This is a genomic window from Neobacillus ginsengisoli (assembly GCF_030813055.1).
Map to the genome: position 1 here is coordinate 864,771 of NZ_JAUSTW010000001.1, position 57,671 is coordinate 922,441.

At 36.2% G+C, this 57,671-nt stretch carries 64 protein-coding genes, 1 riboswitch and 1 other annotated feature (2 of these 66 cut by a window edge); of the genes, 45 read left to right on the plus strand and 19 right to left on the minus strand.

All coding sequences use genetic code 11. The features are described from left to right. A protein-coding gene (gene hxlB / locus J2S10_RS04605; RefSeq protein WP_307404843.1) for a 6-phospho-3-hexuloisomerase crosses the window boundary here: on the plus strand, window positions 1–119 show its 3' portion. The gene continues 430 nt to the left of window position 1, outside the view; the window shows 119 of its 549 coding nt (coding positions 431–549); its start codon lies beyond the left edge, outside the window; its stop codon occupies window positions 117–119. A 151-nt stretch (window positions 120–270) separates the two neighbouring features. Here hxlB and J2S10_RS04610 read toward each other — a convergent pair whose 3' ends face one another. Both J2S10_RS04610 and J2S10_RS04615 read right to left on the minus strand, forming a co-directional pair. Beyond that, window positions 271–792: a MerR family transcriptional regulator gene (locus J2S10_RS04610; protein WP_307404845.1), complete on the minus strand. Its 522-nt coding sequence runs from the start codon at window positions 790–792 to the stop codon at window positions 271–273. Window positions 793–854: 62 nt separating this feature from the next. Next, window positions 855–1,733 (minus strand): MerR family transcriptional regulator, encoded by an 879-nt coding sequence (locus tag J2S10_RS04615; RefSeq protein ID WP_307404848.1) that lies wholly within the window; start codon window positions 1,731–1,733, stop codon window positions 855–857. A 225-nt stretch (window positions 1,734–1,958) separates the two neighbouring features. Here J2S10_RS04615 and J2S10_RS04620 point away from each other — a divergent pair, with 225 nt between their 5' ends. Next, a complete protein-coding gene (locus J2S10_RS04620; protein ID WP_307404850.1) occupies window positions 1,959–2,813 on the plus strand; it encodes a DMT family transporter in 855 nt (284 codons plus the stop codon). A 145-nt stretch (window positions 2,814–2,958) separates the two neighbouring features. Here the strand turns inward: J2S10_RS04620 and J2S10_RS04625 are convergent, their stop codons facing one another. Then, complete coding sequence (locus J2S10_RS04625) at window positions 2,959–3,903, minus strand: DMT family transporter (RefSeq protein WP_307404852.1); 945 nt, start codon at window positions 3,901–3,903, stop codon at window positions 2,959–2,961. 108 nt (window positions 3,904–4,011) lie between these two features. Here J2S10_RS04625 and J2S10_RS04630 point away from each other — a divergent pair, with 108 nt between their 5' ends. The 7 genes from J2S10_RS04630 to J2S10_RS04660 all read left to right on the plus strand — a co-directional run bounded on the left by J2S10_RS04630 (window position 4,012) and on the right by J2S10_RS04660 (window position 10,530). Then, entirely contained in the window at window positions 4,012–4,902 is an 891-nt protein-coding gene (locus J2S10_RS04630) for an AraC family transcriptional regulator (protein ID WP_307404854.1), read from the plus strand. A 442-nt stretch (window positions 4,903–5,344) separates the two neighbouring features. Continuing rightward, window positions 5,345–6,004, plus strand: coding sequence for a 7-cyano-7-deazaguanine synthase QueC (gene queC, locus J2S10_RS04635; protein ID WP_307405154.1), 660 nt, complete (start codon window positions 5,345–5,347; stop codon window positions 6,002–6,004). Window positions 6,005–6,009: 5 nt separating this feature from the next. Then, entirely contained in the window at window positions 6,010–6,492 is a 483-nt protein-coding gene (queD, locus tag J2S10_RS04640; RefSeq protein ID WP_307404856.1) for a 6-carboxytetrahydropterin synthase QueD, read from the plus strand. Next, the gene (queE, locus tag J2S10_RS04645; RefSeq protein WP_307404858.1) at window positions 6,485–7,213 is read left to right on the plus strand and encodes a 7-carboxy-7-deazaguanine synthase QueE; all 729 of its coding nucleotides are present in this window, start codon (window positions 6,485–6,487) and stop codon (window positions 7,211–7,213) included. The genes queD and queE overlap by 8 nt, the downstream gene beginning before the upstream one ends. Before the next feature lie 89 nt (window positions 7,214–7,302). Next, window positions 7,303–8,031 (plus strand): polysaccharide deacetylase family protein, encoded by a 729-nt coding sequence (locus tag J2S10_RS04650; RefSeq protein WP_307404860.1) that lies wholly within the window; start codon window positions 7,303–7,305, stop codon window positions 8,029–8,031. A gap of 518 nt (window positions 8,032–8,549) precedes the next feature. Next, on the plus strand, window positions 8,550–8,891 hold the full coding sequence (locus J2S10_RS04655; RefSeq protein WP_307404862.1) for a hypothetical protein: 342 nt from the start codon (window positions 8,550–8,552) through the stop codon (window positions 8,889–8,891). A 136-nt stretch (window positions 8,892–9,027) separates the two neighbouring features. Then, window positions 9,028–10,530: an aminotransferase class V-fold PLP-dependent enzyme gene (locus J2S10_RS04660; protein ID WP_307404864.1), complete on the plus strand. Its 1,503-nt coding sequence runs from the start codon at window positions 9,028–9,030 to the stop codon at window positions 10,528–10,530. A 44-nt stretch (window positions 10,531–10,574) separates the two neighbouring features. Here J2S10_RS04660 and J2S10_RS04665 read toward each other — a convergent pair whose 3' ends face one another. From J2S10_RS04665 to J2S10_RS04675, 3 genes are all read right to left on the minus strand, one after another. Then, window positions 10,575–11,270 (minus strand): LrgB family protein, encoded by a 696-nt coding sequence (locus J2S10_RS04665; RefSeq protein ID WP_307404866.1) that lies wholly within the window; start codon window positions 11,268–11,270, stop codon window positions 10,575–10,577. Continuing rightward, entirely contained in the window at window positions 11,267–11,635 is a 369-nt protein-coding gene (locus J2S10_RS04670) for a CidA/LrgA family protein (RefSeq protein ID WP_307404868.1), read from the minus strand. Before J2S10_RS04670 ends, J2S10_RS04665 begins: the two co-directional genes overlap by 4 nt. A 121-nt stretch (window positions 11,636–11,756) precedes the next feature. After that, window positions 11,757–12,650, minus strand: a complete 894-nt coding sequence (locus J2S10_RS04675; protein ID WP_442417887.1) for a LysR family transcriptional regulator — start codon at window positions 12,648–12,650, stop codon at window positions 11,757–11,759. A gap of 159 nt (window positions 12,651–12,809) precedes the next feature. Between J2S10_RS04675 and J2S10_RS04680 the strand changes: the two genes are divergently transcribed. Continuing rightward, on the plus strand, window positions 12,810–13,301 hold the full coding sequence (locus tag J2S10_RS04680) for a L,D-transpeptidase family protein (RefSeq protein ID WP_307405156.1): 492 nt from the start codon (window positions 12,810–12,812) through the stop codon (window positions 13,299–13,301). Window positions 13,302–13,573: 272 nt separating this feature from the next. On the opposite strand, the gene J2S10_RS04685 is transcribed toward J2S10_RS04680, so the two are convergent. Both J2S10_RS04685 and J2S10_RS04690 read right to left on the minus strand, forming a co-directional pair. Beyond that, complete coding sequence (locus J2S10_RS04685; RefSeq protein ID WP_307405158.1) at window positions 13,574–14,542, minus strand: glutaminase; 969 nt, start codon at window positions 14,540–14,542, stop codon at window positions 13,574–13,576. 201 nt (window positions 14,543–14,743) lie between these two features. Continuing rightward, on the minus strand, window positions 14,744–15,277 hold the full coding sequence (locus J2S10_RS04690; RefSeq protein WP_307404872.1) for a YceI family protein: 534 nt from the start codon (window positions 15,275–15,277) through the stop codon (window positions 14,744–14,746). A 209-nt stretch (window positions 15,278–15,486) separates the two neighbouring features. On the opposite strand from J2S10_RS04690, the gene J2S10_RS04695 reads away from it, so the two are divergent. After that, a complete protein-coding gene (locus tag J2S10_RS04695; protein ID WP_307404874.1) occupies window positions 15,487–16,362 on the plus strand; it encodes a hypothetical protein in 876 nt (291 codons plus the stop codon). A 211-nt stretch (window positions 16,363–16,573) separates the two neighbouring features. Further along, a complete protein-coding gene (gene helD, locus J2S10_RS04700; RefSeq protein ID WP_307404876.1) occupies window positions 16,574–18,916 on the plus strand; it encodes an RNA polymerase recycling motor HelD in 2,343 nt (780 codons plus the stop codon). 73 nt (window positions 18,917–18,989) lie between these two features. Here the strand turns inward: helD and J2S10_RS04705 are convergent, their stop codons facing one another. Beyond that, window positions 18,990–19,124: a BA3454 family stress response protein gene (locus tag J2S10_RS04705; RefSeq protein ID WP_307404878.1), complete on the minus strand. Its 135-nt coding sequence runs from the start codon at window positions 19,122–19,124 to the stop codon at window positions 18,990–18,992. A 174-nt stretch (window positions 19,125–19,298) separates the two neighbouring features. On the opposite strand from J2S10_RS04705, the gene J2S10_RS04710 reads away from it, so the two are divergent. Then, window positions 19,299–19,766 carry a GNAT family N-acetyltransferase gene (locus J2S10_RS04710; RefSeq protein ID WP_307404880.1) on the plus strand — a complete coding sequence of 156 codons (468 nt, stop codon included), beginning with the start codon at window positions 19,299–19,301 and terminating at the stop codon, window positions 19,764–19,766. A gap of 20 nt (window positions 19,767–19,786) precedes the next feature. On the opposite strand, the gene J2S10_RS04715 is transcribed toward J2S10_RS04710, so the two are convergent. Further along, entirely contained in the window at window positions 19,787–20,017 is a 231-nt protein-coding gene (locus J2S10_RS04715) for a hypothetical protein (protein ID WP_307404882.1), read from the minus strand. A gap of 550 nt (window positions 20,018–20,567) precedes the next feature. Here J2S10_RS04715 and J2S10_RS04720 point away from each other — a divergent pair. Then, on the plus strand, window positions 20,568–21,431 hold the full coding sequence (locus tag J2S10_RS04720; protein ID WP_307404884.1) for an alpha/beta hydrolase family protein: 864 nt from the start codon (window positions 20,568–20,570) through the stop codon (window positions 21,429–21,431). 185 nt (window positions 21,432–21,616) lie between these two features. Beyond that, the gene (gene asnS, locus J2S10_RS04725; protein ID WP_307404886.1) at window positions 21,617–23,008 is read left to right on the plus strand and encodes an asparagine--tRNA ligase; all 1,392 of its coding nucleotides are present in this window, start codon (window positions 21,617–21,619) and stop codon (window positions 23,006–23,008) included. A 72-nt stretch (window positions 23,009–23,080) separates the two neighbouring features. Here asnS and J2S10_RS04730 read toward each other — a convergent pair whose 3' ends face one another. Then, window positions 23,081–23,275 (minus strand): hypothetical protein, encoded by a 195-nt coding sequence (locus J2S10_RS04730; protein WP_307404888.1) that lies wholly within the window; start codon window positions 23,273–23,275, stop codon window positions 23,081–23,083. A gap of 268 nt (window positions 23,276–23,543) precedes the next feature. Between J2S10_RS04730 and J2S10_RS04735 the strand changes: the two genes are divergently transcribed. The 5 genes from J2S10_RS04735 (at window position 23,544) to J2S10_RS04755 (ending at window position 26,626) form a co-directional block, all read left to right on the plus strand. Next, window positions 23,544–23,915, plus strand: a complete 372-nt coding sequence (locus J2S10_RS04735; protein ID WP_307404890.1) for a DUF2089 domain-containing protein — start codon at window positions 23,544–23,546, stop codon at window positions 23,913–23,915. Next, window positions 23,916–24,299 (plus strand): SHOCT-like domain-containing protein, encoded by a 384-nt coding sequence (locus tag J2S10_RS04740; RefSeq protein WP_307404892.1) that lies wholly within the window; start codon window positions 23,916–23,918, stop codon window positions 24,297–24,299. Window positions 24,300–24,304: 5 nt separating this feature from the next. Continuing rightward, window positions 24,305–24,574: a hypothetical protein gene (locus J2S10_RS04745; RefSeq protein WP_307404894.1), complete on the plus strand. Its 270-nt coding sequence runs from the start codon at window positions 24,305–24,307 to the stop codon at window positions 24,572–24,574. A 137-nt stretch (window positions 24,575–24,711) separates the two neighbouring features. Then, window positions 24,712–25,404, plus strand: coding sequence for a response regulator transcription factor (locus J2S10_RS04750; protein ID WP_307404896.1), 693 nt, complete (start codon window positions 24,712–24,714; stop codon window positions 25,402–25,404). Then, complete coding sequence (locus J2S10_RS04755; RefSeq protein ID WP_307404898.1) at window positions 25,388–26,626, plus strand: sensor histidine kinase; 1,239 nt, start codon at window positions 25,388–25,390, stop codon at window positions 26,624–26,626. The genes J2S10_RS04750 and J2S10_RS04755 overlap by 17 nt, the downstream gene beginning before the upstream one ends. 70 nt (window positions 26,627–26,696) lie before the next feature. Here the strand turns inward: J2S10_RS04755 and J2S10_RS04760 are convergent, their stop codons facing one another. After that, window positions 26,697–28,166 (minus strand): amino acid permease, encoded by a 1,470-nt coding sequence (locus tag J2S10_RS04760; RefSeq protein ID WP_307404900.1) that lies wholly within the window; start codon window positions 28,164–28,166, stop codon window positions 26,697–26,699. 98 nt (window positions 28,167–28,264) lie between these two features. Beyond that, window positions 28,265–28,454, minus strand: a riboswitch (Lysine riboswitch). A gap of 328 nt (window positions 28,455–28,782) precedes the next feature. On the opposite strand from J2S10_RS04760, the gene J2S10_RS04765 reads away from it, so the two are divergent. After that, entirely contained in the window at window positions 28,783–29,598 is an 816-nt protein-coding gene (locus J2S10_RS04765) for a YitT family protein (RefSeq protein WP_307404902.1), read from the plus strand. A gap of 154 nt (window positions 29,599–29,752) precedes the next feature. Further along, complete coding sequence (locus J2S10_RS04770; RefSeq protein WP_307404904.1) at window positions 29,753–30,721, plus strand: DMT family transporter; 969 nt, start codon at window positions 29,753–29,755, stop codon at window positions 30,719–30,721. A 53-nt stretch (window positions 30,722–30,774) separates the two neighbouring features. On the opposite strand, the gene J2S10_RS04775 is transcribed toward J2S10_RS04770, so the two are convergent. The 3 genes from J2S10_RS04775 to J2S10_RS04785 all read right to left on the minus strand — a co-directional run bounded on the left by J2S10_RS04775 (window position 30,775) and on the right by J2S10_RS04785 (window position 32,166). Then, entirely contained in the window at window positions 30,775–31,635 is an 861-nt protein-coding gene (locus J2S10_RS04775; protein ID WP_307404906.1) for a DUF421 domain-containing protein, read from the minus strand. Between the two features lie 17 nt (window positions 31,636–31,652). Further along, window positions 31,653–31,859, minus strand: coding sequence for a DUF1657 domain-containing protein (locus tag J2S10_RS04780; RefSeq protein WP_307404909.1), 207 nt, complete (start codon window positions 31,857–31,859; stop codon window positions 31,653–31,655). A gap of 103 nt (window positions 31,860–31,962) precedes the next feature. Then, window positions 31,963–32,166 (minus strand): DUF1657 domain-containing protein, encoded by a 204-nt coding sequence (locus J2S10_RS04785; protein WP_307404911.1) that lies wholly within the window; start codon window positions 32,164–32,166, stop codon window positions 31,963–31,965. A gap of 205 nt (window positions 32,167–32,371) precedes the next feature. Here J2S10_RS04785 and J2S10_RS04790 point away from each other — a divergent pair, with 205 nt between their 5' ends. Next, the gene (locus tag J2S10_RS04790) at window positions 32,372–32,710 is read left to right on the plus strand and encodes a YmaF family protein (RefSeq protein ID WP_307404913.1); all 339 of its coding nucleotides are present in this window, start codon (window positions 32,372–32,374) and stop codon (window positions 32,708–32,710) included. A gap of 251 nt (window positions 32,711–32,961) precedes the next feature. Then, window positions 32,962–33,184: a binding site (T-box leader), on the plus strand. 61 nt (window positions 33,185–33,245) lie between these two features. Continuing rightward, a complete protein-coding gene (locus tag J2S10_RS04795) occupies window positions 33,246–34,949 on the plus strand; it encodes a 2-isopropylmalate synthase (RefSeq protein WP_307404915.1) in 1,704 nt (567 codons plus the stop codon). Window positions 34,950–35,197: 248 nt separating this feature from the next. Here the strand turns inward: J2S10_RS04795 and J2S10_RS04800 are convergent, their stop codons facing one another. Then, window positions 35,198–35,977: a GNAT family N-acetyltransferase gene (locus J2S10_RS04800; RefSeq protein ID WP_307404919.1), complete on the minus strand. Its 780-nt coding sequence runs from the start codon at window positions 35,975–35,977 to the stop codon at window positions 35,198–35,200. A 228-nt stretch (window positions 35,978–36,205) separates the two neighbouring features. Here J2S10_RS04800 and J2S10_RS04805 point away from each other — a divergent pair, with 228 nt between their 5' ends. The 5 genes from J2S10_RS04805 (at window position 36,206) to J2S10_RS04825 (ending at window position 40,535) form a co-directional block, all read left to right on the plus strand. Beyond that, window positions 36,206–36,652, plus strand: coding sequence for a MarR family winged helix-turn-helix transcriptional regulator (locus tag J2S10_RS04805; protein ID WP_307404921.1), 447 nt, complete (start codon window positions 36,206–36,208; stop codon window positions 36,650–36,652). Continuing rightward, a complete protein-coding gene (locus J2S10_RS04810) occupies window positions 36,652–37,311 on the plus strand; it encodes an HlyD family secretion protein (RefSeq protein ID WP_307404924.1) in 660 nt (219 codons plus the stop codon). Before J2S10_RS04805 ends, J2S10_RS04810 begins: the two co-directional genes overlap by 1 nt. An 8-nt stretch (window positions 37,312–37,319) precedes the next feature. Continuing rightward, window positions 37,320–39,110 carry a DHA2 family efflux MFS transporter permease subunit gene (locus tag J2S10_RS04815; protein ID WP_307404926.1) on the plus strand — a complete coding sequence of 597 codons (1,791 nt, stop codon included), beginning with the start codon at window positions 37,320–37,322 and terminating at the stop codon, window positions 39,108–39,110. 214 nt (window positions 39,111–39,324) lie between these two features. Then, complete coding sequence (locus J2S10_RS04820) at window positions 39,325–39,483, plus strand: hypothetical protein (protein WP_307404928.1); 159 nt, start codon at window positions 39,325–39,327, stop codon at window positions 39,481–39,483. Window positions 39,484–39,617: 134 nt separating this feature from the next. Further along, window positions 39,618–40,535 carry a YitT family protein gene (locus J2S10_RS04825; RefSeq protein WP_307404930.1) on the plus strand — a complete coding sequence of 306 codons (918 nt, stop codon included), beginning with the start codon at window positions 39,618–39,620 and terminating at the stop codon, window positions 40,533–40,535. Between the two features lie 190 nt (window positions 40,536–40,725). On the opposite strand, the gene J2S10_RS04830 is transcribed toward J2S10_RS04825, so the two are convergent. Together J2S10_RS04830 and J2S10_RS04835 are read right to left on the minus strand one after the other, a co-directional pair. Beyond that, a complete protein-coding gene (locus J2S10_RS04830; protein WP_307404932.1) occupies window positions 40,726–40,977 on the minus strand; it encodes a sigma-G-dependent sporulation-specific acid-soluble spore protein CsgA in 252 nt (83 codons plus the stop codon). 142 nt (window positions 40,978–41,119) lie between these two features. Continuing rightward, window positions 41,120–41,833 (minus strand): class I SAM-dependent methyltransferase, encoded by a 714-nt coding sequence (locus J2S10_RS04835; RefSeq protein WP_307404935.1) that lies wholly within the window; start codon window positions 41,831–41,833, stop codon window positions 41,120–41,122. A 178-nt stretch (window positions 41,834–42,011) separates the two neighbouring features. Between J2S10_RS04835 and J2S10_RS04840 the strand changes: the two genes are divergently transcribed. From J2S10_RS04840 to J2S10_RS04855, 5 genes are all read left to right on the plus strand, one after another. After that, window positions 42,012–42,662 carry an SGNH/GDSL hydrolase family protein gene (locus J2S10_RS04840; RefSeq protein ID WP_307404937.1) on the plus strand — a complete coding sequence of 217 codons (651 nt, stop codon included), beginning with the start codon at window positions 42,012–42,014 and terminating at the stop codon, window positions 42,660–42,662. A 113-nt stretch (window positions 42,663–42,775) separates the two neighbouring features. After that, window positions 42,776–43,267 carry a CDP-diacylglycerol--serine O-phosphatidyltransferase gene (gene pssA, locus J2S10_RS04845; protein ID WP_307404939.1) on the plus strand — a complete coding sequence of 164 codons (492 nt, stop codon included), beginning with the start codon at window positions 42,776–42,778 and terminating at the stop codon, window positions 43,265–43,267. Between the two features lie 87 nt (window positions 43,268–43,354). After that, a complete protein-coding gene (locus J2S10_RS04850) occupies window positions 43,355–44,164 on the plus strand; it encodes a metallophosphoesterase (protein ID WP_307404940.1) in 810 nt (269 codons plus the stop codon). A 130-nt stretch (window positions 44,165–44,294) separates the two neighbouring features. After that, complete coding sequence (locus tag J2S10_RS27390; RefSeq protein ID WP_370876144.1) at window positions 44,295–44,867, plus strand: YkoP family protein; 573 nt, start codon at window positions 44,295–44,297, stop codon at window positions 44,865–44,867. Window positions 44,868–44,974: 107 nt separating this feature from the next. Further along, on the plus strand, window positions 44,975–45,238 hold the full coding sequence (locus J2S10_RS04855; RefSeq protein ID WP_307404942.1) for a hypothetical protein: 264 nt from the start codon (window positions 44,975–44,977) through the stop codon (window positions 45,236–45,238). A 32-nt stretch (window positions 45,239–45,270) separates the two neighbouring features. Here J2S10_RS04855 and J2S10_RS04860 read toward each other — a convergent pair whose 3' ends face one another. Then, complete coding sequence (locus J2S10_RS04860; RefSeq protein WP_370876145.1) at window positions 45,271–46,161, minus strand: VanW family protein; 891 nt, start codon at window positions 46,159–46,161, stop codon at window positions 45,271–45,273. Window positions 46,162–46,358: 197 nt separating this feature from the next. Here J2S10_RS04860 and J2S10_RS04865 point away from each other — a divergent pair, with 197 nt between their 5' ends. The 11 genes from J2S10_RS04865 to J2S10_RS04920 all read left to right on the plus strand — a co-directional run. After that, window positions 46,359–47,594 (plus strand): cell wall-binding protein, encoded by a 1,236-nt coding sequence (locus J2S10_RS04865; protein ID WP_307404945.1) that lies wholly within the window; start codon window positions 46,359–46,361, stop codon window positions 47,592–47,594. A gap of 196 nt (window positions 47,595–47,790) precedes the next feature. Beyond that, window positions 47,791–47,985, plus strand: a complete 195-nt coding sequence (locus tag J2S10_RS04870; protein WP_307404946.1) for a hypothetical protein — start codon at window positions 47,791–47,793, stop codon at window positions 47,983–47,985. 193 nt (window positions 47,986–48,178) lie between these two features. Then, complete coding sequence (locus tag J2S10_RS04875; protein WP_307404948.1) at window positions 48,179–49,387, plus strand: acyl-CoA dehydrogenase; 1,209 nt, start codon at window positions 48,179–48,181, stop codon at window positions 49,385–49,387. A gap of 358 nt (window positions 49,388–49,745) precedes the next feature. Further along, window positions 49,746–50,312: a TetR/AcrR family transcriptional regulator gene (locus J2S10_RS04880; protein WP_307404950.1), complete on the plus strand. Its 567-nt coding sequence runs from the start codon at window positions 49,746–49,748 to the stop codon at window positions 50,310–50,312. A 271-nt stretch (window positions 50,313–50,583) separates the two neighbouring features. Continuing rightward, window positions 50,584–51,654, plus strand: coding sequence for a phosphotransferase family protein (locus tag J2S10_RS04890; protein WP_307404952.1), 1,071 nt, complete (start codon window positions 50,584–50,586; stop codon window positions 51,652–51,654). A 241-nt stretch (window positions 51,655–51,895) separates the two neighbouring features. Continuing rightward, window positions 51,896–52,675, plus strand: coding sequence for an enoyl-CoA hydratase/isomerase family protein (locus J2S10_RS04895; RefSeq protein ID WP_307404954.1), 780 nt, complete (start codon window positions 51,896–51,898; stop codon window positions 52,673–52,675). A gap of 347 nt (window positions 52,676–53,022) precedes the next feature. After that, a complete protein-coding gene (locus J2S10_RS04900; RefSeq protein WP_307404956.1) occupies window positions 53,023–53,724 on the plus strand; it encodes a response regulator transcription factor in 702 nt (233 codons plus the stop codon). Next, a complete protein-coding gene (locus tag J2S10_RS04905) occupies window positions 53,714–55,117 on the plus strand; it encodes a sensor histidine kinase (protein ID WP_307405162.1) in 1,404 nt (467 codons plus the stop codon). Before J2S10_RS04900 ends, J2S10_RS04905 begins: the two co-directional genes overlap by 11 nt. A 176-nt stretch (window positions 55,118–55,293) precedes the next feature. Continuing rightward, window positions 55,294–56,745 carry a S1C family serine protease gene (locus J2S10_RS04910; RefSeq protein WP_370876146.1) on the plus strand — a complete coding sequence of 484 codons (1,452 nt, stop codon included), beginning with the start codon at window positions 55,294–55,296 and terminating at the stop codon, window positions 56,743–56,745. A 55-nt stretch (window positions 56,746–56,800) separates the two neighbouring features. Next, window positions 56,801–57,214 (plus strand): hypothetical protein, encoded by a 414-nt coding sequence (locus tag J2S10_RS04915; protein ID WP_307404957.1) that lies wholly within the window; start codon window positions 56,801–56,803, stop codon window positions 57,212–57,214. Between the two features lie 231 nt (window positions 57,215–57,445). Further along, window positions 57,446–57,671, plus strand: the 5' portion of a protein-coding gene (locus J2S10_RS04920; protein ID WP_307404959.1) for a cell wall hydrolase. It continues 203 nt past the right edge of the window; only the first 226 of its 429 coding nucleotides appear in the window; the start codon lies at window positions 57,446–57,448; its stop codon lies beyond the right edge, outside the window.

Here is a 57,671-nt window from a genome sequence, read left to right on the forward strand (position 1 = left end):
TGGGCTCTTTATTTGATCAATGTGTGCATATTCTTTTTGATTCAATCTGTCTTTTATATAGTGAGCTCAATCATGTGGACCATCAACAAGCTTTTAAGCAACATAGTAATTTAGAGTAGTAGCTAAAACAAGAGTTTTGCAGAGAAAGTGAGCTTGGCTTCTCACAGCTCACTTTTTTCTAATTGAATTTGTTAATAATTTCCGCCAAAATTTAATTGGAACGCAGTCTGGCATGGTAATCAAATATTTGTGCATTCACAACGTTAAGCGTTAAAATCCGAATATTACACTTACAATGTTTTTCTTCTTTGTTTTCTTTTTTTGTTTGCCTTGATCAAAGACTATTGATTCGTTTGAATGGGGGTCTTTTAGTTCATTAAACTGACTTTGAAGAGTTTCCAGGTGGTGAGTCAATTCTTTCACCTCGTTTTGCAGTTCTTCAATTTCACGGCGATGCTGTAGGAGTTGGTAGGAAGCGACTGAATCAGCTTTATCATAAAGGCGTAGTTCCAGCTCACTTACCTTTTTGGCTAATTTTTCAAAATCCTGGTTTTCTTCTGCTTGCTTAACAATCCCTTTTCGTGGCTTTTTCTCTTGCAATGGGGCAATTTCCTGCAGAATAGCACCATTTTGAATTTGTCCCTGTATTTTTTTTAACACTTCAATATCTTCATTATTAAAGAAATAATGGCCACGTTCATTCCGTTCCATCGGCAATTTGAGCTGTTTTACCCAGCGTTGTATGGTACTGGAGGATACCCCTAATAATTTTGCAACTTCACTTGTATTCATATCGAATCACCCCATTAATAGAATAGGTCATCAATCCGAGACTAAAGATCCGGCTTCTGAAATTAGGACCAGAATTTCCACCATTTCTTCTCTTTTGCTGCAGCAACATCCCTAAAGCTTGATAACATATTTTGAAAGGCAGCCTCTCTTCGACTTATATCATGGCGGTATTGTTCACGCTCTTCGACAAAGTGTTCACGATCCTTCGAAATTTCCTCAGTAAGACTGTAAATTTCTTTATTTGTGACATCAACATAATGAGCCAACTCTTCAGTTGTTTCGGATAGCTGCTGGGAAAGAGTATAAATTTCTTCAGATGTCTCAATCGAAACATTAGTAATACGGCTAGAAAGATACTGCAAAGAATCAGCAGTATGTTCAGATGATTTTTCAATCGTTTCCGTAAGTTCTTGAATACCGGCTTTTGTATTCTCAGTCGACTTATATATGGAGTCAGAGATGGACTTAACAGTTATTAAAGATCCCTTGGAAATCTCTTTTTTAACTTCGTCTAATACTTCTCTTCGTACGACACTACGGATTTCCGCTTTTACTTCATTTAAGAAATTATCCTTGTATGTATCCATCGCGTCGAAAAATTGATCAGCATATTTAATTGCGGCTTCGTCAGTTGGGATCCGGTCAACTTCATAGGCGGGAATAGACAAGGACGTATCAATTTCCGGTAATTCATCAACAGCTTCACTTTCCGGCTCAAGCGTCTCTTGTAGCCAATCCTTTATTACTTCTATACCTAGCTTATTTGCGTACATAAGTTTGATTTCATTAAGAAGATTAATCTCCCAATCTGTATAAATTCTGGCCCCTTGTTTGGTTCGGGGAATTACGAGTAATCCGTTAAGGTCTTTTTCCCACTGGCGGATTGTCCCTGGTGGCACCTTTATTTTTTTGGCAACCTCTTTCATTGCATAGGTTCGCATAAAGTTCAATCCTTTCTATATAAAATTCATAATTTTTTAATATCTTTGGATAAATAATTCAACATTCACTAGTGCATTTTCCTGCCACATGACAAAAGCTATCAAAACAAGACGGAAATCACGAAATAACAACATATTCTTCCAAATTGAGAACCAATGACGAAAAATATCAAAAAATTATTGAGAAAAGTGAAAAAAAAGTCTAAAATTTGAAGTGGATATTCTATGGAAAGAAGGGTCAGCATGTGGATAGCAGCAGCATTTGTGACAATGATTAGCTTTGGAACCAACAATTCTATATTTAAGTGGAGTACCGGCAGAGGATTATCGAAATTACATATTCAATTTTACTTTTATTTTGTTGCCTTTTTACTAACTTTTGGATTTAGTTTCTTTTATGGAACGACTCCTATTAATTTACTAACCATTTTGCTGGGAACGTTGATTGGAATTTTAAATGCAAATGGCAATATTCAAATGTCAAAAGCATTTGAAAATGGTCCGGCTAGCTTAACTTCACCACTAATAGGAACCAATGCTATTTTTCCAATTTTAAGTGCGGGAATTATTTTTCATGAAAAAATTACGATACTGCAATGGGTTGGAATCGTAGTCATGCTTGGATCTGCAATGGCCATCCAGTATTCACCCACTAAAAATCGGAAAACAAGTTATTTACCTTGGATGTTCCGTGTTTTATTGGCAATTTTGTCTTTTGGGCTGTTAGGAATATTAATGAAAACATCCTCCTACCTCCATATAAATTCATTAAACATACTGATCTCGATGTATGGAGGAGGCTCTGCCTATTTAGCTGTTTGTAGTTTGCTTCAGAAAGAAAAATGGCAAAAATCTGAAGCAAATGTCGGATCTTTAGTTGGAATAATTAGCATCCTGGGATATAGTGCTTATTTCTATGCCTTACAGGCAGGTACAGCAAGTATAATTTTTCCGATAGTTAGCCTAAATTGTTTAATAGTAGTCCTCGCCGGTTACTGGATTTTTAAGGAAAAGCTAAAACTTTATCAGGTTATTGGCGTTTTTTCAGCTCTATTGGGTATTATTTTTACAAAAATATAAAATATTTTTGGGTAGCCCTAAGTGGGTTTCCCGATAGAATTGACTGCTTTTAACACGTTTTAAGGATAAATATAGTTAAAATGTTATTCAGCCTTCTTCAATCAACGAAAGGGGCAGAATCATAATGCCCCTCACAGTTAGAGTATTAGCTAACAACCAGGGGCTTTTCTTTTTTAAAGGGTTTGCTAGCTATAGAAGTAGATTTTTTATTCAAAGCCAATAATAAAATCATTCCAATGATACAAACTGTACCACCCCATTGGAAAAATCCAAATGATTCTTTTAACCAAAAGACCGTTGTTAAAACAGCTGCCAATGGCTCTAAACAACCTAGAAGGCTTGTTTCTTTAGGTGAAAGACTTTTTAAGCTTTCTATATAGAACCAAAATGCAAACATTGTTCCGAATAGTATAACGAATACTAAGTATAAATAGGATTCTGTTGTTAAGCTTGTAAAGTCGATTTGCCAAGGTGGGTGGATAAAACTTAATGCAAAGCCACCGATAATCATAGACCAGCCAACAATGACAAGAGAATCGTATTGCTTTAGTAGAGGAACGGCATATAAAGTATAAAATGCTGATGATAGTCCAGATAAAACCCCCCAACCTATTGCAAGTGTCGGCACAGATAGCTGAGAGATGGAGCCGTTAGTTAATAAGAAATAGCAACCGACTAAAGCAAGCAAAACAGTTAACAAATCTCGTCGATTTAGAACAGTATGTTTGCGTAAAATTAAGTAAATGATTATCATTACTGGTGCTAAATATTGTAATAGCGTTGCAACAGCAGCATTACCATGTTTAATCGATGCCATATACGTGTATTGAACTCCAAGCATACCGATTAACCCAAAAATAATCAGTTCAACAGCTGTCCTTCTATTTTTCCAGACACCAAGTATCTGAGAACGGTCTTTTCCAAAAAATTGAACTGATAAAAGTAAAAAACCAGCTATGAGTAATCTAGTCGTTACAAGCCAATTTACATCAATTGCGGATTGTTGAAAAAGCTTTTGTGCGACGGTACCGCCAATTCCCCAAAATATTGCTCCCGTTATAACAAGAAATAATCCTGTTCTTCTCTTCATGAATGATTCTCCACCTTTAAATATAATAATAGTGTTATAATAAGTGGAAATTATCATTAAAAATACGCATATTGAACGGAAAAATATAAATATATTGAGGTGATATTTTTGCAGATAAAAAATTTCATGATTGACCAAAGTTTAAAAGAGCTGACCCAACATCGTACAGTCGTGTTACCGATTGCATGTTACGAAACAAAAATTAACCAAAATATACATGGATATATACCGCTTCATTGGCATGATGAAATTCAATTTGTTCTGATTGAAAAAGGTGAAGCAATCTTTCAAATAAATGAAGAAAAACTAGTGGTTCGAGAAGGCGAAGGGCTTTTTATAAATAGTGGCTGCCTGCATATGGCGAAAGAAAAGAATTATTCCGACTGTGTTTATATTTGTTTAAATGTTTCTCCTCATTTCGTTTTAACACAAGAACTCTATACAACCTTTGTATATCCCTATATTCAAGCGACTAATCTACCTTACCTATCCATAGATCCAAATAAGCCTTGGGGAAAAAATATTTTAGATGCCATTATAAAAATCAATCAATTAATTCATCAAAAATTACCCTGCTATGAAATCGACATTACCGTACAGCTAACGTTAATTTGGCGAAACTTAATCATTAATGGCTTTCAATTAGAATACGAACAGACGGAAATGGTAAAGAGTCATCGAATGAAGCAAATGTTAAATTGGATCCATCTCCATTATGCTGAAAAAATCATGTTAGACGATATTGCCCGAGCTGGTCAATTGAGCCGTTCCGAATGCTGTCGATATTTCAAACGAATTTTAAAGAAAACACCATTGAATTACGTAACCGATTATCGTATTCAAAAAAGCTTAAGTCTGTTGAAACAAGCAGACTCCAATGTTACAGAAGTAGCCTATCAAGTAGGATTTAATAGTACAAGCTATTTCATTGATAAATTCCGAAAGTCGTTGAACATGACACCATTATCATACAAAAAAAATAAAATGGATGATTGTTAAATTACTTCGAAAAACATTGATATATCAATAAAAAAAGCAATGAAATTATACAAGCAATCGACTCGATATATTTAGCGAAACCCGGGAGCCATAGCCTTGTATAAGCGAGCCGGATTCGAACAAAGGGGATTTATCCGATTCTCGTTTTGATCAGCTCCCTATAATTGTTTTGAAAAAATGATGGGATAATAAAATTCATAACTCGGGATGATTCAAAATAATACAGCATAGAAATAAATATAGGTTTTAAAAATTTTCCAACAAAATTTTGCATCATTTTATACTATGAAAATATTTTTTTTATGGTATAGTAATTAACGGAAATATATATAATCCGCTTTTATAGCGGTAGAGGTTCTAGCACCCCTCTCAAAAAAAACTAAGAGAAACAGTACTGCTTTCTTAGTGGTGCTGTTTTTCTATTTTAAGGAGAATGAAAATGATGGAAAATAGCAAAGCGCTTGTTGTGTTTAGCGGTGGTCAGGATAGTACGACTTGTTTATTTTGGGCATTGGACAGATTTAACGAAGTAGAAGCAGTTACTTTTGACTATAATCAACGGCATAGCCTTGAAATTGAGTGTGCCAAAAATATAACGAAAGAGCTTGGTGTAAGACACCATATACTGGATATGGCTCTTTTAAATCAATTAGCTCCAAGTGCGTTAACCAGGGATGATATTGAAGTGAAAGAAGGCGAAGACGGTGAACTTCCTTCATCATTTGTACCTGGAAGGAATTTAATCTTCCTATCCTTTGCGGGAATTTTGGCAAGCCAAATTGGTTCAGCCCATATTGTCACAGGTGTTTGTGAAACTGACTTCAGCGGCTACCCTGACTGCAGAGATATTTTTGTAAAATCCCTTAATGTAACATTAAACCTTTCAATGAACGCACAGTTCGTTATTCATACACCGCTTATGTGGCTAAATAAGGCAGAAACTTGGGGATTAGCGGATACTCTGGGTGCTTTAGATTTTGTCAGGGAAAAGACCTTAACTTGTTATAACGGAATGATTGCAGATGGTTGTGGAGAATGTCCTTCCTGTAAACTAAGGCAAAAAGGTTTGAATGAATACCTGAAAAATCGAAAGGAGTTTTAACTGCTATGTACGGTTTTCGAATTGTCGATAAACTCCAAAAAATTGATGAAGATATTCAAAAGGACCAATTAAAATATCATACTAAGAGGGTTTTGGTCAGCAAGGAGTTTACCTTTGATGCAGCCCATCATTTACACAATTATGAAGGAAAATGTAAAAATTTACATGGGCATACCTATCGAGTGATTTTTGGCTTAAGCGGATTTGTAGACGAGCGCGGGTTAATGATGGATTTTGGTGATATTAAAGAAATTTGGAAAAATGAAATTGAGGTTTATCTTGATCACAAGTATCTAAATGAAACTCTCCCTCCTATGAATACAACAGCTGAAAATATGGTTGTTTGGATTTATGAAAAAATGGCGTCGTCTCTTCAAAAGGAAGATAGACAGAAACAATATCATGGGGCGAGAGTTGAATTTGTGCGACTGTTTGAAACACCTACCAGCTATGCTGAAACCAGAAGGGAGTGGATGGAGTGTGAGTAAATTACCTGTGCTTGAAATTTTCGGTCCAACCATCCAAGGCGAAGGCATGGTTATTGGGCAGAAAACGATGTTTGTTAGAACCTCGGGCTGTGATTATTCCTGTAGCTGGTGCGATTCGTCTTTTACTTGGGATGGTACGGGAAAAGATGATACAAAAATGATGAATGCGGAAGATATATGGGAAGAATTAAAGGGCCTTGGTGGAGATGGGTTCTCTTTTGTGACCATTTCAGGTGGAAACCCCGCATTATTAAAAAACCTTAATAGCTTGATAGACCTTTTAAAGGAAAAAAATATTAAAGTTTGTTTGGAAACCCAAGGTAGCAAATGGCAGGATTGGTTTTTCGATATTGACGAATTAACGATTTCACCAAAGCCGCCGAGCTCTCGAATGGAAACTGATTTTGACGTATTAGATACAATTATTAAAAGAGTGGCCAACAAAAATTCGGAGAAACATGTCAGTTTAAAGGTTGTCATTTTCGATGATCAGGACTATGAATATGCAAAAAAAGTTTATCATCGCTATCCAAATGTTCCTTTCTTTTTACAGGTTGGAAATGAGGACATTACCACCACTGATAATGAAGAGTTAGTTAGAGGGCTGTTAAATAAATATGAATGGCTGATTGATAAAGTCATCGCTGACCATGAATTAACAAATGTTAAAGTTCTTCCGCAATTACACACCTATTTGTGGGGGAATAAACGAGGAGTGTAAGGTTAATGCTTATCCAATTTGGATAGGCATTTTTTGTTTAGGAAACAATAAGTAATATCTACATTTCTTTGAATAAAGTGAGGAGTTTTATGAAGAAGTTATGGATCTTTTGTCTTATAATTTTTGGAATTCCAGCACCTGTATTTGCTCAGCAAAAAGTGCCAATTTTGATTTATCATTCGATAGATGAATACAATGGTCATGGCATAAAGGAGTTATATGTAACACCCGAAAATTTTGAAAAACAAATGACATATCTCAAAGATCATGGGTATACTCTATTAACATTTGAACGATGGCAAGATATGAATAAAGTAAATAAACCTATTTTCATCACTTTTGATGATGGATATAAAAATAATTTGAACGCATTTTCTATTTTTCAAAAGCTGAAGACAGCGCATTTTCAACCAACCGGTACTATTTTTGTTATTTCAGACTTTATTAATCGTTCAAACCGCTTAGCAGAATCAGATATAAAAATGTTGGTTAACTCGGGAATTTTCTCTATCCAGTCACATACTGCTACACATCCTGATTTGACAAAAATTGAAGATTACCAATATGAATTGAAGGGGTCAAAGGAAAAAATCGAAAAAATATCAGGCAAACCTGTCATTGCTCTTGCTTATCCATACGGAAATTTTAATGACAGGGTTGTTAAAGAGACGATGAAATACTATCGTTTTGGGATTACTACGACGCCTGAACTATTTTCTGAACATGGCATAAAAAACGAACTTTTTTACATTCCTCGAATTTACGTGAAATATTCAACGACACTCAAAGATTTTGCAAAAGCTGTGAAGGGAGAATGAAGAAATATATTGGTAGGGAGGGGAATATGCTCTTTGATATACTCTTTGAAAAGGGGGAATTTTATAGAAGGGAGATAAAATACTAAATAAAACGGCCTTAAGGTTTTTAGAACATCATTTCCCTGAAACCTGTTATTTTGTTAAAAAACTAGTGGAATTTGCTCCTGAACTACAGAATGAAAGTATTCAATGTTCTTTAAGAAAACCATCTTTTAAATAAATTAAATTTAATTTGTCGTTGTTCGTGCTTAAAATCATAGCCACAAACTCAAACTCTTTGAGGTTGAAACCAGAGCAAATAAGCCCGAACAACTTTGATTTTCATTAATATATTAAACTATTCATTTTAAAAACTGATGACTAGTATGTTAACAATTTGTAACGATTTTAGTACAAATAGAACATCATTGAAAAATAGTAATTGATAAAACTTTGTAAACAGTAAGAAACTTTCATGTAATCAAACATCGCTATAATAAGGTAAGCGTAATAAAGACTTTTTTAGGGCAGGTGCTTGTATGGAAGAAACGATCGCAAAATCCTATTTGCAGAAGTCTCTGGAAGAATGGAAGGATGATATTTCCCTCGTGCTGGATGAAATTGCAAAAGAATATGACGAAGTAGCACAGGAATTGAAAGTATACTCCTACAAATATGGGATAACGAAGCAAGTAATCCAATCAACAGTTAACGAAGAGATTATCGAAAAAATTCGTCAAATGTACCATAAACCTTTTGAAGAAAGCTATAATCAGCTTAAGGAATACATACGCGATCTAGAAGAAAAAAGACGAGTATTTCAAATGTTTATTCAAAAGATTGAGGAAGTTACGAGAAAAGAATCCGCTAAGGTTTCTTAATTTAAGATAAAAGCAGTCTGACATATTTGTTCAGACTGCTTTTTTCATTGAGGAAAATCTACATCCGTGCAGACGGAAACAGCACCAAAGCACTTTGCATATATTGATTAGCAGGTAAAAAAGTGAGGTGAAAAAAATGATCACCGCAAAGATAGGCAGTAAAACCTATCGAATGTTTAATAATCTCGAAGAATATTTTGATAACTTTCGGGCCCAGGTCATTGGAATGAACCAAGAATTTGATTCTCCCTATGGGAAGAAGAAAATAATTTACGCGGATTGGACCGCAAGTGGACGGTTATATAGGCCAATTGAACAAAAAATTTCGGAGGTTTTTGGTCCTTATATGGCGAATACTCATACAGAATCAAATATTACCAGTTTAATGATGACAGGAATCTATAAACAATCAAAGAAAATAATTAAGGAACATGTTCATGCAGATGAAAATGATGTTGTTATCCTGGATGGATTTGGGATGACATCCGTGATGAATAAATTTCAAAGAATATTAGGAATCAGAGTTCCTGAACAAATGAAAGAGCGTTTGGAGCTTACCGAAAACGAACGGCCAATTATATTCCTGTCACATATGGAGCATCATTCTAATCAAACCTCTTGGCTGGAAACGATAGGTGATGTGGTCATTCTGAGTCCTGACTCTAAAGGAGAAGTGGATGTTTATCAGCTTGAACAGCTACTTCATCAATATAAGGAGCGTACAATTAAGATTGGTTCATTTACGGCTTGTTCCAATGTAACGGGAATACAGACTCCCTACTATCAACTGGCCAAAGTCATGCATCAACATGGCGGATTTTGTTTTGTGGATTTTGCAGCTTCTGCACCATATATATCCATTGATATGCATCCTAAAGATCCCTTGGAAAAGCTAGATGCCATTTTTTTCTCTCCTCATAAGTTTCTTGGAGGACCGGGGACAAGTGGTGTTTTAGTCTTTGATTCAAGATTGTATCGTAATAAAATTCCTGACCATCCGGGTGGAGGAACCGTTACATGGACAAATCCATGGGGTGAGCATCACTATTATTCTGATATTGAACTCCGAGAGGATGGGGGCACTCCCGGGATCCTTCAAGCAATCCGTATTGCACTTTGTTTAAATTTAAAGGACCTGATGAATGTTGAAAGAATTTTAAAAAGAGAAAAAGAATTATTAACCCTGCTCCTGCCAAATTTAGAAGCAATACCAAATCTGCACATTCTTGATGGGCATAAGAAGGACCGTTTGGGTATTGTTTCATTTTATATTGAAAATATCCATTATAATCTAATTGTTCGATTATTAAATGATCGGTTTGGCTTTCAGGTTCGCGGCGGGTGTTCATGTGCAGGTACTTACGGGCATTACCTCTATCATATTGACCAGCAAGCATCTAAGAAAATTACCAATAAAATCGATCAGGGAGATTTATCGGATAAACCGGGGTGGGTCCGATTTTCCTTACATCCTGTTATGACAAACGAGGAAATTTTACTTTTTGTAAATGCCATTAAGGAAATAACACTTAATATTGAGGAATGGAAAAAAGAATATATTTATGATGTGATGAGTAATGATTATTTTTATATACATCACATTAGAGAAGATATGGCACCGCTTTTCCGGTTTGAATGATATAAGAAAATGCCTATCCCAAGTCGTGAGGGATAGGCGTTATTTTAATGGAGATGAACAAAATTCATCAGTGCGGGAATCAATGAAAATCCCCAAAAGAATGTAATCCAAGCTGCAAAGATCATAGCAAGTGTTGAAAAAGTGGCTTCTTGTTCACCATATTCCAATGCTTTGTTCGTTCCAGACCCGTGTGCTGCCGTACCAAGCGCTAACCCTTTAGCAATCGGTGTTTTAATCGCTAACCCCTTAATTACCAACGGGCCAATAATACCCCCAATTATGCCAGTCATAATAACGAAGACCGTTGTTAAAGTGGGCAGACCGCCAATCTCCTTCGATACTTCAATTGCAATAGGAGTAGTAATTGATCTTGGTAGAATACTCAATATGAAATCCGGTTTTAAATGAAGTAATTCGGAAAGACCGAACGACGAGAAAATGGCAATAAGTGTACCACATGTAATGCTAACCAGTATGTTCCCGATATATTTCTTTACTAAATGAAAATGTTTATATACTGGAATGGCAAAAGCTACTGTTGCAGGTCCTAACATATATGTCAACACTTTAGATGCATGCAAATATTCATTCGCTGACACGTGAAAAGAACTTAACAATCCAATTAGAGCAATTGGTGCTATTACCAAGGGATATAAAAATGGATACGACCATTTTGTATAGGCTTTTTTACTTATCCTATATGCGAAATAGGTTGCGATTGTAAATAAAACCATACTCATAGGGCACTACTTTTCTTTCTATTATAAAGCTTCTCAGAAATAAAAGCCGTCGTACCCATAACAATTAACGTACTAAAGCCTATTAAGAAAACCATTTCAACACCTTGTATACCTAAAATTTCTTTGTAATTGACAATACCCACAGCAGAAGGAACAAAGAAAAGAAGCAATTCAGCTAAGAGCCATTTTCCGCCTTCCTCTACCCATTCAAGTTTTATGATATTAAGCATTAAAGCTAGGAATAATAGGATTAATCCAATCATTGAAGCAGGAATCGGCACATTCACAACTGATTTGATGCCAACTCCTATTAAAAGAAAAAGATTAATAAATAATATCTGAATTATGATTTTGAACAACTTCATCGTAACAACCTTCCTATGATAGAAAAGAGCTCAAATGGCTCCTCATGTAAATTTATATAAGTAATGTTACGCTGGATTTGGTTATTCGTAAAATACATAATTAGAATAAATAAGATAACTTTTAGTTATAATAAAAAAATTGCTTTTCATTTAAGATATAGTTTATAAGGGTGTGCCCGGCGTATGAAATGTAACGATCTTTTTTTGTAATTACAGCAAGCTTCCAAGGAATCGCCGGTCGCAGTCTAATAATTTTAATATCAGGATTCATCACGCGATTACAAATGGACTCAGGAAGGGCTGTGACACCAAGATTCGCTGCCACCATTTCAGACATTAAGTCCCACTGCGAGCTTTTGAATAAAATCTTTGGCTCAAATCCCTGATTGATAAATTCGTCACGCATGATTTGATATAAAGCAAATTCCTCATTATAAAAAATAAATTCTTCATCCTTTAATTCATATAATTCAACGAATTCACGTGCGGCAAGCTTGTGCTTGTGATGTACCAACAATTTCATTTCCTCTTCAACAATGGGGTAAACATCAAATTTTTGTTCTTCAATAGGAAGGACAGCTACCCCTAATTCAAATTCACCTTCCTCGACACTTTTTACAACCCTGGCTCCACCGTATTCCGTGATATTGATATGAACATTTGGAAATTGTTGATGAAATTTTGCAATTACCTTAGGAAAGAAAAGACTCCCAATAATGGGCGGTAAACCGATATGAATTTGACCTCGTGAAAGGTTCGTTATGTCGTTTAAAGTAGTAGACATTTCTTCTATAAGCATCATCATCCTTTGTGCATAATCCAATACAATCAAACCGGCATCTGTAATATCACTCGTCTTATTTGTGCGGATAATTAATGGCATCCCCAATTCATCTTCAAGCCCCTTGATCATCTTACTGAGGGCTGGCTGCGAAATATGAAGGGATTCCGAGGCTTTGGTAATACTTTTATATTTCGCCACTTCCATAAAATACTTCAGTTGCCGAATTTCCAATATAAACACCTCCAAATGCTACGGCTTATTATAATCGAAAAAATTGAAAGGAGGTATAACCTTATCTTAAATTGAAACTCAATTATTAAATCCATTCTTCCTATATGTAGGCAACGCCTGACAATTCTCCGCATATGCTAAAAGAAAAAAAGGTGGGAAATCATGATTCATACAGTAAAGCCCGGTGAAACGCTTGCTTCTATTGCCGCTAATTATCGGGTTAACCTGCACCGCCTCTATGCTGCAAATCCGGGGATAGGTCATTTGTTCGTGGGACAAAAAATTCAAATTCCGGGACTGCCTGAACCTGATACCATTCCTTATTCTATCCAAATTACAGTAAGAAAGCGCAGACTTGCGTTATATAAAAATGGAGGACTCGTGAAAATCTTTCCAATCGCTGTAGGAAAGATGTTAACAAATACACCGACAGGAGAATATGTAATTGTTAATCGGCAATTGAATCCCGGTGGTCCCTTTGGGGTAATGTGGCTTTCACTCTCAAGACAGGGTTATGGGATTCATGGTACGAATGATCCAAGTTCGATAGGCAAGGCAGTTTCACATGGTTGTGTGAGAATGTACAATCGGGATGTACTTCAGCTGTCTGAGATAGTTCCAAATGGAACTAGAGTGATCATTCAACAATAGATTTAAAACAAAGAGACCCTCTCTGAGAAATTCAGAAGGGTGGTTCTTTGTTTTACTTCCTTTTGGCTTTTTTTAATATAATCCAAGAAAAATTTTTCCAAAAGATTTTATTGAGCAAAATAATAGATTGAATCTATATGATCTAGGTGGAACTGCTTCACAAATTACTGAAACAATTTTAAAATAAGTATAAGCTTAGAAAATTGACTGATTCATTTTAAATCGATTGAATAAAGTAAAGCTCTCTGCAAAGGAGAGCTTACATTTTTTATTTAAAGCAACCGTAAATTCCATTCTTTTGATAGATATGTAAGAAGCTTAACTCCGGCTGTACTATTGCCGTGCTTATCTATGGCAGGACCATATAGACCTATGCCCCAGCTGGTTGAGCGATTATTTAACACCCTTGCACTTGGTGGGATCGCTGCCAATATTCCTCCTGAGACACCACTTTTGGCTGGAATCCCGACAAAGGCCGCAAATCGCCCTGAATAGTCGTACATACCGCATGTTAACATTAACGTCTTTGTTAAACTGGCTATTTCAGGTGAAAACAATAACTCGCTAGAATAAGGATGGATACCATCTCGGGCTAAAATCAAACCAATTTGTGCTAATTCAGAGACAGTCATTTCGATGGAGCAAAGTTTTAAATATACCTCCATAGCTTCTTCCACATCACATAGGAGGTAGCCGGTTTCCTTAAGCCAATAGGCAAGTGAACGGTTGCGATTTGCTGTTTTCCACTCTGATAAAAAAACGTCCTCATTTATCATAGGTTTTCTGCCAATCATTTTTTCTAAAAACGATAATAGTGAATCAATTTTTTTAGTTGGTGAGTCACCTGGAAGTAGGGAAGCAACCGTAATTGCTCCAGCGTTTATCATTGGATTAAACGGTCTACCTGGATGGCTTAACTCTAAGCGGAAAATTGAATTAAAGGCATCTCCGGTCGGTTCCACATCCACATACTCCAATACAGATGGTATTCCTCTTGTTTTACAGGCAAGAATAAAGCTAATGACCTTAGAGATGCTTTGCAGAGTAAAACTTTTTTCAGCATCCCCTGATTTTATAAAAGTTCCTTCTGAAGATATCATACAAATCCCGAGATCATTGGGGTCAGCTTTTTTTAAGGCCGGAATATAACTGGCAGTTGCTCCATTTGCTGTATAGTTTTTAAATTCTAAAACCATTTCATCAAGCTGTTGTTGCTTGGAGATTATTTCGTTAGGTAACATATCCTTCATAGATCTTGGATCCTTTCTGAATCAACAGTCTAATTTATTATTAGTAAAATAGCATTTCTTATTATACCGAAGCTGCATTTTTTATCATAATTCAAACTGAAAAGGAAAGGAACAGTTTTATTATTAGTAAAAGTATTAAAATGATTAAAAAGGCAGGGCAGAATCATCCCGCCCTGCCTTTTTAATCATAAATTATTCTGCTTTTGCTGCCTGAATTTGTAGATTAATTTTTACTTTATCCCCAACAAGGACGCCGCCGGTTTCTAAAGCAGCATTCCAAGTTAATCCATAATCAGAACGGTTTATAGCACCTGTTGCGCTGAAGCCTACCTTTTCATTGCCCCATGGATCTTTACCTTGACCTTCAAATGTGACAGCGAAGGTTTCCGGCCTCGTTGTCCCGCGAAGAGTTAAATCTCCGGTAACGTTATATTCACCATCATCTGTTTTTTCAATGTTTGTTGAACGGAAAGTCATTGTTGGGTAATTTTCTACATCGAAGAAATCTGCAGAAACTAAGTGAGCATCGCGATCTTTGCTGCGAGTGTCAACACTTGAAGTTTCAATTGTGAATTCAATAGTTGCAGTTGTTAAATCAGTTGGATCTGCTTCGATTGTTGCATTGAAGTTATGAAAAGCACCTTTCACATTTGCAATCATCATATGACGAATAGAAAAATCTACACTGCTATGTGCGGCATCAATTGCCCATTTAGTTTTTGTCATTTTGTTTCTCCTCCAATTGAGATTGTTTGGAATTATTTATCTTGAAATCGAAATAACTTAATTCAAGATAAAATATATGTTGTGTGTAACCTTATTGTCAATTATTTTTATTACTAATTTTTATAATCTTTTTCCCTTTAAGAAAAAGAATGAAAAGACCAATAAATCAAATACTACCAATATTAATTAATAAGGAATGGGAAATGACTATGAAGAAAACAAAACGGAATTATATTCCTTTTATCGTTTTATTAGTAATCCATTCAATTCTATTAGGATTTTCCTTTTATAAAAGTAAGAATAGAAAATCATTATTCGCACTGTTAATGTCGAATATAGGATTTGCCTATCTTTTAGAATACTTTGTTTTAAACATATTTAATGCCTATATTTATAAACCAAAAATATTGAAAAAAAATTTTTTGGATAATAATTTTGGGGCGATTTTATCTCAAGCCATTTTTTTACCTTTTACTGCTGTTTTTTTATCCGTCTTAAATTTAGGGTGGAAAGGGAAATTGCTGGCAAGTATTTATTTTTCCGGGGTAGAAAAATTATTCTTAAGACTTGGGGTCTATAAGCACAATTGGTGGAAAACTTCCTATACATTTTTTCTAATTCCTTTTTATTTTAAATTGAGTGATTTATGGTTTTACTATCTTTCTAAAAAAAATCCGCTTGTAAGATTTATTTCACTTTTCTTTATGATCCTGGTTTCAGAAGCAAATTTATTATTTATTTTAACGGTCCTACGGAAGGTAAGGTTTGGAATAGGGAGGTACCATAGTTGGTCAGAACACTTTATTATGGTGCCGTTATATTCTATTTCACTTTCTGTTTTCGCAGCATTTTCATTAAGGAAAAAAAATAGTTGGAAGGCAAAGTTGAAGGTGTTGTTTTTCGGAGTTAGTCATAGTGAGTTATTAAGAAGGATGGGGCTTCTTGAAATTAAATTAAAAATATCGGATTATATCATACCCCGTATCATAATGATTAATCTTTATGGGAAATTTAGAGATTGGGTATACGGAGAAGGTAAAAGGGAATATGAAAAAAACAAAGAAGTGCAAAAGAGGGGAGATTAAATTAAAAACCTAAAATTTGCTTATTAATAAAATAAAAAAACGCCCGTGAGGCGTTTTTTGCAATCATTATTGATATTGAAGACACTTCGTGATATGATAAAATTTGGTCTAATTAAATTTGTTTATTAATATAATTTTCCTATATTAACCTTATCATATTCTATCTTGGTTGTCAAACAATAGGACTCAAATTATTCGGGAGAGTGGACAAATGAGTGATTTACAAAATAGAGACCGGCAAATGGAGCAAGAACGAGTCAGGTTAATTGTAAAGGAGATAGTTAAAAAGGTAAATAAGCTTGAACAGAATGCAGGTAGGGTAGTTTCAGATGTGCTGGAGCTTCGGAAAACGTTTTGGCAGGATGTAACAGTCAATGTAGATGACCCGGATGATATGACCGAAACGGCAGCAAGTATTAAACAACAGGCTGAGCTCCTATCAGAACGTGAACGGACGCATAGACAAATGAATAAGGAACTTAAAACGTTGGAGCGATTAAAATTTTCCCCTTACTTTGGTCGAATTGACTTTTTAGAAAACGGAGAAAAATCAGCCGATCAAGTGTATCTGGGAATCGCTTCTTTTATGGACGAGGCTGACGAAAACTTTTTAATTTATGATTGGCGCGCTCCAATTTCAAGTCTTTATTATGATTTTCCCCCGGGTCCTGCACGATATAAAACGCTGGATGGCATGATTGAAGGAGAAATGAAATTAAAACGTCAATTTCTTATTAGGTCTTCAGAAATAAAAGGTATGTTTGATACAGGTGTAACCATAGGCGATGAAATGCTTCAGGAAGTACTTGGGAGCAACGCAAGCACACAAATGAAAAGTATTGTCGCCACGATTCAGCGTGAGCAAAACCAAATTATCCGAAATGAACGCAGTAAGCTGCTTATCGTCCAAGGTGTAGCCGGAAGCGGAAAAACTTCAGCAGCATTGCAACGGGTTGCTTATTTGTTATACCGCTACCGTGACACATTAAAGTCAGAAAATATTATGCTTTTTTCACCTAACCCGTTATTTAATAGCTATGTTGCCACTGTGCTCCCTGAATTGGGGGAAGAGAATATGCAGCAGGCAACGTATATGGAATATATAACTCAACGTTTAGGGAATGAATTCCATGTCGAAGACGCTTTTACTCAAATGGAGTATTTGCTTACAAAGAAAGAAGACCAGACTTATGCCGTAAGAGTCAATGGCGTTCGTTTTAAGGCAAGTCTTGAATTTAAGAAAATGATTGATCAGTATGCAAAAAGATTGTCCAATGCAGGTGTAATTTTTATAGATTTAACTTTTAGAGGGGAAGTTTTAATCTCCAAAGAGACAATTCATGATTATTTTTATTCATTAGAAGAAAGCAACTCTATTCCGAACCGGATACAGCTTGTGAAAGAATGGCTATTAAGAGAATTAAAGAGAAGAGTTAAAAAAGAACGTTCAAAAAGTTGGGTGGAGGAAGAGGTACAATTTCTTGAAAAAGAGGAGTACTTGGAAGTTTTCAAGAAAATGCAGGAAAAGAATCGTTTTACTGAAAATACGTTTGATGATTTTGCACAGGAACAAAAACTTCTCGCTGAAATGGTCGTGAAGGAAAAATTCAAACCCCTTTTTGCCAAAGTCAAAAGGTTAAAATTCATCGACATGTTGGGTATCTACCTTCAATTTTTTAAGGAGAATGAAAAAAAACAGCTTAGACTCCAGGACAATTGGGAACAGATTTGTATCCAAACAGTGAAAAAGTTAAATAAGATGGAAATATACTACGAGGATGCTACACCATTCGTTTATTTACAAGATTTAATAAGTGGACGTAAGTCAAACACATCAATCCGTCAAATATTTATTGATGAGGCTCAAGACTATACTCCGTTTCAATTTACTTTTATACAAAGGCTGTTTCCCTATAGTAAAATGACCCTCCTCGGTGATTTTAATCAAGCGATCTTTTCGGGTGCAACAGGTGCTGAGACTGTTTTAACGGATCTTGAAATCAAAGGGGAAGATGTTGAATCATTTGTTTTAACAAAAACATACCGCTCTACAAAAGAAATTGTCGAATTCACCAGTGCTTTAATTGAAGGCGGTGAAAAAATTGAGCCGTTTAACAGGCCGGGTAGAAAACCAACTGTCACCAAAGTGGAACCTATAATGGTAAATAGTTTCGTACTCGCTAAAATCAAGGAATTTCAGGAAGATGGTCATCGAACAATTGCTGTTATTTGTAGAACAGTAGAAGAAAGTAAATTTGCCTACGATGCTCTTAAAAATGAAATTCGTCTTCATTTAATTGAAAAAGGAACCATCTCCTATGAAAAAGGAATCCTTGTAATTCCCTCGTATTTGTCAAAGGGAATAGAATTCGATGCCGTCATCCTTTATGATAGTTCTCAATATAAAAATGAAAGTGAACGAAAACTATTTTATACTGTTTGCACAAGGGCCATGCACGAACTTCATATGGTTGCAACAAACGGAATTAGTCCCCTGATGGCAAATGTATCAAAGGAATATTATGGAATAAAAGCCGTAAAAATAAATTCATAATAAGAATAAAAAACAGCTGCCAATGGCTGCTGTTTTTTATGTTTAACTTAATAGGAAAATGGAATCTATCTATTCACTTCTTCCATTGTTGCTGAACTTGTTCATATGCAATACGTAATATTTCTTCATCCGATGTATTTGCTTTGGTTATGACATTTGTTAAATAACTTTTTCCTTCGTAAGTCACCTTTACATTCACTTGTACCATTAAAATCACCTTTCTCTACATTGAAGATTATTTTTCTTTGCAGCTCCTAATTAATACACAACATTTCATCCTATCCATAAATTGCGAAAACTATGACTAGAAAACGAAAACTTTAAAATAATTCTGATCTAATTTGTTATAATGGTTTCAAATAATCCATGGGGGAAAAACAATATGCCTATGTATTTTGAAGGTATTACAAATGAAACACTTTATATTGCGTTAGAGATCATCAATTCAAACCATGAATACAATACTTTTGAAAATGGTAAGGCGATTAGGAATATAAATGATATAGATGGAGAGTTTATTAATCCTCTTTCCACTAGTTCTTTCATCAAACTTGATGACACCTATATCGGCTTGATTGATTATTTAATGGAAAATCCTAATGATCATTATCCGTGGCTGGGGCTTTTAATGATCCATAGGGATTACCAAGGGTATGGATTTGGTGCAGAAGCTTATGCGCTTTTTGAAAATGAAATGCTTGAACGAGGTATTAAACATGTTCGGATCGGTGTATTGAAAGAAAATACAAAAGCACATTCCTTTTGGAAATCACTTGGCTTTGTTTATTACAAATCTTCAGTATGGAAATATGGCAATGAAATTTTATGTTATGAGAAACAATTAGGATAAAAAACTTCAAAAAGGAAGTTTTAAACTTCAATTAACATAAATTCCTCTGCAAATTTTTGGACTTCGTTTTTGTCCAGTTTGTTCTTTTTTAATAATGATTCGGCTAGCACTAAATGGGGCTGAACGGCAACAATCCTTTTTAAATCCCGAAGTGACACATCGCCATTCAACAATTGAATGGCTTTTTCTCTTATGTCTTGACTCTTAGCAGAATGGAATAGGAGAAATGCAATACAAGTAACTTTATCCACAGGAATCCCCCTCAATCAAGAATCGAACATTTGATTATAAATTCGACAGAAATTTAAATTTTCCTGCTAATTATCTGAATATTTTTAAATAAATATGACAAATGGTGGTATTTTTTTCTTTAAAAATATTGGACTAATGATATAGTCATTATCAAGCTTCTTTCCGAGGTGGAAAATTTCATAATAAATCTAATTATTTAAAAAGGAGACTCTATGTTAAAAATCCATCATTATACAGTGAAAGTAACGTTGAGAGGGTTATTTTGTTTTATAAATAACTGCGCTGGAAAACTATTTTCTTTAGATGAACTGCAAATGAGATATTTGAAATTCTTTAGCCTTGATGTAAATCATCAAGGTTTTTTTGTATGGGAATAATTTCCTATCAACTATAAGTTGAAAGATGGTAAAATAGGATTATACCTAAAAGTTTTTTGACCTTTTCATAGATTTAGGAAATTTGCTTGGTGATTTATTTTATTTTTTAATTATATTTTACTGAAAATTCAAATAAATTAAAATAAGAGAATGATCTTGGGGGTGGTAATGGATGTTTGAATACAAAGGAGATATTCTAACAGGATTTAAGGAGATTGCATCTATTTCAAAAAAAGGTTATTCCGTTAACGATGTCTTTTTTGAAAGCCCTTTCAAAGGGAGGGTTCCTGCCTATTTAATTGTTCCTGATATAGCTTGCTCACATCCGGCTATCATTTATTTGCATCCGGGACAGGGAAGCCGCGATTCTTTTTTAAAGGAAGCTGAACTCCTTGCCGCAAAAGGATTTGTGTCGCTATTGATTAATGCCCCTTTTATACGTAAGGAGAAAACACAGGAAATACATGAAAAACAAAATTTAGCTAGAACCATCGAAGTACTGGCGGATATAGAAAAATATATTCAAACGATTATGGATTTACGAAGAGGGATAGATCTACTCTGTGATCTGGAATGTGTTGACGAAAACCAAATTGCCTTTGTCGGTCACAGCTTCGGTGGTACCTGGGGTGGAGTTTTGGCAGGTATTGAACATAGAATCAGGACATACATCTTGATCGCAGGTTATCCAAAAGCCTCCGAATGGCATTTAACAAGTGAACATCCCATGGCTGCAATAATTCGCAGCTTCCTAACTCCTGAAAGATTTGAGTATTTTATCGCAAATTTGGAAAAGTTAGATGCGATTCACTACGTGAAAAATGCTACCCCGTCATCCATCTATTTTCAATTTGCTAAAAATGATGAATATATCAATCAAGACCAGTCAACCTCATATTTTTCAGCAGCAAGTTCTCCTAAGAAAATCTCTTGGTATGATACAGACCATCTTTTTACAAATTGTGAATCTGCTTTTCAAGACCGTCTTGAGTGGCTTAATGAGCATATTGTCTCAGAAATTGCCAAAATTTCGTAGGAATCATATTAAGCAAAATAATTTTACATTCTAACGCTAATATTTGTTGGTATTGCTTATTTGGTATAATATTTTATATAATATTGAAGGGATAAAAGCAAAACATTAGTACCGTAGAATTTTCCTTTCGTCCCAAATGGGATGGAAGGTTTTTTTATACGTAAGATTTAGGAGGTCTATACATAATGAAACAAACCTTAATTAAGGATTTGTACAGAAATACAGAAAACTTTGTCGATCAAAAGGTCCAATTATCAGGGTGGGTCCGAACCGTTCGTGATTCCAAAACCTTTGGTTTCATCGAATTAAATGATGGCAGCTTTTTTAAAGGCGTGCAAATTGTATTTGATGAACAATTGGAGAACTTCAAGGACATAGCAAAGCTACCAATTAGTTCTTCCATTAAAGTGGAAGGAGATTTTATTCACACCCCGCAAGCAAAGCAGCCGTTTGAAATTAAAGCGACACAAATTATGCTTGAAGGGACTTCAAACGTTGACTATCCATTACAAAAGAAAAAACACTCGTTTGAATATTTAAGAACAATTGCCCATTTAAGACCTAGAACCAATACATTTTCGGCAGTTTTCCGCATCCGTTCTCTCGCTTCATATGCTCTGCATAAATTCTTCCAGGATCGCGGATTTGTTTATGTTCATACGCCGATTATCACCGGAAGTGACACTGAGGGTGCGGGAGAAATGTTTAGAGTGACAACTCTGGACATGGACAACCTTCCTAAAAATGATGAAGGAAAAATCGATTCCACCAAAGACTTTTTCGGTAAGGAATCGAATCTTACAGTAAGCGGGCAGCTGAATGCCGAAGCATTCGCATTAGCCTTCCGCAATGTTTATACATTCGGCCCTACATTCAGAGCTGAAAACTCCAACACAGCACGACATGCGGCTGAATTTTGGATGCTTGAACCTGAACTTGCTTTTGCTGAACTACCGGATATTATGGACCTTGCAGAAGATATGGTGAAGTATGTCATTGGTTATGTTTTAGAAGAAGCCCCTGAAGAAATGAACTTCTTTAACAGCTTTATTGAAAAAGGCTTACTGGATCGTCTAAATAATGCCCATACTGCTGATTTTGGCCGTGTCACTTATACAGAGGCAATCGAATTGTTAAAAAATTCAGGAGAAAAATTTGCCTATCCAGTTGAGTGGGGACTCGACCTTCAAACAGAGCATGAACGTTACCTGTGCGAAAAAGTCTTCCAAAGACCGGTATTTGTGACCGATTATCCAAAAGAAATAAAAGCTTTTTATATGCGCTTAAATGAAGATAACAAAACTGTTGCGGCAACTGATTTACTGGTGCCGGGAATTGGAGAATTGATTGGCGGAAGTCAACGTGAAGAGCGCGAAGACATTTTGGCCGGTAAAATTACCGATCTTGGTATGAATGAGGAAGATTATTGGTGGTACCTTGAATTAAGAAAATACGGCGGCACCAAACATTCAGGCTATGGCATTGGTTTCGAACGCTTAATTATGTATTTAACAGGTATGTCTAATATTCGTGATGTAATCCCATTCCCAAGAACACCTGGAAATGCTGAATTTTAATTTTTGATAATAAAAGTTAAAAAGACAAGAAAATCAATTCGCTGAATTGGTCTTCTTGTCTTTTTGCAAATTCTAGGGATTTTGTAACTCTTCTTCGAAAAAAAATGTCCCTGGATATTCCTTAACAATGTAAGAGTATCTTTTCATGTTTTTTACATATTGCCATTTTAATATGGTGACTTCCTCACCAGTTTCTTTAATATTCACAATTTGACCATTTTTGTAGCGGTTATTTACGCTCCTCAATTTGACACCCCTTTTTTTCATTCCTTTTAAGTATACCACAAAATGATGAAGCAATTATTTTACGAATAAAAGATTTCATGCTTATTGTGTCCATTTCTGAATTTCCTCGAATGTGAAAGCTGATAATTTTTATTTAGTATATAAATACTTGAGTAATACTTGATTAAAATTAATATTAAGCTAAATAATTTTAATTATTTTCGTTGAAATAATGAAAAATTTTAATTTAATTATTTAATTATTGAATAATGTGTTGTGTAATTTGGTTAAAGATGGAAGGGAGAGTAATATGGCTTATCCACTAATATCAAATTGCCCGGTTTGCAGCAAACAATTAAAAATTACTAAGTTACAATGTACCAATTGCCAAACAACAGTGGAAAATGAATTTGAACTATCTAAATTTGCATCTCTAGGTCAGGAGCAGCTTCATTTTATCGAAGTTTTTCTAAAATCTCGCGGAAACATAAAAGAGGTTGAAAAAGAATTGGGAATATCCTATCCAACCGTACGCGGGAAATTAGATGACATTATTTCTTCCCTTGGTTACACGTCAAATAAGAAAACTGAAGTCGATAAGAAAAAGGTTGTTTCGATGCTTGAAAAAGGTGAAATAACTGCGGAAGAGGCTATCCAATTATTGAAAGAGGGGGAATTGTAAATGAAAGATGAAATTACAAGAGTTTTAACGATGGTCGAGGAAGGAAAGCTAGATAAGGAAAAAGCGACTGAATTGATCAATGTGTTGCAAGGTAAAGATAAAGAAATTCTGCTAAATAAAGAAACTCCATACATCAATAAGATTCTTAAAATTAGAGTTACCTCTGAGGTCGGGGACAATGTAAACGTTAATTTACCAATTAAACTGGTTAAAGCCGTTTTAAAAGTGGGAACAAGCATTGCTGAGAAAATCCCGGAAGCTGAAAAATATGTAAAGGATATAAATATTGATCTGCTAATTGAAGCCATTGAAAACGAGGTAGACGGACAGATTGTCGATATTACCTCGGCCAAAGGCGAAAAAGTATTCGTTATCATTGAGTGACGCCAATGATAATGGTGAAAATTAGCACGAAGGATAGAAAATTTATCGTTCCTATCCCTTACCCTCTCTTAAACATGTTAAGTGGTCTTCTTACATCAAAAAGGATGATAAGTTATGCCAACAAAGCGATCGAGAAAGACGGGAAATCTTTTAAAGTTCCGCAAATAAATAGGAAAGATTTTAAACCATTATTGAAGGCCCTTTTGGAAAATAAAGGATTAATTTTAGTTGATACCAAATTAAATGATGGAACAAAGGTTACAGTCAGGTTATAAAGCATTATTCCGTATTAGGGATAATGCTTTTCTCAATTTTATTTTAAAAATTTTTTAAAAAAGATATGGTATCCTTGTCTAAAGAATATTTAAATTGAAATTTTGTCCCATCGAATTTCTAATAGATGGAGGAAGAGATGAAAATATTAATCGTTGAAGATGAAAAGGCGCTTTTAGAAGGAATCGCTCATATTTTATACGAGGAAAAGTACTATGTAGATACCGCCATGAATGGTTTCGATGGACTGCTCTTAGCAAAGCAAAACATTTATGATGCTATTATCCTTGATATTATGCTACCTGAACTCGATGGTTTCTCGGTTTGTAAATCATTGAGAGAAAATTCCATCAAGACTCCGATACTTCTTCTTACAGCAAAAGATAGTGTAGAGGACCGTGTAAAAGGTTTGGATTTTGGGGCGGATGATTATTTAATAAAACCATTTGCGGCGCCTGAATTACTGGCAAGAATTCGTGTCCTTCTCCGTGGTAAGGGAGACAATCATGAAAATGAACTTATTTATGGACCAATCAAACTGAATGAACAAGAGCGTGATGGATATATATATAATCAAAAGCTTCAATTAACGATAAAAGAATATTTATTATTGGAGTTTTTAATCAGAAACAAAGAACAAATCCTGTTAAGGGATCAAATATTTAATCGTATTTGGGGATTTAGTTCTGATACTGGCTTAAATGTAGTAGATGTCTATGTACACCATCTTCGAAAAAAAATGGGGACCTTTCACGGTGACCATTTTATTAAAACGGTTCGTGGAATTGGCTTTATGCTTAAAGGGGACGATGAGGATGTTCAGAAAAACTAAACTAAGACTTGTGTCTTTGTATACATTCGTTTTCTTTATTATTTTGAGCGTCTTAGGGTTAAGTGTTTATTTTTATATGGATCGAAAATCGTATTCTACGAATGATGATAGGCTTTTATTAAAAGCGGACAGCCTTATTAAGAATAATGGAACGCCGGTACCTGAGGAAACGGAAAGAGAATCTGAACGAAGAGTTTCTTACCTTTATTGGGATAAAAAAGGTGGAATTATAAAAAGTGATCCTCCAAATGTTTTTTCTCAAAAAGATCTAAGAAATTTAATGCCAAAGAAAACGACAGAACATTTAAGAACACAATCAATTGATGGTCATTTTTATCGGATATTAACCATAAATGGAAATAAAATTAACAAATTAAGTATGAAAAAAGTCACGGCCATTGAACTGGTTTATAATATTGACCCTGAAGTAACTATATTAAAAAATCTGCTTGAAATGATTGGATTAGGTAGTGCCGGTGGTTTGATTTTATCCTATTTTGCGGGTCTTTTCCTTGCAAGTAAGTCCCTTGTTCCGATCCAAAAATCATGGGAAAAGCAGTCACAGTTTGTGGCTGATGCTTCGCATGAACTGCGTACACCATTATCAGTGATTCAAACCCATTTAGAGCTGCTATTTCGGCATCCGGCTAATACCATTGAACAGGAAAGCGTAACGATTTACAAAAGCTTATCAGAAGTAAAACGAGTAAATAAATTAGTCGAGGACTTGTTAACCTTAGCAAGGACAGATTCAAATGAACAATTAATAATTTCTCAATGGTTCGCGCTTGACGAGATGCTTCAATTGATTGTAGAACAATTTGAACCTATCGCAGAAATGAAAGAAATTAATATAGAAGAGAGAATAGAAAGAGATCTTCAATATTTTGGTGATAAAGACCGACTCCACCAACTGCTTGTCATTCTTGTAGATAATGCCATTAAATATACGGCAAGTGGAGGAAAGGTTAGTATTATTTGTATGAATGCAGCAAATTTAATTCAGATAATAATTAAGGATACCGGAGTCGGAATTCCTGAACGGGATCTCCCCCACATATTTGACAGATTTTATCGAAGTAATAAAAGTAGAACACGAGCAGAAGGCGGAACAGGACTGGGATTATCTATAGCAAAGTGGATTGTAGAAGCACACCATGGCCATATAAATGTTGAAAGTAAATTGAATGAAGGTACCAAATTTACGATAAAACTTCCATAAAAAGAACGTTTGTAGGGATATCAATAGAAAAAATAGCACGCAATTTGCGTGCTATTTTTGTTAGGATATATTAATTGTTTAAATCACATTTCTGTAAAGGGATAACCTTTGTTTTTTTCGTAAATTTATAGCCAAGCCATATAATAAGGAACAAAGGCAAACCGATGTAAGATACTAAGACGCCGTTCCAATCAATATGATTGCCCATAAATGCTGAGTAGTTTTGCCCTAAAACAACAAATCCACAAACAGCAAATGCGAAGATCGGACCAAATGGGAAGAATTTTGATTTATATGGTAACAAGTTTAAGTCTTTTCCTTGGGCAACATATGCCTTACGGAAACGGTAGTGACAAATAGCAATACCCAACCAGGCGATAAATCCTGACATTCCTGAAGCGTTTAATAACCAAACATAAACCGTGCCATCTCCAAATAAAGAGGCGAGGAAAGCAAGTGTTCCTACTAATGATGTTACGATTAAGGCATTAACAGGTACACCATTTTTGTTTAATTTGCCAAGAAATTTTGGTGCGTTACCTTGACGGGCTAAATCCCATAGCATACGTGTTGAAGCGTACATTCCTGAATTTCCTGCAGATAATACAGCTGTTAAAATGACAGCATTCATAACAGATGCTGCGAAAGCAATGCCTGCCTTTTGAAAAACAAGTGTAAATGGTGAGACACTTACATCACTATTTGCTAATGAACCATTTGTATAAGGAATCAAAAGTCCAATTACTAAGATTGCTAATACATAGAATAAAAGAATACGCCAGAATACTTGTTTTACAGCACGAGGAATTGATTTTGCCGGGTCATCTGTTTCACCTGCTGCGACTCCTAATAGTTCTGTGCCTTGGAAAGAGAAACCGGCTGCCATAAAGATTCCCAGCATGGACATAAAGCCGCCGTGGAATGGAGCATCACCAATCGTGAAGTTTTTAAAACCGATTACGTGACCGCCCATAATTCCAAAAATCATCAATGCACCAGTTATAACAAAAACAATAACAGCTACTACTTTAACTAAAGAGAACCAATATTCTGCTTCCCCAAAACCTTTTACAGAAATATAGTTTAATAAAAACATAATAGCTAAAAAGACAGCACTCCATACAATTGATGGAGTATGTGGAAACCAGAATTTCATAATCATTGTTACCGCAGATAATTCAGCGGCAATTGTTATTGCCCAGTTATACCAGTAATTCCAACCAAGAGCGAATCCAAGAGATGGATCAACAAATTTGTTTGCATATGTGCTAAAGCTTCCTGCAACAGGCATATAGGCTCCCATTTCAGCAAGACTGGTCATTAGAAAATATACCATTACACCAATTACAAGATAGGAAAGAAGGGCACCGCCCGGACCAGCAGAATGAATCGCTCCTCCGCTTGCAAGAAAAAGACCTGTACCAATCGTACCACCCAGGGAAATCATTGTAAGGTGACGCGCTTTTAAGCTTCGTTTTAATTCAGAAGATTCCTTCTTAGGTGGATGAATATCTTCTTTTAATACTCGTGCAGTTTGCATGATCTAGACCCCTTTATATTTATTTAGGAAGGAGTTTGGAATAAAAAATGCCATCGAAGCAGAATCGATGGCATTGTAAATACCCCGCATCATACCTTCCGAAAGATAGCTCAACACGAATGGCTGGTAGGGCCAAACGTGACAGTTCTGTTCCTTTTTGGAGACAGCCCCAGCATGCTTTACCAGAGAAGAAAGCACACTTCGGCAGCTTTTCCTTTCATACGGAGTCAGAGATGTCTCTGCATCTAGTCCGTATTACTCATAAAAACCGCGACCTCTACCTCATCGGTTTGATGAGGATTTGTCATATGAAGTTAATATACTACTAAAGTATAAATACTATTGTGAAATTGTCAATGCAATTTTATAAATATTGAGACAGAGTATATAGATAATATAGCATGAATATTGATTAAGTGTGTATAAATATTCATTTTGAGAAAAGGATAAATTTTTAGTTTGTTTCAACAATGGTCCGAACCATTGGTTTAGGAGCAATATATTCGCAATTGACAGATAATTTATTATTATTATAAAAAACTTTTAAATTTACATATAAGTGGAGAATCGATATTATGTAAAAAGATATATTTTCAGGTATTAGGAGGAAATTCCAATGAGGATGTTTGGAATAATAATTGGTTCTCTCATTGTTGTTGCTGGATTTAACCTTTTTTTAATCCCGCATGAAGTGCTAAGCAGTGGGATGAGCGGAATTTCAATGATTTTGGGTATGGTTACTCCCCTTAATACAGGGCTGGCAAACTTCCTTTTGAACTTTCCATTATTAATTATTGGATATAAAATGCTGGGCAAAAAATTTGTCTTGAATTCAATTTTTTCAGTATTGATTATATCGGTAGGTCTGTATTTGGTTCCTGTCCATGAAATTGCAAAGGATACGATCCTTTCATCCATCTTCGGCGGTGCCTTAACAGGACTGGGGGTCGGGATTGTCTTCCGTTGTTCAGGTTCAACCGGCGGATTTGACATAATTGGTATGATTGTAGCAAGAAAAAGAGATTTTCCGATCGGTGTTTTGCTGTCAGGTATGAATGCAGTTGTCATTGTAATCAGTGGCTTTTTGTTTAATTGGGATTCGGCGCTTAATACATTAGTTTCCATCTATGTCACTGGAAAAGTGGTGGATACTATATACACAGATCATGCCAAGCTGACATTAATGATTATTACCAATAAGGGTGAGGAAATGCGCCAGCATTTGCTATCCAATTTGTATAGAGGTTTGACGATTATGGACGGGGTTGGCGGCTATTCGAACGATAAACGTAATATTTTAGTTACGGTAATTTCACGTTATGAGCTAAATGAAGTAAAGAACCTCATTGCAGAGGTCGACACAAATGCATTCGTTAATATTACTGAAACGATAGAAGTCATGGGGCTGTTTCATCGGCCAAGCCCGCAATAAAAATAACCCCGTTTTGGGGTTATTTTTATTGGATTCTATTTTTGTTGTTAACAAATAATTCTGAAATCTGTTAAACTAAATTAATAAGAACCTAAACTTTTGCCAGTGCGAGAATAGTTTGTTTTGAAACTGAAAATAGAAGGGAAAAGAAATAATGCGTTCCATTATATTAGGCATTTTTGCAGCGTTCTTTTTTGCATTTACATTCATTCTTAACCGGATGATGGACTTAGCAGGAGGAAGCTGGATATGGAGTTCTTCTTTAAGGTATTTCTTTATGATACCTTTTCTGTTAATTATTGTCATTGGGAGAAGAAACTTTAAACCACTGCTATTTGAAATGAAAAAGCAGCCTGGTGAATGGATTTTTTGGAGTACTGTTGGCTTCGGATTATTTTATGCTCCGATTTGTTTTTCAGCGGCCTATGCTCCCGGATGGCTGATTGCAGCTACATGGCAAATTACGATTATATCGGGTTCCTTATTGGCTCCTTTTTTTTACGAATTGGTCCATACAGACAAGGGGCCAATCCAAGTAAAGGGAAAAATACCCTTCAAAGGTTTAGCCATGTCTTTCATTATTTTACTGGGAATCATCCTGATGCAACTAGAACAAGCGAACCATCTATCCCCAGTTAAGTTAGCACTGGGAATAATCCCTGTAGTTATTGCTTCTTTTGCGTACCCTCTAGGGAACAGAAAGATGATGGACATTTGTGGTGGACGTTTGGACGTTTTTCAACGGGTATTAGGAATGACTATAGCCAGTCTTCCGTTTTGGATTGTTTTGGCCATATATGGCCTGATAACTGTAGGTCCGCCAAGCAGGGAGCAATCAATTCAATCCGGTCTTGTTGCGGTTTCATCCGGAGTCATTGCAACTATTTTATTCTTTCAGGCTACAGATTTGGTGAGAGGAAATATGCAGAAGCTAGCTGCCGTCGAAGCAACGCAATCGATGGAGGTATTATTTGCTTTAATCGGTGAACTGATCCTTTTAAACTCTGCTTTTCCTACACCGTTATCGTGGTGTGGAATGATTTTAGTTATGGGCGGGATGATGTTGCACAGTTATATTTCGCAAAGAAAAGTAATTCCACATAGGCAAAATGCCAATGCATGAGCTTAGATCCTTATCGGCATTGATGATAAGGATCTTTTTTTGGGCCCAAATTGTTACCCATTGAGATAAGGTGTTAATTTATTGATGGCTTCTTGTACTCTAACCGCATTTTTTTTATACATCTCTTTTGAAATTTCGCACTCTGTTTCTAGTGCAAATAATTCTAAATCGGCTTGTGTTTTCTTTAACGTTGCCATTAAAAGGGGGCGTTGTGCTGGCGTTGGCACCTTTAATTTATCGTCATAAATATCGATAGAAAGTTCTCCGTATGTGTCCACCTGCCCTAGGAAAACGTTATCAAGTGTTACCTCAAGTTTCTCTAATTCTGTATGTAACCATCCGCGGCTTTTTCCGGCTGAACGCAATGGTTCATCTAAAATTTTTCCATCCATAATAACGGTTTGAGGTTCTTTCTCATTAGCCACTTTCATTTGCAAATCTTTCGGAGTTAATGGGCGGTTCTCTTTTTTTAATAAGGCACTTAAGTTTCCGCGTGGTTCCAAGACTGCAAATTCAACATCTGCAAATCTAAAAATATCTTTCTCACGAAGCAATGCTGATAATTCGTCAATGGTATATTTTTCCTTCTTTAAATTTTCCTCTAAAATTTTCCCATCCTTAATTAAGACAGTCCCTCTTCCTTCAACTATATCGCGGAATGTTTTACTTTTTAATGAAAAAAAGTTCGCCAAAAAAGTAACTAGTCCAAATACGATTATTGCCAATGCTCCATGATACATATTACTTTCAAGTCCAGTAACTACTTCACCGGCGATACTCCCAATTGTAATACCTGCAACATATTCAAAGAAAGAGAGTTCAGAGATTTGTTTTTTTCCGATTATTTTTGTTGTAATAAACAAGAGCAGCAAGAAAATAACAGATCTCGATACAATCCCAAGCCATCCCGGCATCGATACTCACCTCTGAATTATGAACCTTTATATTGCGGTTCTTGACGTTCAAGTTCTAAAACACGTGTCTGAAGATCTTTTTTTACATCCATCATTGTTAACATGGTCTCATGAAAAACACTCTTAGCATCCTCGTCTAGGGAATTTAATGCGAGTGAGGATAACTGTGATTCTATATTTTTAATAGATGAAAGGCATTGTTTTACATTTGCAGCTATGGTCACATTAAATCAACCACCTTTCCATTTGCATTAGAATCAGTAAGAGGGGGTGAATCAGATAAAAATGAAAAATGGGTTGGCAGAATCGCCAACCTATTTATTCTATTTATTGATTGTATTGAGGTTCTTCAGCTTGAATTTCTTGAAGACGCGGTTCAACGCTATCAAGAACGGATTGTGTTTGCTGTGCAGCTTGTTGATATAGCTGTTTTGCATTTTGATTATCAGTAGCTAACGCAAAAGCTTCAAAACTAGCCTGTGCACTTTTTAAACCTGCTAAAGCTTGTTTTACCTGTGTTCCAACTGTCATTTAAAAATCCCTCTTTCGATTGAGAATTGAAATTACAAAAATAGTATGCGGAATCAAATTGCAGCTTATGTATTTTAATTTTAATGGAAATAAACACCTAATAGAAAAGAGATTAAGTCCCTTTCTAAAATGTCTCCAAATGGATATTTTACCTAAGGGTTTATGCATATATATTAAACATCTCAAGAATAACGGGGGGATGGTAGTGAGAAAAGCAGGCAAAGACGATTTTGTTCAAGGTTTTGTTCCACATCATAATCACGGATCGGTTGATTATACCGGTGTTTCCGGCGGTCATGTTCACCAATGCTTAGATGTCACTTCACCGCCAATTATGACTCATGATGGAGGTCATATTCATTATACGGAAGGCTATGTTTTGTTTGAGGATGGCCATACCCATCACTACCAGGCTTATTCCGGCCCGGCCATTCCTGTCGGTAATGGAATGCATGTGCATTATTATGATTTTAAGACATCAGAAAACGAAGGGCATAGTCATCATGTAAAGGGTGTGGATCAGCCTGCCCCCGGAACAAAATAAGATAACTTTAAGGAAAGGGTCTCGTCCGTTTTTTGGAGAAAGAATCTTAACGAAACCCCAAAAAAATCAAGTGGTAGCCTGTGTTTTTCTTCTTGTTAGGATTCGAAATGGTCCGTGATTAGGATTTACAATGACTGTTCGGGGAAAGTGGAGGAATTTTATCGAACGAGTGCATTAGTGAAAGATAAATGTAAAATATGAGTTGACCATTATTAAGAAAAGTTATAGAATAAAGAAAATTTTTGAAAAATGAAAACATTATGATTGGGAGTATTAAGGAATATTTATTGTATAGAGAACTGTCGGTTGGTGAAAGACAGTCAATAAATTCCCCAACTCGCCCAGGAGTGGTAAGACTGACAATGTAGGTCTTAACGGTTGACTACCGTAATCAAGTCCTTAAGTGGGTTTGTTTAGTTTATCGAACAAATCAAAAAGAGTGGTACCACGTAGGCAAAGCCTGTCGTCTCTTATGAGATGATAGGCTTTTTTATTTTTATTAATGCGAATTTCCTATGAAAAGGTGGAGTTCAAGGTGAAAAATACCGAAAAATATTCGAGAAGTTATTTTATGCCCCCAGTGAAAAGTATGAAATGGATGGAGAAGGAGTATAGTACCAAAGCTCCTTTATGGTGTAGTGTCGACCTACGGGATGGAAATCAAGCTTTAGTCGTTCCACTTACACTAGAGGAAAAGTTGGTATATTTTCAGCTGCTTGTAAAAATAGGTTTTAAGGAAATTGAAGTTGGTTTTCCAGCCGCTTCAGAAACAGAATATGCTTTTTTGCGAACCCTGATTGAACAAGATTTGATACCGGATGATGTTACCATTCAAGTGTTAACACAGTCGAGAGATCACATTATTGAAAAAACATTTGAATGCCTTAAGGGTGTAAATAAAGCAGTGGTGCACTTGTATAACTCAACTTCATTGGCCCAGCGTGAGCAGGTATTTAAAAAATCGAAAGAAGAGATTATCGATATTGCTGTAACGGGTGCCAAACTGCTTCAGAAATATGCATCTGAAACGGAAGGGAATTTTATTTTTCAGTATTCACCAGAAAGCTTTACAGGTACAGAACTGGATTTTGCTCTTGATATATGCAACCGTGTGCTAGATGTTTGGCAGCCGACCGCTGACAATCAGGTAATTATTAACTTGCCAGCTACGGTCTCTCTCTCAATGCCTCACGTTTATGCTAGCCAGATTGAATTTATGAGTGATCATCTGAACTATAGGGAGAATGTGATCCTATCGATTCACCCTCATAATGACAGAGGAACCGGTGTAGCAGATGCAGAGCTGGCAATGCTGGCTGGCGGACAAAGAATAGAGGGAACATTGTTTGGAAATGGAGAGCGAACAGGAAACGTAGATATTGTGACGCTTGCTCTGAATATGTTTACACACGGAGTGGATCCTCAGCTTGATTTAGAAAATATTCCCGAAATTATGGCTACCTATGAACGACTGACAAAGATGAAGGTTCATGAGAGACATCCATATGCCGGCAAATTAGTTTATACGGCATTTTCAGGGTCACATCAAGATGCAATTACCAAGGGTTTCAAATGGCGTGAAGAAAAGGAAAATGAGAATTGGAAGGTCCCTTATTTGGTGATTGATCCGAAGGATATTGGCAGAGAGTATGAAGGAGATATTATCCGTATTAATAGCCAATCCGGTAAAGGAGGCATCGGTTATCTGCTTGAACAACAATATAGTCTTGATTTGCCGCCTAAAATGCGTGAAAGCTTTGGATACAATGTAAAAAATGTGTCGGATCAGCTAAATAAAGAGCTTTTGCCTCATGAAATCTATGACATTTTTATAAATGGATATGTCAATCTTAAAACTCCAATTGAGTTTATCGACTATCAATTTACCAAGCATGATGATTTCCAAACAGTCCTAACCATTCGAATCAATGGGGACGTTCAGGAAATTTCAGGTGTAGGAAACGGAAGACTAGACGCCATCAGTAACGCCCTTCAAACGGAACTAGGTATCAGTTATTCAGATTTGGTCTATAAGGAGCACGCACAAGAAATAGGGTCGAAATCAAACGCTGTCTCTTACATTGGTATAACCGATATAAATGGTACTGTCTATTGGGGCTGTGGAATTGACGCGGATATTATGAATTCTTCTGTAAAGGCTTTGTTTAGTGCAGCAAATAATATGCTGACATATATTCAGCTTCCAATTCAAATAAACTCTTCCCTTACAATCCAATAATTACCGGATTATATAAATAGTGAAATGATTGATATTCATAACATCATAGTGCCTATATATAAAAATAAGCATTGCTGTTAATATTCTATATTTTTTTATCGAATCATACATTAAAATCAGTCCTTCCTTTTTATTCTTAATGTTCCCTTTACACAAATGATTATTGAGAAAGGAAGACAATAAAACACCCTCAATTCCAAATAGGAAATGAGGGTGTTTTGTGTAGAACACTACTTTTATGTAGTTTATTATCGATACATCGTCCACATACCAATATCTTTAAATCCAAGTCGTTTATAGATTCTCCCTGCTTCAGGGTTATCATAAAACAGGCAGAGAGTTTTGCCCTCATCAAGAACATCCTTAAATAATTTTTGCATGATTGCCGTTGCAAGTCCCTGACGCCGGTTTTCTTTTCTTGTACATACGCCCACAATCATTACTGACTGCGAATTTTCAGCAGCTGTTGACACACATGAAGAAATACCATTTTCTTCAGTATAATAGGTCCTAGCAGTATTGGATTCCATCGCTTTAACTAAAATTTCACGGGCATCATCTTTAACATGGAATTCTTCAATCGTCCTCCGAAGACGAATTATTTGATCCACCTCGTCAAATCCGGCCTTCTTAATCTCCAAATCTGTCGTACCAAGATATTCATCAGTCCTGCATTCAGCAAAAAAAGTGACTTGTTTTTTGCCGAGCTTTAACTCTTCGAACTGTTCAAACTTATCGATAAGTGCAGTTTTTCCTGATGTCGATATAGGTTGTTTAAATTCTTTCATAATCGATACAAAACTACCGATATCGAATTCACCCTTGGCATATGGAATAAAAGACTGATAAAACCTTAGTAAAACAGCATTAATCTCATTCGATTCATCGAATTCAGCCCAAACTTCCTGGAAATCTGAATCATACCCGAAGGCTTCTAAATCGCCAATAATAAACAAATTAATCGATGGTTCCTCTCTTAAATAAGAAAGAACATTTTCATGGTCTTTTAAAGTCAGTTTTCTTATCATACCTATACCCCCTTGGTTTTACTAGATTAATCAAATAATACTTAAATTTCAACATATTTTAAAAATTACGAAGAGAATATTATTCAATGATTTTTATTGTTAGAGTGAAAAACTTTCTTGTTGACATACTAATGGATACCTGTTTATAATTCATATTTGTAATAATTTAATTCGCATACGAAATGTTTCGTTATGAAACTTTAGGTTATCTAGAGAAAGGAGGAAGCAATGTACGCATTAAATAATGAAATATTGGAGTCGTTTTCGGAAATCAATAAGGCAATTTATCGTCTTGTAAAATCAGATGCCGATAGTGTGGGGATTACAGTTGTACAACTCAAGACACTTTACACACTTTCCTATAATCCGGACAGTGGGTTGGGCGAGTTGGCTGAGAAATTAAGGCTGACCAACAGCACTGTTAGTGGAGTAATTGATCGCTTAGTCCATAGTGGATTAGTCGAAAGGGTTGTACCACCTGAGAATCGAAGATCTGTTTCCATTCATTTAACTGAAAAAGGAAAAAGTTTATTAGATAAACTATATTCTTCTGATTCCATTTTAATAAAAAAATTGAATGAAGTACTTGAATTACCTAAGGAAGAAATCGTGCACCTTTTGCGTTTACACAAACTTGTTTTATCAAAGCTAAAGCTTGAGGAGGAAAGGTTTTAATGAATACAAAACGATTGCTGGTTTTAAACATCATTATTTTAATAATTTTAGTAGGTGGAGGATTTGCTGCTTATTCCTACTACAATCGTACGGTAAATTATTTATCAACGGACAATGCGCAAATTTCCGGACAACAAGTCACCATAATGGCACCTGCGAATGGTAAATTATTCGATTGGAATGCCAAGGTTGGCGATCATTTCTCAAAAGATGACCAAATTGGAACAATTCTGTCAGCCGGAACAGGAACAACTGCAACGCCGACTCAAATACCTGTAACACTTCCAAGTAACGGAACGGTTGTTCAGAACAACGCAGTAAAGGATTCCTTTGTTGCAGCCGGCATGCCATTAGCAATTGTTTATGACCTTGACCATTTATGGGTGACTGCAAATATCGAAGAAACAAGTATTGATGAAATTGCAGTCAATCAAGATGTAGACGTTTATATAGACGCATTTCCAAATACAACATTAAAAGGGAAAGTTGCGCAAATCGGCTTAGCAACTTCAGGAACTTTTTCACTTCTCCCTAGTACAAACAGCACTGGAAACTATACAAAAGTTACTCAAGTCATTCCTGTAAAAATTTCATTAGATGATTACAAAGGACTTCAATTAGCTCCTGGTATGAACGTGACCGTGAGAATCCATAAGTAGGTGATAAAATGTCAATTTATATCACGGTTTATGCCATTTTCAGCATTTTGCTGTTAATTTTCTTGAATTATTTATTTGCAAAGAAAAAAAGAAGTCGCTTGCTGCAAGATAGCGATAGCAATTCCACAAATAAAAACGAGAACAATGATGATTTACATGAGCAAGTAGAAGATTTGCTTAAGGAATCCGCCATTGCTGAACCTGCTTTAGAGTATGTAGAGGCAAATGTCCATCAAAAAAAAGAGAAAAAGTCGGAAAGATTGTCTAGAGTGGAAGATGCAAAGAAAGAGGTTGGAAAAGGTAAAATTCTTACGGCACTAATGCTGGGCGCTTTTGTTGCAATCTTAAATCAAACATTGTTAAACGTGGCTATACCGCATATAATGGCTGATTTAAATATTTCTGCTACAACAGTCCAATGGTTAACCACTGGCTATATGTTGGTAAACGGAATCTGTATCCCCGTAACGGCTTATTTAATTGAAAAATTTGGTACAAGAAAACTTTTTATAACAGCTATTCTCCTCTTTACGATAGGTTCGATTATTTGTTCGTTTTCAACAAACTTTAATATGCTGATGATCGGAAGGATTGTCCAGGCATGCGGTGCAGGTGTGATTATGCCGCTGTTAATGACCGTATTCTTTTCATTATTCCCTCCTGAAAAACGAGGAATGGCAATGGGGATGATGGGGATTGTTATGTTATTTGCTCCTGCTATCGGTCCAACACTTTCCGGATGGATTATCGAGCATTATTCATGGAGACTATTATTTGATGTTGTTATTCCAATTGGGATCGTGGACTTAATTCTTAGCTTTTTATGGATGAAGGACGTAACAGAAATCACCAATCCTAAATTTGATTTCCCTGGGTTGTTATTTTCAACATTAGGGTTTGGATTCCTTTTATACGGCTTCAGTGAGGCGGGAAGCAAGGGATGGGGAAGTACTATTGTCGTTGTCTCACTTATAATCGGGATTGTTTCCCTAATTGCTTTCGTGATTCGCGAGCTAACCACGGATAAACCAATGCTTGAGTTACGCGTTTTTAAATATGATATTTTTGCACTAACAACAATTATTAGTATGATTATAAATATGGCCATGTTTGGTGCGATGATTTTGCTGCCAATCTATTTACAAAATATTCGCGGCTTCACAGCTTTACAATCTGGACTCATGTTGCTTCCCGGTGCAATTATAATGGGGATTATGTCGCCGATTGCAGGAGCTATTTTTGATAAAATTGGTGCAAGATGGCTTGCAGTTACCGGACTAACGATAACGGTTATAACTACATGGCAGTTTACTACTTTAAATATGACAACAAGCTATACTCATATCCTTATTCTATATGTCATGCGTATGTTTGGAATGTCCTTCTTAATGATGACGGTTATGACTGAGGGATTAAACCAATTGCCGCGACATCTTGGAGCACATGGAACAGCTGCATCAAATACCGCAAGGCAGATTGCAGGTAGTATCGGTACAGCCCTCCTTGTTACGGTCATGTCTACAAGATCAGGTGTCCACATGGGAGAGTACGGAAATGTCATAACAAGCACAAACCCATTCATTGCAAGTAAAATGGCGCAAATCGGCCAGGGGTTATCTTCGCTAGTTCAAGTGCCAGCTGCTGTTGGCAACCAACTGGCAACTTATATGATTTACGGGCAAACGATGAAACAAGCAACTATCGAAGGTATAAATGATGCCTTTATCTTTGCATCCGGAATCGCATTTGTCGGCCTGATTCTAGCGTTTTTTATTAAACGGGCACGTGTAAAAGCATAATGCATAAAAAAAGGCTGATTCTTGATTAAAGTTGAGTCAGCCTTTTTTTACATAGTTAACAATATCTAAGAAGCAAAAATATTTGCTAATGAAAAGTGATCCAATTGCTGTTATCCAGTACCTATATAAAGCCAGGGACTAAAACTATGGTAACCCTTAGAATATTAACTGAAGTTTTTGGGAAAATATTCATTGGAAGGGAGTTGTCAAAGAAATGAATAATAAGAAAGACAATAAACAGATGAAACCAACGTTTGCTCCGGGGATGGATGATCAAGAAGAGTTAGGTCGAAGTGCCACTGAAAATGAGGTTGAAAGAGGGGAATATACGAGTGTCACCACCCTTTCTTTTGATGAAGTAGATCCAAGCTAATAAAAATGCTGCCTGTTAAGTAATCAGGCAGCATTTTTTCTTCATGAATTTCCAACAATTAAGCATATGATTACAAATCTTAAGCAGTGTTCTTTATACTAGAAGTAGAAAGTTAAATTGAAAGGGGAAAGATAATGACAGGAAACCAGGAAATTAATCTAATCGAACAGCAGGAAATATTAACGGAAAGAATTCAACACCGCAGGCTGACAAAAAGCAGAATATTACAACGGGTTTTGTTAATAACGCTTGGTGCTGTATTGATGGCGGTAGGACTGGAAATTTTCCTTGTCCCCAATAATGTTATTGACGGAGGTATTACAGGTATCTCCATTATGTTATCCTATATCACAGGCTGGAAGCTTGGAATATTCCTTTTCCTTCTTAACATTCCATTCTTTTTCATCGGCTATAAGCAGATTGGAAAAACCTTCGCTTTATCCACGCTATATGGAATAATTGTCCTTTCAATAGCCACCACTTTACTTCATCCGGTTCCGGCGTTTACGCAAGATATTTTACTTGCTACTGTTTTTGGGGGAATAGTCCTTGGGATAGGAGTAGGTATCGTGATTCGGTACGGAGGCTCATTAGATGGGACCGAAATCCTTGCTATTCTTTTTAATAATAAACTTCCTTTTTCGGTTGGGGAAATAATCATGTTTTTTAATCTTTTTATTCTGGGGAGCGCCGGATTTGTCTTTACATGGGATAGAGCCATGTACTCTCTGATCGCCTATTTTGTTGCTTACAAAACGATTGATATTACGATTACGGGGCTTGATGAATCCAAATCGGTTTGGATTATTAGTGATAACGCGAAGCAAATCGGCGATGCGATTATGAGCCGGCTTGGCCGTGGGGTTACTTACATTAACGGTGAAGGAGCCTACTCTGGTGATGAAAAAAAAGTAATATTTTGTGTAATCAATCGTCTTGAAGAAGCAAAATTGAAAGAAATCGTCTCTGAAAACGATGATAGCGCATTTTTAGCAGTAGCAGATATTGCAGAAGTCCGAGGCGGGAGATTTAAAAAGAAAGATATTCATTGAAAATTTTTAAGATTGTCGTAAACAGGTAGAAATATAAGAATACAATCAGATTATGTCGTTTTTAGCAGTAGAAACAATTGGAATATATCAACATTTGTCGTTGTACGCGCTTACCTAGGAAATATTATAAAAAATGATTTATTTCCTATACAAAAAAGATGACAGAAAAACAACTGTCATCTTTTTCTCCTTAAAATAATAACTCGTATACCTCATTTAATTCATGGGCTCGTTTCTCATCTTGTTCTTCTTTAGCGTACTTTATCTCATTGGGCAGGATTTTATTTAAAAAATCGATTTCTTTTTGATTCAAATGTCTTACAAATGAACCTTCAGATGAAAAGTGACCTTCTGCAAGTTTTCGATATAAATGTCGTCCCTCTGAATGCTCCTCAGAATAATTCGACAGAATTTCACGAAGATACCCCAAAGTTTTATCCATAGTTCATCACCAATCCTTTCACGCTCTTATTTTTCGACGAGATGTTAATAATATACACATAAGGGTCTTAAGAAAAAACCAATTTTCTTCTCATTAAAAAAAGCCTCTTTTCATAGTTGAAAATAAAGGCTTTTCTTGCCTATTACATTTTTGTACATGTTATAACCCTATAGCTTAAGGTATCCTGATACTTCAAGACAATACTTGCATGTTGATTAAAAATATCGAAAAGCTCAGGCTCGAAGTTTTTGGAGAATTGGAATTCAGGTGTATGATAGCCATTGCTAAGGGCTTGGTTTTCTTTTTTTAATTCAATATCTTGAAATCCAATATCCACTAATAATTTTCTCCAATCTTCTTCAACCAGTAATGAATCCAAAGCATAAAAATTCTTTATTTCAGTTTCTTGATGTTGACTAAGCCGTTTATTTATCGTCATTTCATTGGCAATTAAACGTCCGCCTTTTTTTAAAACCCGGAAAAACTCTCGAAGGGCTTTTGGTTTATCGACGAATGCTAAAACCGATTCAGATAAGATGAAATCAAAGGATTGATCAGGTAAGGGAATTTTTTCGATTGACCCTTCCATTAAATTAATAGGTATTTTTTGTTCTTGAAATCTTCTTTTCGCTTTTTTAATCATTATCGGATTTATTTCTATTCCAGTAACATTTGCCTGATACTGATGATATAAATATGCTGCTGTTTGGCCGGTACCGCAGCCCGCATCCAAAACATAAGATTTGTTGGATATATTTTCACTTGCAAGAATTTCTTTTGTCAAAAGAATTCCACCGGGATGGGCTCCGCCAACTCCAAACTTGGCCAAGAAATCAAAATATGTTAAGCCTCCCATAAACACCACCTACTCATCTTTTTTGCATTTTATGAAAAAAAGAAGGAAGAGGTTCTATTTTTATTTTTCGAAAAAACAACCTGGAATTGTCACTTGTTTTTAGTTTCTTGATTAGCAACTCAGCCCATTAAAGAATACCTATATAGTAAGACATTATTGAGGGAGGTGTGTGAAGTTTATGAGTTATTCATACGTTGCTCTTGGGGATTCATTATCTGCAGGTGTAGGTTCATCCATTTTTTCACCGGGATTTGTCCATAGATTTAGAAGAATGGCAGAACGGGAATTGGAAGATCATGTTTTAGTTCATGTCTTTGCCCGTCCGGGTGCTGAAACAAAGGATGTTTTAAATGATTTGCATCAAGATTTCATTAAAGAGAAGGTTAGAGAAGCGGATATTATTACAATTACGGCAGGAACCAATGATTTAATCATTGCAGTAAGGAAATATCAGACTGATAATGATTTACAGGCATTGAAAAAGTCCTTTCATGAATGTAAAGAAAATTTTTCAGCTATTATGAATCTGATACATGAGTTAAAAAAGAGCGATATTCGTCCATTTGTGATTCGACTATTTCATTTATATAATCCCTTTCCAAAAGAAGATTTAGCAATAAAATGGGTAAAACATTTCAATCATCATCTTAAAGGGTTAGCAAAAGATTACCATGTATCTATTGTAGAAATTAATAAAGTATTTAATGAATATGAAGCAGAATATTTATCGATCGACCGCATTCATCCAAATGACATCGGTCACGAACAAATGGCTGAAAGGTTACACCGGTTAGGTTATGGTGAACTTACCTTCGAAGAGGAAGAATAAGAGGACAGAATCAAAACTGTTCTCTTTTTTGTTTAGCTATAGGCATAATGGCGTAATATAAAGAAAATGCTACATATGAAGAAGGATTGGCCAAAGTAGAGGAGGTTTCATCCTTGGTAAACCATCTTGTGAAAGCAGTACCAAATTTATTTACGATCGGAAATTTATTGTGCGGTGTTTTTTCCATTACCTTTAATATGAGTGGATTTTTGAAGATAGCTGCGATTTTCATTTTTTTCTCGGCTGTTTTCGACCTATTGGATGGTCGAATTGCCAGGAAATTAAAAGTTAATAGTGAATTTGGTGTGGAGCTTGATTCGTTAGCAGATATTGTTAGCTTTGGAGTAGCTCCTGCCCTATTATTTCATTCATTAGCAGTACCATCCATTTTTACCTCACTGGCATTTATACTTTTTCCGACAATGGGAGCATTACGGCTGGCAAGGTTCAGCGTCAAGCCAACCATTGGCTATTTTAAAGGAATCCCTATTCCTGCAGCGGGTCTGCCACTTGCCGGAATGGGATTATTCTTATATAGCAATGCTTGGATAACCATCATTCTCGCAGTATTGATGGTAAGTCCGATTAAAATTAAGAAACTATAATTATTTTATGTAAACTGATAACTCCCATCAACTACCACTATGACTAATCCCTTCTGGCTACTATACTCAGTAGTGGGAGGGGATACAATGATTTACCTTTTAGGAAGCACAGTATTAATTGTTTTTATCGTGATATTTTATCAGGCACATAAAAATACAAAAAAAGTAGCAGTAAATACAGTTAAAGTTTCTCACTCAAAATTATCACATAAACAGTTAAATATTCTTCATCTTTCCGATTTGCACCTTGAAAACATATCGATTTCACCGGAAGAACTAATTCAATCCGTTTCAGACCAACCAATAGACCTAATAGCATTGACAGGTGATTTTCTTGATCGCAAGAGAAGTATTCCAAAACTTATTCCATATTTAACAGCATTAAGTAATCTTAAGCCGCGACTTGGCATTTACGCCGTTTTCGGCAATCATGATTATTTTCTTAAAAGTGAACATTTTAATAAATTGAAACAGACTTTAGAAGAAAATGGCTGCATTACCCTACAAAATCAAAATATTACGTTAAATGTCGACGGTGATGTGGTTAATATCATCGGTATTGATGATAACCATACACGGCGCAGTGATGTTGAAAAATCATATCTAAATGTACCAAAGGGATATAATCTGGTTTTAACACATGACCCAAATATTGTGTTAAATATGGCTAACTATCAGTATGATTACCTTTTATCAGGACATTTTCATGGAGGGCAAATTCATTGGCCAAAACCATATCATTTATTGAAAATGGGCAAACTCGTACGAATGAACATCGTAAAAGGGTTACACTATCACGATGGAAAGCCTTTTTACATTAGTGAGGGTCTTGGTCAAACCGGTGTAAATATTAGGATAGGGAGCCGTCCTGAAATAACTTTTCATCAAATTTCTTAGAAAGCCGGGGATAAAAAACCCGGCTTTTAAACATTTTCAAAATTCTTTTTCATATCCTGACATTACCATAGTAAAAAAGGAAAATCTTCATCATCCTATGGAGGAAGGGTTGAAAAGGAGTGTAGGCCTTATGAGTTTACGCCTAACTATTATATGGATATGGAAATTATTTGATCCGCTCTTTTATTTATGTTCCCGTTTACATTACATTACAGAGGAAAATAGGAAAAAATCGATTTTTCGGGTCCGTATCACAAAATATAAAGGACAAAACTTAATTCTTTCGGATGGAACAAAGATATACAAGAATGACCTTCTGTTAAAAATTCACCTGCACAATGTTCGATTACTGAATGAATATGTAAAAATCAAAAATGATTTAAATCGGGCAAGACTAATTTATAAATTAGTTCTCAGCTCGATGCCCTCATTGGCAAATTATTTGAAACTCCATCCTGAAGAGTGTCGTATAAAAGGAATAATCGGGATAACCACCATTAATAAAGGTGTTAAACCTTTAGGATTTGAATGCTTTCCCCCCTCAAACCGAATGTACAAAAGGATGAAAAAGCTGGGACAGCTTCCGATTTTCTTACTATCGAGCTCTTCCCTGAAAGATTTTAAAAAAAACAAACTAAATTATTTATGCATGTCCAAAGAAAGGCTATATGAAAGGTATTATCAGAAATATGCCGGCAAATAACAGTGGATGTTTGGTTTTCCATTCATATTCTCATTCAAATTGCACAAATTAAGCTAGTGGAAGGTTAAAAAAATCGCTTCCATTATATGAAGAAGGAGTGCGAAGACATGAGAGACATGAGAAAAGCGTTTTTCAGTTTGTTTGGACAGAAACGCAAAAGCAGAGGGGCAATGTGGGCATCCCTTATTGGCCTGGGAGTAAGTGCAGCTGTTTTTGGAGTAACAAGAGGAAAGCGATCTGTAAATGCACTTCCTTTGCAAAACCTCGTTAAGAATTTTACACCAAAAACCGATCTCAATTTGATGAATAATGCAGCATTAACTGAGTTCTCAGAAGAATTATTATCAAGTGCATTAAAGAATAAAAAATAGTAAAAAAAAGGTCCGCAGCTTTGCGGACTTTTTCAATACGTAGGGGTGGGAATTTTTCGCGGAATGTAATCAACAACATCCGATGAAAATACCTTAATAATCAAGAGGTTTCCTAGTGTTTTCGCTTGGATTAATACCGGTTGATTGTACTTGTTTTTAAAAACAAAATCAGGACCATACCAACTAACAGTTGCATCTCTGCCGGGTGGAATATAGGGAACTTCTCTGCTGTGGGAAAAACGTTCCACTATCTTCAATCCCGCATTATCAACGGCATTGAAAAGGGTGGATGAAACTTGGCAAATTCCCCCGCCAATATCTTCAGCATACTCACCTCTTACGATCACTTTTGCACGTAAATACCCTTTTGCGGCTGTTCTTTTTCCAACAACACGGTTAAAGGAAAACGTATCGCCAGGGAAGACTACATAATTATTGATCGCTTTTGCAGCGAGTTGAATATTAGTTGTTCGTTTTTTATTTTGGGAATTAAACGAGGTTATATAACGTCCAATCCTTTTCGTACGAATATTTCCTAGTAATTCACTGTCGACACTGGGATACACCGAAAGCATTGGAACCTCCATTTTAACGGTTCTTTGTCCAAAATAATAAGAATAAAATTGTTCCGTAAATGCTTGACGATAGATGCGGCTTCCGACCCGCTCCGGTAGTATATTTCCATATTGATCCAACTTGGCATTTTCAGGTTCAACAGATATTTGTTTATCGAGATTATCCAAGAATTGATTATATTTTTTTGTGTTTAAAATAGGTAAACCGGGGTAAGGAAATGTAAAAGCTGTCCGATCGATTATTGAAACGGTTTTGCCATCTCTGGTTAGAAATAAACTGTTAGGAGCAAGATTCACCTGTTGAAATAATAACATTAGTCCAACGATCCCTGAAAAAATGATGTTCATAAAACCACCTCATTATAATATGACTAGAAACTTGCCTTTTCATGTAAAAATAGGCTTAATAATTAAACAAAAATTGGCTGCAAGGAAGATGGTCATTTTTTTTTGTTAAATAATAGTCATTTTGCAGGTTTTTTGCTTCCTATCATTATTGTAAAATAAAAAGGTAAATTTAATGTAAAATTGGAGGTAGCTGGAATTTGAGGTTAAAAATTTCATTATTTTTTATTTGTGCATTACTAGCATTCACCCCAATCCATTCATTTGCTGATACTCAAGTCAACCAAACAGGTAAGAATGGATGGTATGAAGAGAATGGGAACAGTTATTATTATCAAAATAATCAACTGGTAAAAGGGTGGCTGTCGTTAAATGGTAATTGGTTCTATTTAAACAAAACCGATGGAACCATCTACAAAGGCTGGTTATATGATAATGGAAAATGGTACTTCTTAGGTAGTAATGGTATCATGCAACGCGGGTGGTTGTACGACAATAAAAAGTGGTATTTTCTTGATAGTAACGGAGCCATGAAAAAGGGCTGGCTTCAATATGGAGGAAAAAGCTATTTTTTAAATAACAACGGTGCAATGCAATCCGGTTGGCTTAATTTAACCGGAAGTTGGTATTATTTTGCGAATGATGGTTCAATGCGCACAGGCTGGGTTTTTGATAGCGGGAAATGGTACTATCTTGCAACTAATGGAGTTATGCAAACAGGATGGCTTAATCAGAATAATCGCAAGTACTATTTAAATCGAACCGGAGCAATGCAAATTGGCTGGCTTAATTTAGGAGGTTGGTATTATTTTAATGCAAGCGGCAGCTGGGTTCCAAATACAATTGCGGACCAATTAACAACAATTTCGAAAAATAATCAGCTAATTCTTGTAACTACAAGCGGTTACAGCACGAATATTGCAAAAATACGTGCCTTTGAAAAAATAGATAATAAATGGTATGAGAAATTAAATACAAATGGATTTATTGGAAAAGATGGATTTGCAGTTGAAATGAAAGAAGGTGCAAAAAAATCACCAAGAGGTAAATACACCATTGGTACTGCATTCGGACGCATCCAAAATCCCGGGACAAAGCTTCCATATCGGCAAATTACTTCCGATGATGTATGGGTTGATGATTCTGCATCTTCTCTTTACAATACTTGGCAAAAAGCATCGGCAAATAATAAACGTTGGAACAGCGCGGAACAAATGAATATTCCCGCTTATAACTATGGATTTGTAATTAATTATAATACAGAAAAAAGAATCCCCGGTGCAGGGTCTGCAATTTTTTTCCATGTATCGAACCGTTATACCCTTGGATGTACGGGAACAGCGCAAACAAACGTCATTTCCATTCTTAAATGGTTAGATCCCGAAAAGTATCCGGTTATCATTCAAACTCCGGAAAGTGAGTTGGGTAAATATTAATCATAATATTATTATGTAAACTAATATTCAATTTGATTATTAAAAACCAAGAGTACCGGAAATAAATCCGTTACTCTTTTTTTAATTCTTTTGAAAAGTAATGAAAATAATGTAGAAAAATAGTATAGTAGCAGTGGATAATCTTTTTATAGTTAAGAGCTAGCAGGTTTATATCAATTACATAGAGGTGCCTATCATGTCTGAAAATGAACGAATACAATTAAATGTGAGAGTAACAAAGGAAATAAGCGAGAAACTAGATGAAATTGTCGATTATTATCAGGAAAATATGAAATTCGGCAGAGTCTATAAAGGAGATGTCTTAACCGATATTATTGAAAAGTCGTATGAGATAATGAACAAACAAAAGAAGATGAACAAAAGATTTTAACAAATCTGTTCATGTGAGACCGTAACTAGTGATGTAGTGTATCATGTGCTCTGTTTACTGTAATAAAAAAGAAAAACTCTCGCTCTCTAAATTTATTAGAATATTTCGAACATGATTTGAATATTTAAATTTTGAGAGTATAATAGAAATTATAACATACTAACTGGTTAGTAGGTGAAAGGGAGTGGAAAGATTGGATTTTTTATTTTCTAAAAAGGTTATCGAATTACAAGAGCAGGTAACAGCCTTCATGGAATACTATGTCTACCCGAACGAGAGAGTGTATGAGCAACAATTAAATGAACAGGAAAGCCGATGGAGTGCAGTCCCCCCAATTATGGAGGAACTAAAGGCAAAAGCAAAAGCAGCGGGGCTCTGGAACTTATTTTTACCGGAAAGTGAATATGGTGCAGGACTAACAAACATGGAGTACGCTCCATTATGTGAGATTATGGGACGCTCACTTATTGGACCTGAGGTATTTAATTGCAGTGCGCCGGATACAGGAAATATGGAAGTCATCGTTCGCTATGGGACCGAAAAACACAAGGAACAGTGGTTAAAGCCATTGTTAGCAGGTGAAATTCGTTCATGCTTTTCAATGACCGAACCGGCAGTTGCTTCAGCGGATGCAACTAATATCGAGGCAAGAATTGAAAGAGATGGAGATGAATACGTTATTAATGGGCGTAAGTGGTGGTCGTCAGGTGCAGGTGATCCCCGATGTAAAATTGCCATTGTGATGGGGAAAACGGACCTAAATGCCAATCACTATGAACAGCAATCGATGATTCTTGTTCCTCTTGATTCACCCGGTGTGAAAATTGAACGAATGCTTCCTGTGTTTGGATACGATCATGCGCCCCATGGACACGCGGAAATAACGTTTGAAAATGTCCGTGTCCCTGCTGAGAATATTCTTTGGGGTGAAGGAAAAGGATTTGCGATTGCCCAAGGCAGATTGGGACCCGGAAGGATACATCACTGTATGAGGTTAATTGGGGCTGCAGAGCGGGCACTTGAATTATTATGTAAGCATGTTCAAGAACGGGTTGCTTTTGGGAAACCATTATCTAGTCAAGGAGTTATTCAGGAATGGATTGCCGATTCCAGAATCGAAATTGAACAAGCCAGACTCCTAACTTTAAAAGCAGCATATATGATGGATACGGTTGGAAATAAGGAAGCGAAAACAGAGATTGCAATGATCAAAGTAGTTGCGCCTTCAATGGCATTGCGGATCCTTGATCGAGCCATTCAAGCTTTTGGCGGTGCAGGAGTTTCAAACGACTTTCCACTTGCAGCTCAATGGGCGAATGCCAGAACATTAAGACTTGCAGACGGACCTGATGAAGTTCATCGTGCGCAAATCGCAAAGCTTGAATTAAGGAAATATCAGTAGAAACAGTTTTCCAATATTACTCGAGACACTATTCCTAAGATACCGATAGGGCAAACACTTCAAGACACTGCGGCAAAATATCCAACTAAAAATACCTTATCCTTTTATGGTAAAAAAAGTTTAGCTACGACAAATTACAGTCATCGGCTCGTACATTTGCTTCTGCGCTGCAACAAAATCAAGTAAAAAGGGGACCGTATGGTCATCATGCTTCGGAAAAATTCTCCGCAGAGCCTTAAGAGAAGAAGCCTTGAAATGAAATGACAAAATGAAAAGATTGATTGATAGCGCATAAAGGAGAGAATAAGAATATGGTATAATTTTCATAGACATTTTTACAGATTGCGAGGACAGAAAAGTGAAAGAAAAAATTACAGGAGCAAGCATCCAATTATTTGAAAAGAATGGATTTAGCGAAACTTCGATTCAGGACATCGTTGATTCCATCGGAGTAACAAAGGGTACCTTCTATTATTACTTTTCCAGTAAAGAAGAACTATTAATGGATATCCATCTTAGCTATATTGTTGAATTGCTTGTCCATCAGAATCGGATCCTTAAAGATGAATCGAAGACGTATAAGGAAAAATTATTTGATATTGTAAAGTTGCTGATTTCTGATATAAAAAGCCGTGGTGCTGTAGCAAAAATATTTTTCAGAGAAATGAAGAATTTAAGTGAAAAACGCACTGCTTTGATCATTCCGAAAAGAGATCAATTTCGTTTTAATATCCAAGAGTTAATTGAAGCCGGTATGGCTAGCGGTGAGTTCCGTCCCGATTTAAATGCTTCAATTATTGCTTTCGGTATACTGGGGATTACCAATTGGAGTTACAATTGGTTTAATCCAAACGGAATTTGCACCGATCAAGAAGTAGCTGAGATTTTTGTCGAAATGATTTTAAAGGGAATTCAAGTGAATTGACGAAAATGTTTGAGAGGGTTTTAAAAAAAAGCCCTCTTTCAATAATGCACATACTAACCGGTTGGTACTGAGAGGAAAGGATATTATGCACGAAGGTAAATGTCCGCGTTTCAGTGAAACGGATGCATTAGGTCATGTAAACAACACAAGTTATTTTGTTTACCTTGAAAAAATTATTAAGAGAAGGTTTAAATTACTACCTTGTTAGGGCCAATGTTGATTAGCTGCGCCTTGAATAATCTGAATTTTACGAATTGGAGGGAGGGGAATTATGCCTCATCAATGGAGTAAAGATACAATCCCGGTAAGAAAAGGCGAAGAATTGAACCTTGCTATTCTTGAAAAATTTTTGCGGGAAAACGTTGAGAATCTACCGGGTAGTCCTCTTGAAATCCTTCAATTTTCCGCGGGGGCCTCGAATTTAACTTATCAATTAAGAATAGGCGATTGGGAAGCGGTATTAAGGCGTCCGCCTTTAGGTCCGGTTGCACCGAAAGCACATGATATGCGGAGGGAATTTAAAATCCTTTCTGAACTACATCCAATCTTTAACGCAGCACCGAAGCCATTGTTCTTCTCGGACCTGCACGAGGTGGTTGGAAGTTCATTTTTCATTATGGAAAGAAAAAACGGGCTTGTTCTCGACACTTCTTTTCCGGAGGGAATAAAGGTGACAAGGGAACTTTGTCATCAAATATCTGAAATAATGGTGGAAAAACTAGTTGAGTTACATTCCATCGATTATAAAAAGACCGGTCTCACCGGATTGAGTAAGCCTGATGGTTTTATGGAAAGGCAAGTCCATGGCTGGATCGGCAGGTATGAACGAGCCAAGACGGATGAAATCGAGGTAGTTGCATCCTTACAAAAATGGCTTGTTAAGCATATTCCTAAACATCACGAAGCAACGATTATTCACTATGACTATAAGTTAAATAATTCAATGTTTAGCGAAAAATTCACTGAGATGGTCGGATTATTTGATTGGGAAATGACGACAGTCGGAGACCCGCTTGCAGACCTTGGAGTGGCGATGAGTTATTGGAACCAAGCTGATGATTCTGAGCTTTTGCGAAAGGGGTTAGGTAAGGACCCGGTAACGGCCATTCATGATGGTTTCTTGACAAGGCACCAATTTATAGAGCTTTACGCGAAAAAGAGCGGACGAGATGTAACCAATCTCAATTTCTATTTAACCTTTGCCTACTTTAAACTCGCTGTCATATGCCAGCAAATCTACTACCGCTTTAAAAAAGGGCAAACCCAAGATTCTCGCTTTGCTAACTTTAATAATTTTGTAAAAAGTTTAATACAGCATGCTGCCAAGATAGCATACGAATGATCGAAAAAGATGGAAAAGTAGGCGCTATAAACCACCATGTCAAACTAAATATCATAAGTAATAGGTTCTCAAATTTAAAGTGGAGGGTAAATGCGATTTTCACAAACCATAGCAGTAGTAACCGGTGCGGGAAGCGGAATTGGCAGGGCTGCAGCCATTCGATAAATAATGGATAAATAATCATAAGTAAACACGGATAAGAGATTTCAAAAAGAAAAAGTTGATAGAAAGGAAGATTGCTATGACTCAAGGACATTTATTTATCGAAAAACTGGGACCTGTTTTATCACTAACATTAAATCGCCCGGAAATTTTAAATGCTTTTAGCCCGGAAATGGTTTTAGGCTTAACAGCTGCTATTAAAGAGGCGCAGCAGGACACTGATATCCAAGTAATTGTCTTATCAGGGTCCGGGCGGGCATTTAGTGCCGGGGGTGATGTTAAAACAATGGGGCAAGCGAATGGTGTTCAGGTGTATGACCATATCGGCAGGCTCAATGACCTGATTTTAACAATGAAAGAAACGGAGAAGCCTATCATCGCTGCGGTTCATGGCTTTGCAGCAGGTGCAGGGTTTAATCTGGCTTTAGCCTGTGATTTAATCGTTGCCGCAGAGGATAGTAAATTTGCTCTTAGTTTTTCAAAGGTCGGTTTAGTCTCTGACGGCGGCGGTTCCTATTTACTGCCGAGATTGATTGGACCGTACCTGGCAAAGCAATTTTTCTTTACTGCGGAGCCGATTCCAGCCGAACGTCTCTATCAACTGGGTGTCATTAATTACCTCTTTCCATTGGAAAAACTTCAGGATGAAACAACTAAATTGGCATTGGAACTGGCGCAAGGTCCCGGGAAGGCATTTGGTATGCAGAAGAAATTAATTGACCATTCGTTCACAGCTTCGCTCGAAGAAATTCTCGAACAAGAACGGATTACCCAGACATTAATGGTTCAAACCGAAGATCATCATGAAGGCGTCACAGCATTTAAGGAGAAGAGAAAACCAGTATATAAAGGTAAATAAGAATGTAATTATAGAAACTTAATGAAACTGGAATCCGGGCCACATTTATATGAATATACTTCCGACTTTACGTGATTCCGGTATTTCAGAAAAACAATTAGACAAAATGCTCGGAACTAATGCAAAAGCTTTATTTGCAGGAGCAGCTGTCAGAGTTTTGTAGAGTGACGCAAAGAGGCCTTGATGTATTCAAGGTCTCTTTATCGTTTTATCTGGAAATATATTAACAAATTATGACGAAAGTATTAATTAGTCGGGAAGAATTCTCAAGATGGTTGATATGCTTGAAAATTCGTATAAACTTAATAAAAAGAACAGTTTATTTTGCAATAGGAGTTGAACAGATTTTGAAAATATTAGTGATTGAAGATAATAAAAGCGTATGTTCGATGATCGAGATGTTTTTTGCAAAGGAAGGTATCGAAGGAGAGTTTGTAAATGACGGATTAGAAGGATATAACCGTTTTAAAAATGGGACTTGGGATGCTCTAATTGTCGATTGGATGCTGCCGGGAATGGAAGGTGTAACCATTTGCCGAAAAATTAGGGAAGAAAAGTACACGGTTCCTATTATCATGTTAACGGCTAAAGATAGTGAATCTGATCAGGTGCTCGGGCTTGAAATGGGAGCGGATGATTATGTTACAAAGCCATTCAGCCCGCTCACGCTAATGGCTCGAATTAAGGCAGTCACACGCCGTTTTCAAAATCAAGTCTCCAATGATGGGGAAGAATCAATAAAGTCAGAGCACTTTCAGGTAAGTAAAAATACGAGAGAAGTAATCGTTGATGGAACGCCGATTACCAATTTAACGCCGAAAGAGTTCGATCTTTTATATTATATGGTAGAACATCCCAAGCAAGTTTTCTCAAGAGAGCAATTGCTTGAACGGGTTTGGGGATATCAGTTTTACGGGGATGAACGGACGGTGGATGTTCATATTAAACGATTGAGGAAAAAGGTAGAAACTGCTTCACAGCCATTCTTCCACACCGTATGGGGAGTAGGTTATAAGTTCGATGAGTCGATTAAGACAGATGAAATTTAAGTATATTTATCAACAGTTTTTTAGCCATATAAGCATCATTGTTGTTGCATTTTTAATCTTAAGTTTATTGTTTGCTCATTATGTCGAAAATTTGGTTTATGAAAATAAAGCGGAGGAGCTTATTTCGTATGGTAAAGCCATCTTGTCAGATATTGATCAATCTCCTGTAAGCACAGAACAAATTATTAATCAATATAGTTCTGTTTTAATGACAAGAAAAATGAGTTTCAGTATGTTTGATAAGGATGGTAACCTTTATTCGGTTGGAAAGCACGGACCCGCGATTAAATTATCGTCTTCAGAATGGAATAAAATTACAAAAGGTCAAACGATTATTGTGAAAAGTGACTTTAAACGGTTCGGTCAAGAAGGTGTGACCTTTGTAGTCTTACCTTATCTAGATCAAAAAAGGTTCGTGGGCGGGATCCTATTAACATCCCTAATTAGCGGATCGAGTGAGATGATTCATCAAATCAATCAGTTTTTACTCTATACGATTTTTATTGCATTTGCAGTTTCCTTTTTCCTTAGTTGGTTATTATCCAGAATTCATGTAAATCGCATTAAACGTCTTCGGGAAGCGACTTCCCTTGTTTCAGCAGGGAATTATCATGTGAATGTTCATTCTTCTAATTTTGATGAAATTGGCGAATTAGCAAATGATTTTAACCATATGGTTGATAAAATCAATGCCTCTATGGAGGAAATTGAAAGTCTTGAAAACAGGAGGCGGCAGTTTATGGCTGATGTTTCACATGAGATGAGAACGCCTCTAACAACCATAAGCGGTGTTATTGAAGGGTTGAAAAACGATATGATTCCTGAAGAAGATAAAGAGAGAGGGATTAACCTGGTAAGTCAGGAAGCAAAAAGACTGATTCGCCTAGTGAACGAAAATTTGGATTATGACAAAATCCGTTCCAACCAAATTCAGCTATTTAGGGAAGACATTCAGTTATTGGAAGTATTCGAAATCATTCAAGAGCAATTATCGATTCTGGCAGAAGAAAAGAATGATCAAATTTTCGTTGATGTCGCACCGGATGTTTTTGTCAATGCAGATTATGATCGCCTGATTCAAATTTTAATTAACATAACAAAAAACAGCATTCAATTTACATCCGATGGTACAATCAGGCTAAGAGGCAGAAAGCAAGAAAATGAAACAATTATCGAAGTGGAAGATACGGGAATTGGAATTGATCCGAATGATGTTGAAAACATCTGGCATCGTTTTTATAAAGCTGATATTTCAAGAACCAGTAACCCATATGGGGAATTTGGGCTCGGGCTTTCAATTGTAAAGCAACTAGTTCTTTTGCATAATGGTGAAATTGATGTGTTCAGCGAAGAAGGAAAAGGGACAAAGTTCATCATTCGTTTTTTTCAATAAATTCACCTTGTTAAACTGCGATTCTAGATTTCGCAGTTTTTTTAATTTTTATTGATATTTTTCTTACAATTTTCCAAAAGCCTTTAAAGTTTGTTAATAGTTTTTTCACATTTGTCAGATAAAGTAAAAATAAGTAATCAAACAATATATATATAATAAAAGGAGATTGGAAGAATATGAGTTATAAAGACGGGTTCGAAAACGAAAATGAACTTAGCCAATCAAATTCAATTGACATAACTGTCCCTGCGAATTCAGAGGACGCACCAGTCGAGAAAGGGAATGAAACGGCTGATTTTGTTCATTCAAAAGCCATTGACGAAGCAATTACAGAAATATCATCACAAAATATAAGAAGCACGGATGAAGCAAAAGAAAAAACTGAGGAATCTATTGTAATGGAGCAAACGCGAACTGCTAACAATAGTGACAACAGAAATAATAAGAAAAGGAACTTAAAAGGATTTGCTTCTACCCTTGCAGCAGGTGTAATCGGTTCTGTGTTGACATTAACGATCCTTCCGCATACCGATTACATAAAAAGCTTTTATCCAAATGTGGAAGCCACTAATTCACAGGCAGCGAATGAGGTTATAAAACCTGTAGCAGCCCAACCAACTGCCGTTTCAACCTCATCAATTGCCGATACGGTTGAAAAAGTCTCAAAAGCAATTGTTGGGATAGTTAATTATCAGCAGCAGCAGCAGCAAAACAATGATTTTTTTGGTAATAATAATGATAATAATAACAGTAACAATTCACAGCAAAGTGTTGAAACGGGCTCAGGCTCAGGTGTTATTTTTCAAAAAATTAATGGCAGTGCCTATATTGTAACAAATAATCACGTGGTAGAAGGGGCAACAAAGCTTGAAATCTCCTTGTATAACGGAACAAAAACAACTGCACAAGTGGTTGGGACTGATGCGCTAACAGATCTCGCCGTTTTAAAAATTGATGGAAAATATGTCAGTGAAACAGCTAATTTCGGGAATTCCTCGATATTACGGCCTGGAGACCAAGTGTATGCTATCGGAAATCCGCTTGGACTGGACCTTTCAAGAACGGTTACGGAAGGTATTGTAAGTGCAACAAATCGTACTATTTCCGTTTCTACATCCGCAGGAAATTGGGATACAAATGTTATCCAAACGGATGCTGCGATTAATCCGGGGAATAGCGGCGGTGCTCTTATCAATCCGCAAGGTCAAGTTATCGGAATTAATAGCTTGAAAATTTCTGAGAGTGGCGTAGAAGGATTAGGATTTGCGATTCCAAGTAATGATCTTATCCCGATTGTGAATCAATTAATTAAAAATGGAAAAATTGTCAGACCATTTCTTGGCGTTGGCCTCGAGGATTTGAATCAAATTCCGCAAATCTATTGGCAAAGCCTTCCTAACAACATCCAAAAAGGCGTGATGGTAACACAGGTCGAACCTAATTCCTCAGCCTCGAAGGCAGGTTTTCAAGTTAAGGATGTGATTGTTTCTATGAATGGAACACAAATTGGCAACTCAACTGAATTAAGAAAATATTTATATACAAAAGTAAATATCGGTGATGATGTTAATTTTGGTGTTTATCGTAACGGAAAGCTTACTACTCTAAAGGTAAAATTATCAAATTAATAACAAGCCCTGATATGAGGTAAAATAATCTCACCAATCAATAAGAGGTGAGAAGATGAATCGGGTAGGTAAATACGCCAGCAGCAATGAAGTGGATGAGACGGAGCTTTTGACGATGGTCTTTGAACTGAGTGAAAAGGATCGAATGATCATGTGGGCGGAAGGCTATATTGATCTCGTCATTGAAAAATTACCTAGTTATGCCCGTGACATTTTGACGAATCGCAAGAAAAAGTGGGAAGATACGAAAGCATTTGTACAAGACAGGCTAAAGGAAATCATAAATCAAAGCGACTTTAGCGAAAAACTGAAGGGCGAACGTAAGGAGTTCGCCCTTTTTGTCATGGAGCATTATCCCCAATATCAATTATTGTTGTTTTTAGTTTATGACGGAAATTTAAAAGAAAAAGATTTACGGAAGTTTGTCTACCGTCGGAGGTTTGGGTCCGGTAAAAGGTACCTTCATTAAAGTGGTGAAAACAACGAAAGTGGGTCTTGGGTTAAGTTAATGGATCACTTCTCGCAAGGTAATTATGATTTTGCAAAAGGTAAGCTTGATGGATAAAAAGAAGGGTTATAATAAGATTTCAAACTCCCGGTGTTCATGATGCAGCTGAAAACTCCATTAAATTGTAAATACAGAGGCAACACATTTGCCTTTAAGAATATGATATAGGTGAACGCCAATGGAGGTGACATGATGGGAGTAGTAAAGGCTCGGAAATCAGATATAGATCTATTAGCACGATTACTTAGGGCAGAAGGTGAAGGGGAAGGTACTCTCGGGATGCTTCTTATCGGAAATGTGGGAATTAACCGGATTCGTGCTAATTGTTCAGATTTTAAAGGACTTCGTACCATTCCCCAGATGATTTATCAACCACATGCATTTGAAGCGGTTATCCATGGATATTTTTATCAAGCCC

Bases quoted from the DNA above. Each gene is read 5' to 3' on its own strand.
- J2S10_RS04695 (WP_307404874.1), top strand. From the start codon at position 15,487: ATGAAGAAAACAAAACGGAATTATATTCCTTTTATCGTTTTATTAGTA.
- J2S10_RS04660 (WP_307404864.1), top strand. From the start codon at position 9,028: ATGATCACCGCAAAGATAGGCAGTAAAACCTATCGAATGTTTAATAAT.
- J2S10_RS04650 (WP_307404860.1), top strand. From the start codon at position 7,303: ATGAAGAAGTTATGGATCTTTTGTCTTATAATTTTTGGAATTCCAGCA.
- J2S10_RS04890 (WP_307404952.1), top strand. From the start codon at position 50,584: ATGCCTCATCAATGGAGTAAAGATACAATCCCGGTAAGAAAAGGCGAA.
- J2S10_RS04610 (WP_307404845.1), bottom strand. From the start codon at position 792: ATGAATACAAGTGAAGTTGCAAAATTATTAGGGGTATCCTCCAGTACC.
- J2S10_RS04820 (WP_307404928.1), top strand. From the start codon at position 39,325: ATGAATAATAAGAAAGACAATAAACAGATGAAACCAACGTTTGCTCCG.
- J2S10_RS27390 (WP_370876144.1), top strand. From the start codon at position 44,295: ATGAGTTTACGCCTAACTATTATATGGATATGGAAATTATTTGATCCG.
- J2S10_RS04835 (WP_307404935.1), bottom strand. From the start codon at position 41,833: ATGGGAGGCTTAACATATTTTGATTTCTTGGCCAAGTTTGGAGTTGGC.
- J2S10_RS04690 (WP_307404872.1), bottom strand. From the start codon at position 15,277: ATGACAAAAACTAAATGGGCAATTGATGCCGCACATAGCAGTGTAGAT.
- J2S10_RS04770 (WP_307404904.1), top strand. From the start codon at position 29,753: ATGCGTTCCATTATATTAGGCATTTTTGCAGCGTTCTTTTTTGCATTT.
- J2S10_RS04730 (WP_307404888.1), bottom strand. From the start codon at position 23,275: ATGAAAAAAAGGGGTGTCAAATTGAGGAGCGTAAATAACCGCTACAAA.
- J2S10_RS04860 (WP_370876145.1), bottom strand. From the start codon at position 46,161: ATGAACATCATTTTTTCAGGGATCGTTGGACTAATGTTATTATTTCAA.
- J2S10_RS04735 (WP_307404890.1), top strand. From the start codon at position 23,544: ATGGCTTATCCACTAATATCAAATTGCCCGGTTTGCAGCAAACAATTA.
- J2S10_RS04800 (WP_307404919.1), bottom strand. From the start codon at position 35,977: ATGATAAGAAAACTGACTTTAAAAGACCATGAAAATGTTCTTTCTTAT.
- queD (WP_307404856.1), top strand. From the start codon at position 6,010: ATGTACGGTTTTCGAATTGTCGATAAACTCCAAAAAATTGATGAAGAT.
- J2S10_RS04685 (WP_307405158.1), bottom strand. From the start codon at position 14,542: ATGTTACCTAACGAAATAATCTCCAAGCAACAACAGCTTGATGAAATG.
- J2S10_RS04655 (WP_307404862.1), top strand. From the start codon at position 8,550: ATGGAAGAAACGATCGCAAAATCCTATTTGCAGAAGTCTCTGGAAGAA.
- J2S10_RS04870 (WP_307404946.1), top strand. From the start codon at position 47,791: ATGTCTGAAAATGAACGAATACAATTAAATGTGAGAGTAACAAAGGAA.
- J2S10_RS04895 (WP_307404954.1), top strand. From the start codon at position 51,896: ATGACTCAAGGACATTTATTTATCGAAAAACTGGGACCTGTTTTATCA.
- J2S10_RS04705 (WP_307404878.1), bottom strand. From the start codon at position 19,124: ATGGTACAAGTGAATGTAAAGGTGACTTACGAAGGAAAAAGTTATTTA.
- J2S10_RS04905 (WP_307405162.1), top strand. From the start codon at position 53,714: ATGAAATTTAAGTATATTTATCAACAGTTTTTTAGCCATATAAGCATC.
- J2S10_RS04625 (WP_307404852.1), bottom strand. From the start codon at position 3,903: ATGAAGAGAAGAACAGGATTATTTCTTGTTATAACGGGAGCAATATTT.
- J2S10_RS04665 (WP_307404866.1), bottom strand. From the start codon at position 11,270: ATGAGTATGGTTTTATTTACAATCGCAACCTATTTCGCATATAGGATA.
- J2S10_RS04840 (WP_307404937.1), top strand. From the start codon at position 42,012: ATGAGTTATTCATACGTTGCTCTTGGGGATTCATTATCTGCAGGTGTA.
- J2S10_RS04910 (WP_370876146.1), top strand. From the start codon at position 55,294: ATGAGTTATAAAGACGGGTTCGAAAACGAAAATGAACTTAGCCAATCA.
- J2S10_RS04785 (WP_307404911.1), bottom strand. From the start codon at position 32,166: ATGACAGTTGGAACACAGGTAAAACAAGCTTTAGCAGGTTTAAAAAGT.
- J2S10_RS04750 (WP_307404896.1), top strand. From the start codon at position 24,712: ATGAAAATATTAATCGTTGAAGATGAAAAGGCGCTTTTAGAAGGAATC.
- J2S10_RS04855 (WP_307404942.1), top strand. From the start codon at position 44,975: ATGAGAGACATGAGAAAAGCGTTTTTCAGTTTGTTTGGACAGAAACGC.
- J2S10_RS04810 (WP_307404924.1), top strand. From the start codon at position 36,652: ATGAATACAAAACGATTGCTGGTTTTAAACATCATTATTTTAATAATT.
- J2S10_RS04720 (WP_307404884.1), top strand. From the start codon at position 20,568: ATGTTTGAATACAAAGGAGATATTCTAACAGGATTTAAGGAGATTGCA.
- J2S10_RS04760 (WP_307404900.1), bottom strand. From the start codon at position 28,166: ATGCAAACTGCACGAGTATTAAAAGAAGATATTCATCCACCTAAGAAG.
- J2S10_RS04805 (WP_307404921.1), top strand. From the start codon at position 36,206: ATGTACGCATTAAATAATGAAATATTGGAGTCGTTTTCGGAAATCAAT.
- J2S10_RS04740 (WP_307404892.1), top strand. From the start codon at position 23,916: ATGAAAGATGAAATTACAAGAGTTTTAACGATGGTCGAGGAAGGAAAG.
- J2S10_RS04745 (WP_307404894.1), top strand. From the start codon at position 24,305: ATGATAATGGTGAAAATTAGCACGAAGGATAGAAAATTTATCGTTCCT.
- J2S10_RS04815 (WP_307404926.1), top strand. From the start codon at position 37,320: ATGTCAATTTATATCACGGTTTATGCCATTTTCAGCATTTTGCTGTTA.
- J2S10_RS04775 (WP_307404906.1), bottom strand. From the start codon at position 31,635: ATGCCGGGATGGCTTGGGATTGTATCGAGATCTGTTATTTTCTTGCTG.
- J2S10_RS04825 (WP_307404930.1), top strand. From the start codon at position 39,618: ATGACAGGAAACCAGGAAATTAATCTAATCGAACAGCAGGAAATATTA.
- queC (WP_307405154.1), top strand. From the start codon at position 5,345: ATGGAAAATAGCAAAGCGCTTGTTGTGTTTAGCGGTGGTCAGGATAGT.
- J2S10_RS04765 (WP_307404902.1), top strand. From the start codon at position 28,783: ATGAGGATGTTTGGAATAATAATTGGTTCTCTCATTGTTGTTGCTGGA.
- J2S10_RS04850 (WP_307404940.1), top strand. From the start codon at position 43,355: ATGATTTACCTTTTAGGAAGCACAGTATTAATTGTTTTTATCGTGATA.
- J2S10_RS04915 (WP_307404957.1), top strand. From the start codon at position 56,801: ATGAATCGGGTAGGTAAATACGCCAGCAGCAATGAAGTGGATGAGACG.
- J2S10_RS04670 (WP_307404868.1), bottom strand. From the start codon at position 11,635: ATGAAGTTGTTCAAAATCATAATTCAGATATTATTTATTAATCTTTTT.
- J2S10_RS04710 (WP_307404880.1), top strand. From the start codon at position 19,299: ATGCCTATGTATTTTGAAGGTATTACAAATGAAACACTTTATATTGCG.
- J2S10_RS04755 (WP_307404898.1), top strand. From the start codon at position 25,388: ATGTTCAGAAAAACTAAACTAAGACTTGTGTCTTTGTATACATTCGTT.
- J2S10_RS04830 (WP_307404932.1), bottom strand. From the start codon at position 40,977: ATGGATAAAACTTTGGGGTATCTTCGTGAAATTCTGTCGAATTATTCT.
- J2S10_RS04615 (WP_307404848.1), bottom strand. From the start codon at position 1,733: ATGCGAACCTATGCAATGAAAGAGGTTGCCAAAAAAATAAAGGTGCCA.
- J2S10_RS04620 (WP_307404850.1), top strand. From the start codon at position 1,959: ATGGAAAGAAGGGTCAGCATGTGGATAGCAGCAGCATTTGTGACAATG.
- asnS (WP_307404886.1), top strand. From the start codon at position 21,617: ATGAAACAAACCTTAATTAAGGATTTGTACAGAAATACAGAAAACTTT.
- helD (WP_307404876.1), top strand. From the start codon at position 16,574: ATGAGTGATTTACAAAATAGAGACCGGCAAATGGAGCAAGAACGAGTC.